The sequence below is a fragment of the Methylotenera sp. genome (genome assembly GCF_013141425.1).
Taxonomy (GTDB): domain Bacteria; phylum Pseudomonadota; class Gammaproteobacteria; order Burkholderiales; family Methylophilaceae; genus Methylotenera.
Window position 1 is genome coordinate 1 of sequence record NZ_JABFRA010000095.1, and the last position, 42,896, is coordinate 42,896.

Sequence of the window (42,896 nt, forward strand, 5' to 3'; positions counted from 1 at the left end):
GGCATGAATAGATACATGGCATAACCTAAAATAGCACCTAAGCGATGAATGTTGGCGAGTGAAAGTAAGGCGAGCGGTTTGAATAAAAGACTAAGCATGCAAAATCATAACATATCAAAAGGCCATTCACTTAGTGCATTCAGTTGACGACGAGCTAGATTTGGACTGCTATAATTAGTGGCCCGCAACACAGAAAAACCCACAAAACAAATGTTGTAAAAGTTGGCTGTGTAATTCGATTTAAGAACAGTCTTATTAAAAAAGCTCGATTAAAATGACTAAATTTTTTATTGCCCCACAGCACCAGCAGCTATTGGTTTTTAATCAGGTAGCCGATTTTGATTCAATATGGAATCATAAAGTGAACTGGTTTGAAGAGCCAAATGTGCGACGTGGCGGCTGGAGTGGGGTAGGGCGAATCGAACTTAAGCAGCCCGATGGCAGCGTACTGGGGGCATTTTTAAAGAAACAAGAAAATCACCAGCATAAATCTTGGCGACATCCGATTCATGGCATACCAACATTTGAACGTGAATTCACCATGATGCAATATTTGCGGGCGCATCAGGTGAATGCACCAGAAGTGATGTTTTTTGGGCGAAATCCTAATGGTGATTTTAAAACAACGCTGCTAACAAAAGAGTTGGTTGGATTCGTTTCATTAGACGAATTGACCGAACAACTGTTTGAACAAGCGCGACCTGTATTGCATCGGCAAAATATATTGTTAAAGGCAGTGGCGACTTATGCGCGACAATTGCACGCGGCTAGTGTGCAACATCGTTCGTTTTATCCAAAACATTTATTTGTGAATATGAGCGATGCTACGACGCCACAAGTGGCGGCCATTGATTTAGAAAAATCACGCATCAATCCATTTTTAATATTACGCATCTTGATGGATTTATCAGCGTTGAACCGACATGCAGCGCATTGGAGTAAAACACGCCGCATGTATTTTTTACTACATTACTTGAATCTGCGGCGTTTAACGCCGTATGCAAAATGGCTATGTCGGCGAATTGTTAAACGTTCGAGTCGAGCAAAGCATAAGTAACAGTTATAATAACGAATTATTAATTACGATTTTCAAGGTGTTCTGCAATGACAAAGCCTAAAGAAGCCCCAATTAAACTTGAGTTTTCGGATAAATATACCCGAGAGCATTCACAGCAATATTTTGAAAAACATCAAGATGGCTTGATGCGTAAACTTTCACATTGGCGTGATGTACAGCTAGCACGCAAGGCCCTGAAAATTGCAGGAAATCCACAGCAAGTACTTGATTTACCCTGTGGGGCAGGCCGTTTTTGGCCGCTGTTGGCAGAGAGCCCAACGCGTAAAATTATAGGAGCAGACAATTCTGCCGATATGGTTTCGATAGCTACAGAACATTGTCCAAAAGAAATTGCCGCTCAATTCACCGCTATCCAGACCTCGGCCTTTGCCATCGATTTGCCTGACGATGCAGTAGATAATATATTCAGCATGCGATTGATGCATCACATCGGACAGTCTGAGCATCGTGTCGCCATGTTAAAAGAATTCCACCGTGTGACACGTGATACCGTAATTTTATCGCTTTGGGTGGATGGTAACTTGAAAGCCTACCAGCGCAAGAAATTAGAAGCTAAACGTAGCAAAAAAGGCGAACAAAACCGCTTTGTGATCCCAGTAGAGCAAATTGAGCGAGACTTTGCTCAAGCGGGTTTTAAAGTGGTCGATTCGCTGGACTTTATCCCATATTACGCCATGTGGCGTGTCTATGTATTGCGTAAAGTTTAATTCAAGCAGTTGCAAATACTTCTAAAAAACGCCGCGCCGATTGAGGTTGAAGCTGTTGTCAGGGTGGTGCCGCAGCAGCGTGAAGTGGTGCGTGGTACTTGGCAAGGGCAATTGGTCTATGCCAAACAGTTTTCTGGAGCTCGCGCTAAAAAGCACTTAGAACGTGATGTAGCGGGTGTTCAGCAACTTCTGAATGCTAGCATCCCTACACCTGCTTTGCTTTTCCAAGGCGATGCCGTTGCACCTAACTCTTACGTGGCAATTTATGCCGCCATCACTCCCGCGCAAAATGCTGAAGAAGCTTATGCACAATTGCCTAAAGACCAGCGGTTGTTGTTGATGCGGCAATTAGTGCAAGCCTTAGCTTTGCATCACAAAGCAGGCTTAATTCAAACGGATTTGTATTTTAAAAACTTCCTACTCGAAACTGATCAAACAACTGGCGCGTCCAGTTTATACACGCTCGATGGAGATGGCATTCGTCTCTTATCGACATTCTTTAAAAACCGCCAGCAACGGCAGAATCTTGCTACTTTGTTTTCAAAAATGGATGTGCTGGATGAGGACGATTGGCTGCAATATTTGTATCAAGATTACTGCGATGCGATGGGAATGTCCTTTTCAGTTGAGGGCATGACAAACCTCTGGTTGGCAACGCAAAAAATTCGTCAGCAAGTGGCAAGTGGCTATGCGGATAAAAAAGTGTTTAGAACTTGTACAGATGTAAAAGTCACGCAGAATTTTAGGTATTTTTCTGCTTTAGCCAGTGCCTTTTCAGAGGATGAAACTACTCTGCTAAATTTGGACATTTTTTTAGCTAATGCTGCGGGCAATATAAAAAATGGTAACACCTGCACCATTGCTACGGCGCTAATTGCTAATCGGCAAGTGGTGGTGAAGCGCTACAATATTAAAAGCTTTCTACATGGTTTCGGCCGTGCTTTTCGCAAGAGTCGCGCGGCCATTTCCTGGGCTAATGCGCATCGCCTGAATATTTTAAATATCGCGACCCCTGCGCCACTCGCGTTGGTAGAAGAGCGTTTTGGTTGGTTGCGTCAACGCGCATATTTCGTGAGTGCATTTTTAGATGCGCCTGACGTGGCACAGTATTTTGCAGAAAAACATTCAATTGAAACAAAACAAGCAGTGGCCTATGAAGTGGCAAGCTTATTTTATCGATTAAGTTTGCTTAAAATTTCACATGGCGATTGTAAGGCGAGTAACCTTAAAATTAAAGTCGGCAAACCTGTGTTGCTTGATCTGGATGCCATGCAAGCCGATCCATGGTTTTTTCAACAAAAACATATTAAAGATTTAAAGCGCTTTATGCGAAATTGGCAGCAGGATGCGGAAACCACCTTGCTGTTTAAGCAAGCTTTTAGAGCCGCTTATCATGAGGCAGATGATCCTTGGGTGATGCCTTTGTTGGTGAGAGCGGGAATTGCGAGTGACTGATTTGTTAGAAAATAACAACGATTCTTGATAAACCCAGTAAAATAGCAAAAAACTTAAGTAACAATACTTACGAAAACAACCTTATGAAAGTACCTACATGATTGTTTTAGGGTTATCTGGTGCGCTGGGGCATGATGCTTCAGCAGCAATATTGGTCGATGGTAAAATTATTGCCGCAGCCGAAGAAGAGCGTTTCATTCGTGATAAACACGCTAAAAATAAATTCCCTTATGAGGCAGCTAAGTTTTGCCTAAAACAAGCAGGCATCACTGCTGAGCAGGTCGATATTGTTGCGTTTCCGTATGCGGAAATTCCACTCAGCAGCAATGCACGCTGGCACTACGCCAAACGTCATTGGTATGCGCCTGATCGTGCGCTGGATGCACTTTTTAACGGCAATCGCCGTTTTAGGCGCAACCGAGACAAGTCACTGAAACTCATGGCCGATTTGGGTTTGAAGAATGCCAAATTTGTGCCAGTGGAGCATCACTTGGCGCATGCTTCAAGTGCCTATCATTTAAGTGGGTTCAAAGAAAAAACCGCGATTGTTGGCATTGATGGCAAAGGCGAATACGCCACTACGTTTTTTGGTTACGGTGAAAACGGAAAAATCCATAAAATTAAAGAGTTTTATGACCCCGATTCACTAGGTGGCATGTACGGCGCCATTACTGAGTATCTTGGTTTTGAGATGCTTGATGGCGAGTTTAAAGTCATGGGCATGGCGCCTTATGGTGATGCCAGCAAATATAATTTATCACGTTTGGTCAGCTTCGAAGATGGTGAATTGAAAGTAAATACCAAGTTGGTTAATGTAGTAGGTTTACGTCGCTACAAAGAAAGTGGCAAGGGCTATTATTTCACCCCAGAATTAATCGATTGGCTAGGCCCAAAACGCCACGGTGACGAGATTGATGACCCGTATATTCACTATGCCGCATCCGTTCAGCAGTTGCTTGAAGACCTCGCGCTGAAGATGATTGATTACTACTTGGGCGATATCATCAAAGAAACTGGCCGTATCGCAATGGCGGGTGGTGTGGCGCTGAATGTGAAGTTGAATCAGCGCATAATAGCCATGCCGCATGTAAAAGAGTTATTCGTGCAGCCTGCTTCAGGTGACAATGGTACCTCGCTTGGCGCTGCGACTTATGCTGCCCATTTGGCGGGCGACACCATTGCGAAAATGGAGCATGCTTATTTAGGCCCAGCGTATAGCACAGAAGAATGTATCGCTGCCTGTGAGGCGCATCCAGAAAAACCGATTTTCAAGCGCGTAGAAAATGCCGCACAAACGGGTGCGGAACTCTTAGCAAGCGGCAATCCGCTCGCCTGGTTGCAAGGCCGCATGGAGTTTGGCCCTCGTTCACTCGGCTGTCGCAGCATTTTAGGTGACCCGAGTTATCCTGGCGTGGCTGATCGCATTAATGCACAAATCAAATATCGCGAACGCTGGCGGCCCTTTTGCCCGAGCCTATTAGACTGGGTTGCACCGGAAATTTTGCAAACCAACCATCCTGCGCCCTACATGACCTTTACTTTTAACGTAGCAGAACAATGGAAGTCACGTATTCCAGAAGTGGTGCATGAAGATGGCACGGCGCGCGCGCAAGTCGTAACGCGGGAAACCAACCCCCGCTATTATGCATTGATCGAGCATTTGGAAACATTGCGTGGCAATCCGGTGGTGTTGAATACGTCACTGAATCGTCGTGGTGAACCTATGATTTGCTCACCAACGGATGCGCTAAACATGTTTTACGGTTGTGATTTAGAGTATTTAATGCTGGAAGATATTTTAGTTACAAAAAAATGAATTGATTGAGATTAAATAGCGCTTAATTTATTACGAAGAGGCCGCTTTTAAAGCGGCTTTCGTTTGACGATAAGCCTCAGTTTAGCGATAATCAAGGCTAGCGTTTTTCTTAACTTATACAGATGTTATTCGCTGAATAACGGCTAGGTAAGTTCCGCAAGACAAGGTCCCGCAAATTGGTTATCAAAAAGTAGAGTGCCTGATTATGAAACAATCCCATTTAGAAGTTACAGAACGTATCATCGAGAAAAGCCGCCCAACGCGCACGGCATATTTACATCGTTTAGATGAAATTGTGAACCGTCAGCGTGGCGCAGATCGTTTAGGCTGTGCTAACGTCGCGCATGCATTTGCAGCCATGCCTGCAAATGATAAATTGCGTGTGGTCGTTGAAAAGGCACCGAATATCGGCATTGTTACGGCTTACAATGAAATGCTTTCGGCACATCAGCCATACGTAAATTACCCTGATATTATTCGTGACGAAGCCCATAAATACGGTGCTACAGTGCAAGTAGCTGGTGGTGTTCCAGCAATGTGTGATGGCATTACGCAAGGCGAACCCGGCATGGAACTGTCGCTATTCAGTCGCGATACCATCGCCATGAGTACGGCGATTGCGCTTTCGCATGATGTGTTTGACGCCGCCTTATTACTTGGTGTGTGCGATAAAATTGTACCAGGTTTGCTAATCGGAGCCTTGCAATTTGGTCACCTGCCATGTGTGTTTGTTCCAGCAGGGCCAATGAGTACGGGTATCGATAACACCACAAAATCCAAAGTACGCGAGCAATATGCGCAAGGTAAAGTGGATCGTAAAGCCTTATTGGCGTCTGAATCAGCGGCTTACCATGGTGCGGGGACCTGTACTTTTTACGGTACCGCCAACAGCAACCAAATGCTGATGGAAGCGATGGGCTTGCACGTTCCAGGCGCGGCATTCATCCATCCACATGATGGCATGCGTGAATTGTTGACGCGCGAAGCCGTTAAACTGGTACTGGCAAATGCAAAAAAAGAGCAATTTACACCAATTGGTAGGCTGGTGGATGAACATGTGATTGTGAATGCGATGGTGGCATTATTGGCTACCGGCGGCTCAACTAATCATCTTATCCATTGGGTTGCTGTGGCGCGTGCAGCGGGCATTATGATTGACTGGACTGACTTTTATCATCTTGCCAAAACTACACCACTATTGGCAAGTGTCTACCCAAATGGCAAGGCGGATGTGAACGAATTTCAAGAGGCAGGTGGTCCAGCCTTTGTTATTCGTGAATTGATTGATGCAGGCTATATGTTCCCTGATGTCTTCACCGTGGCATATGGCGGTCTGCGCGATTACGGCAAGGTGCCAGCCAAAGAAAATGATAAATTAGTCTGGAAAGATCTGCCGAAAGAAAGCAGTGATGAAACCATTGTTCGTACTGCGGCCTTCCCGTTTGACGAGTCGGGTGGATTGCGTTTGTTAAAAGGTAATTTAGGCCGTAGCGTAATTAAAATTTCTGCTGTCCCTGCCGACCGCCACATTATTGAGGCGCCAGCCATAGTGTTTGATGCACAAGAAGAATTGTTAGCTGCATTTGACCGTGGCGAGTTAGAGAAAGACTTCATTGCCGTTGTCCGTTTTCAAGGTCCTAAAGCCAACGGTATGCCAGAGTTACATAAACTCACTCCGCCACTAGCCGTGTTGCAAAATAAAGGCTTTAGAGTAGCCATTGTAACCGATGGTCGTATGAGCGGTGCTTCGGGCAAGATTCCTGCAGCAATTCACTTAACTCCTGAAGCTTCAGCAGGTGGTCCCTTAGCTAAGGTGCGTGACGGTGATATTATTCGATTGAATGCAACGGTTGGCATGGTCAACGTGCTGGTCGATGAGGATGAATGGGCCGAGCGAGATTTAGCCGAACTCTCAGACACCAAGCGTCACCAAAATGCGCATGGTTTTGGCCGTGAGTTGTTTGGCGGAATGCGGAAGAATGTGTTGTCTGCCGAAGAAGGTGCCATCACTTGGCTATAAACTTCGTAAATTAAGCGATAACCGCGTTGTGCTAACTGCCGTAATTGTTTAACTGATTGAGTTTGCGCGCCTTGTTCTCACTTGATTATCAAAGTTTACGTGATTCGTTACTAGAACCGATAATCCCGCGTACGATGGAAGCTATTTTGAATTTAAATTTTGAATTTTAATAAATAATTTTTAATTAACTAGGTAAAAAAACATGAGTACATCAAGCATTAAAACAATCGACTTGGCCAAAGAAGGCCCAGTAATTCCAGTGATTGTGATTAACAACGTAGAAGATGCTGTGCCGATTGCAGAGGCCTTGCTAGAAGGCGGTATTCGCGTACTCGAGGTAACGCTACGTTCTTCCTGTGCGTTGCAGGCGATGGAGCAGATTGCCAAGCACGTGCCAGATGCAATATTAGGTTCAGGGACTGTACGTAATTTAAAGGACGCACAAGCCTCGCTTGATGTTGGCTGTAAATTTGCGGTGAGCCCTGGCTACACCACAGAACTAGGCCAATTTGCACGTAAAATTGGCCTTTCATTATTGCCAGGCGTTTCTACAGGCTCTGAAATTATGACCGCGAACGCGGATGACTACTATTTTTTAAAGCTGTTTCCAGCTGTGGCTGTAGGTGGCATTAATTTGCTAAAAGGTTTTGCCGGTCCATTCGGCGATGTTAAGTTTTGCCCTACAGGGGGTGTAACGGTTGAATCAGCTCCGCAGTTTTTGGCTTTACCTAACGTTGTGGTTTGTGGTGGCACTTGGCTAACTCCAGCCGACGCTGTTGCAAGAAGAGATTGGGCACACATAACTAAATTAGCAAAAGAAGCTAGTGCGATTAAAGCAGCTTAATTGCATTTAGGGCGCTTTATAATTAGGCTTTGTACTAAATTAGTACAAAGCCTTTTTTATTAAATTAATGATTTAGGAACTGGCTTGAAAATAGAATTAGAAAAATATAAAACTATTGTGTTTGATTGCGATGGTGTGGTACTTGATTCTAATATCGTCAAGACAGAAGCCTATTTTCGTACCGCTAAAAATTTAGGTGCAACGGATGAGCAAGCCCAATCTTTAGTAGATTATCACGTAAGACTGGGCGGCATTTCGCGCTATCATAAATTTGAATATTACCTAAGTGAGATTTTGCATCAAGCGGTTACAAAGGAAGCCGTTCAAGCCTTATTAAATGAATTTTCACGTGAGTTAGAAGTCGGTTTGATGGCGTGCGAAGTTGCTGAAGGTTTGGATGTTTTACGTCAGGCGACCCCACAAGCGAATTGGATGATATTGTCGGGTGGTGACCAGCAAGAGATTCGTGAATTATTCGCTAAACGTAAATTAGCCCATTTTTTTGATGGGGGCTTATTTGGAAGCCCCGATAATAAAGACACTGTGCTAGCACGAGAAAAAGCGAAAGGAAATTTGCGGTTTCCCGCTTTGTTTATAGGAGATAGCAAATATGACCATGAAGCAGCAATACGCGCGGGCTTAGATTTTGTATTTTTGAGCGATTGGACTGAAGTAGGAGATTGGGAAAGTTATTGCCAATTAAACAAAATCCAGTTAGTGCGCAGTCTGCATTCACTAGTTAAAAATAGGTAATTTTTAGTTTATTTTTGCAAAGACCATCACTTTTTTCTTAGAACGAAATCCCATAAACTCTTTTACTAGCTTGTAATTATCAAGGCTATTGAAAAGTTGTTGTTCTTTATCAGGTTGGTGATTTTTAAGTTCGATAACTAAGTAACTGTAATTTTGTACCGAACCATCGGCTATTGCGTTCGTAATGTAAGCCCAATCATCATAGCCTCTTCCCGCATAGGGAGCACCTGCATAATAGCGAGTACTAGGGGTTGTGTAAAACACAGGTGAATTTGATTTATTATGTGTTTTAATCCAATTGACGGCGTATTGTTCGTAATTATATTCATTATCTTTTGGCCGCAAATTATTAATCAAAACGACGCTCGATAAAATAATGGCTAGTATTAATAAATATTTTTTCCAGCCAGTATTATCTGAATGGAAAAGTTGAGTAAAGCTGAATGAGGCTAATATCAACAGAATAAAAGATAGACTTGCTATGTAGCGACCAGATAAAATGAAGTTGCTAGTTAAAATGACTGCGGCATTTAAAATTGCAATAGCAATGACCCAGTACAATATTTTAAGTACATCGGGAATAACATCATTAAGGCTATTTTTCCAATTGCTCATAAGGATAATGCTGGCAACCCATCCAGGAGAGAGCATACATTTGGATACCAGTATTGCTCCCATAGTAAGTAGGATGCCCAACATTCCATAGTCATCCAGAAAATCACCAAGAATTTGTTCATTCATGATTTGTGCTTTAGCAACAAATGTTTCAGAAATATTGTTATAGCTGAGTATCAGTAGCGAAAATAAATCATTGAGTCGCCCGAAACTTTTTAATGATAAGCTAGGAATTAAGAGGAGTAAGGATAAAATTATAGTAAATGCAAGTAAGCTCAGCGAATTTGCATATACCCACTCCCTAACTCGGTGCTGTGCATTTTCTTTGGTGAATAGTACAAAAGGCAATAAAACAAGAAATGTAGTTGCTTCTATTCTGAATAACACTGCAATAATTGCTGTGAGTTGCCACAATAGAGCATGACTGAATTTTTCAGTCCGATAAAACAGTATAAAAAACTGAATGCTAAGCAGAAAGAATGCCCAAAAACCTTGATCTCTTAACAACATGGGCAGTACATCACCCACTAAGTAGGGAGTACTAAATAACAGCAAGGAGCCGAAAAGCATAGTGATTTTGTTGCCGCCAGCTAGTCGAATGATGGCCATAAAACTATAGGTACTGACAGTAAAGAAAATAACATTCAGGATTTCTGCAACTTGTTGAATGTTTATATCTAAAAGCTTATGTAGAAAAGCAAGTAAGGCCGAATATAAAGACCAGTTATATAAGGCTAGGCCTTGCTTCCATTCCCCTAAAGCAAATAATCGAGCAACTTCAAAATATAGAATGGAATCGTCATTTATCCAGCCGTTTTGTATATAAATGATTCGCCAAGCGACTAAGCTGGCAAGCAGTGTGAGAAAAGCCTGAGTTTGATTGTCTGTCAGAGAGCGTAATTTTTTAATCATTATTATTAAGCCGTTGTTGTGTTATCTGACAAATGAGATTTGGATCGTGCGTATTCAAAAAAAGCCGTTAGATTATCTGAACAGAGTAGTGGAGCAATCCTGAGAACTTCATCTTCTGGCCAGTCCCACCATTTGGATTCCAGTAATGCTTCGCGTGTTGCCTCGTCAAAGCGCCAGCGGATGTGCTTTGCAGGATTGCCTCCCACGATTTCATAAGGAGCAACATCCTTGGTGACAACTGCGCTATTTGCGACTACAGCACCGTGACCAATGGTGACGCCAGACAAAATAACACTGTTTGCGCAAAGCCAAACATCATTGCCTATATTGACATCACCTTTTGTTGGCGCCCAATTTTGGATATGAGCTACATGTGTAAAAAAAGCCGGGAATGGATAAGTCGTGATCCAGTCAGAACGGTGCATTCCCCCCATGTAGATTTTAACATTAGGAGCAATCGAGCAAAAAGAGCCAATGGATAATGTGGCTTCCGTATGTGGATTTTTGATATTGGGTACGCCGTAGTTATTGTTCCCAATTTTATAGTTTGGATATTCTTTTTTAAAACGTTCTAGTGATCTTGCGGGTTTCCTACGCAATTTTTCAGCTTTTCTTTGCACACGTCTGGCGCTTAGGTAATTAGTTAATCCAAAAAGTTTTATCATATGAATTATTAGCGTGTGTAGGGAAGGCTTATTTTAAATCACTTACGAATGCGTGATAGGCTTTTAAAAGATCCATTCCAAACACGCTATCAGGCTCGAGTAAGTTGCCCTCTGCCCACTCATTCCAAGATTTAATAACTACCAATTGCTGTTGATTATTTTGTGTTGCCTTTCGCCTTATGCTGTGAGCAATCTTTTGTAGATGCTGGTTAAAGCTGTCTAAATTAAAGTCTTTTAGTACTGTCCCGCGCCGTAAATGTCGCGGAGTTGTGTCCCAGCCAGTGAAAACTGCTGGAATATGTTTGGCATCGTTATTATGAACGTATTGATCAACAACCAAATGTGGGTAGCTATAATAAAATGGACCAATTTGGTTAAAGCCTAATTTGCGCGTCAGTTTTTCTTTAAGGTATGAAAATACATTGTCTTTATTGCGTTTTTTGAAAAAACCGTTCGATCGCGTATAGCCGTTAAACAAGCTGGCGTGCGGTGAATTACTGTCAGTATTGTCCGCTATCCAATAAATACCGCTAAATCCAGAAGCCTTTGCTAATTTCTGAAAGGTATCGATAAACACAGGCAAATCTGGAATTTCGTTGGGGTTGAAAATTGAGAATATGGGCTTATTGTCAATTTTAAGGTAATGCGGTGATTTGAAGTGTGGTAATAGTCGGTTGAAGTATACTGTGTAATCTTGCTCACCAAGGTATTGTTGCGCTTGTAAAGTGGTATTGTTACGCTTGTTGTACCAAGTATGATTTGCCCAACATAAGCAATAATCAAAATTTAACTGTTTATCCAGCACCATTTGCATGGGTTTTTCAAGTAGGGTTTTACCCTTGCCAAACCAGTAGTCAAAGACTAAAAATCCATCTATACCAAAGTTTTTAGCTGTTTTTGCTTGCCACTCTAATACTTCCGAATTTAATAAATTGTATTCGCCAATAGGTGGTATTGGTCTGCGAATCGTTTGCCAATTGAAATACTGCTTTGCTTGACGCAATTGCACCCATTCGGTAAAACCTTGTCCCCACCAACGGTTGTTTTCCTCAATTTCATGGAACTGAGGGAGATAATAGGCTAGGCTAAGTATTTTGTTTGCTGTCGACATGTTGTAAATGTAATTGATTATTTATGTGGTTAGGAGTGATTTTTTTAAGGCAGTTTAAATGCCCTAATGGACACTCTCGCTTAAAGCAAGGGCTACATTCAAGACCTAGGTATTCCACTAGAGCTTTGCTGCTCATTGGTGGCGTATGCTGCGGGTTGGATGAGCCGTAAATTGCAACCAAGTTTTTGTCTAACGCCGCGGCTACGTGCATTAGTCCAGAGTCGTTGCTTATTACGCTTTCGCATAGTGACATTAAGTCGATGGCTTCGCTTAGATTGGTTTTGCCACCTAAATCTAAACATTGATTTTTAGCGAGTGCATTGATGCTTGTTGTGACAGGAATATCTTTCTCTGAGCCAAATAACCAGACCTGCCAACCCTTGCTAAGCCCTTCACGAGCGACTTCGGCATAGTATTCAGCTGGCCAACGTTTAGCTTCACCATATTCGGCACCAGGACACAAACCAAGAATTTTATTATTGGGTTTTGCTATGCCTAATTTAGTTAATGCGTTCAGGGCATTTTGTGTATTGGCAATTAAAGTTGGATTCGGAATGTTGATAGGCAACTGCGCGTTTGTTTCTAATCCTAATGCAATAAATCGATCCACCGTGCGGGGGAGCTTGGTTTTATCGAGCAGACGAATATCATTAATTAAGCCGTAGCGACTTTCACCCAAAAAACTAGTGCGTTGTTTGATGTTCGCGGCAAAAGGCAAAATGGCTGATTTAAATGAATTGGTCAGAATAATAGATTGCGTGTAAGTTGCATTTCTAAGACTTCTGCCGAATTTAATACGCTCAAATAATGCAAATTGCCCATGTTTAAATGGCAAGGCTATGCCTTTGTTTACTTCAGGCATACGTTCAATCAGCGGTAATGTCCAAGCGGGCGCAGCAACGTCAATGATGCAGTTTGGCTTGTTCAATTTAAGTGTTTTAAACAGACTTTGCGCCAGCACCATGTCACCAACCCATGAGGGGCCAATGATTAGAATTTTTTCTACAGCCTTTTTCATTGCGGGTTTGATCCGCAATCTGAAATATTCTTGAGATGCTGAAACGAGTTCAGCGTGACAGTGAATTTATCCGCACGCATATAATTAAATTAGCTGTTCATTTTTCTTATGATATTGCTGGTGCTACGGCCCTGCACTAGTGGGATCAATTTTACACTTCCTCCCCACGATTTTACTTCGGTGCCACCTACGACTTGCTCTTCTGTGTAGTCATCGCCTTTAACAATCACATCTGGTCTTATAGCATCAATCAATTGTAATGGAGTGTCCTCATCGAACAATATTACCGCATCTACTGAGGCAAGGGCGGCAAGTACGCGAGCACGGTCACCCTCATGTACTACAGGGCGTGTTGGACCTTTTAGCACGCTCACAGAGCGATCGGTGTTAAGTCCTAAAATAAGCTTGTCACCAGTCTTTTTTGCTGCTTCTAAATAGGTGACGTGACCAGCGTGTAGTAAATCAAAACAGCCATTGGTGAAAACGATTTTTTGATGATTGGCTTTCCACTGGCTGACCAGATCAGCCAATTGAGTGCGGTCACAGATTTTATCCGCTTGCGATTGTCCATCTTCGCTCACCAGCGCTCTTAAAAGTTCTGCTTGGGTAACAGGTACGGTGCCTACTTTTGCAACAACAATGCCTGCCGCAATGTTGGCCAGTTGCAGGGCATCGTGTGGATTTAAGCCATGTATTAGGCCGGCGGCGAGAGTGGCAATCACGGTGTCGCCTGCGCCGGAAACATCAAATACTTTTTTCGCGGTAGCGGGTATGTGCTGAATCTGTTTATCGTCAATGAGCGAGATACCTTCTTCGCCACGAGTAACCGCGAGAAAATTTAATTCCAATTTAGCTTTGAGTTGCGCAGCGGCTTGCAGCAAAGCTTCGGTGTCATGAATATCAACAGCGCACGCTTCCGCGGTTTCTTTTTTGTTTGGCGTCAGCGTGTTGGCACCTTTGTATTTGCTGTAATCGCGGCCTTTGGGGTCGGCAATGATAGGAATGCCAAGTTGCTTACACTTTTCAATAATTGTTTTACAACTATTGTCGCTTAACACGCCTTTGGCATAATCGGACAGAATTACGATTGCGGGTTTTTTAGTGAGTGCTTTCGTTACATTATTTAGTATTTGATTGTTTTCATCTATACTAAATGGAGTTGCACTTTCATCATCAATGCGCACAATTTGTTGATTGCCACTCATGACCCGGGTTTTTGACACGGTAGGCCTGAATTTTGAAACGAAGATATTTTCGGTATTAATGCAAGAATCAGCAATAATTTTTTTAAGAATGCTGCCTGTGTCATCTTCACCAATGCAACCGATAATTTCGGTATACAATCCCAAACCGCTTAGGTTCGCTGCAACGTTAGCAGCTCCACCAGCTCGGTCTTCACAATGTTTTAGCAACACGACGGGTACCGGAGCTTCAGGCGAAATGCGGTTCACATTACCCATTAAATAACGGTCTAGCATAATGTCGCCAATGACTAATATCGTTTTTTGGCTAAGGTTGAATTGGCGAACAGTATCGATTAAATGGGAATTCATGGTTGGTTTAACTTTAGACTTAGTCTGCTTCCAGCAGGCCACATAAACTGTGGCCAATAAAAATATGCGCTTCTTGTATGCGTGGTGTATCGTTACTCGGCATCACTAGGTTGAATTTGCATAATTCCAGTAATTTCCCACCAGTGCCGCCAGTCAGGCCAACTGTGGTGGCTCCAATCTCGTTTGCTTCAATGATGGCATTGACTACGTTTTTGCTATTGCCGGAAGTGGTAATGCCAATCACCAAATCTTCGGGCCGGCATAGGCCTTCAATTTGGCGGGCAAAAATGTAGTCATAGCCATAGTCGTTGCCGACTGAGGTTAAAATAGAGGAGTCGGTGGTCAGTGCAATGGCTGCTAAGCCGCGACGCTCTTTTTTATAACGGCCAACAATTTCGGCAGCAATATGTTGGCTATCTGCTGCGCTACCACCATTGCCCATGATTAAAATTTTACCGCCACGTTGCAAGGTGGCACGCATTTCTTCGGCAACAGCTTTTACCTGTGGAAATAAAATTTGCAATTGCGCAAACATGTCGGTGTGCGCTTGCAGTTCACTGAGTAAATATTCAATTTGATGAGTCATGGTTACTTTCTAGGATGTGCTGTATGTTTGCTTAAACAAATAGTTACTTATTTGCTTGTTAGCAATAAGCATCGTCATGCATCAAGTAATTTTGTACATAATCTTGCACGCCTTCTTCTAAACTGCAAAAGGCTTGTGTGTAGCCTGCGGCACGTAGTTTAGCTACGGTTGCTTCGGTAAAGTACTGGTATTTACCTTGCAGGTCTTCTGGCATATCAATGTAAGTAATATTCGGTGTTTTACCTAAGCTAGTCATCACGTTCGTGGCAAGATCTTTGAATGCCCGCGCCTTACCTGTGCCTATATTATAAATACCATTGGTGCATCGCTTGCTATTTAATGCCGCACTTAAAAAATGAACTACAGCTGATGCTGCATCTTTTACATAAACGAAATCACGCAATTGCATCCCATCCTCAAAGCCCGTTTTATGGCTCTTAAAGAGCTTCACTGCACCAGTTTCTTTAAATTGGTTAAAGCTATGAAAAGCAACGCTTGCCATGCGTTCTTTGTGGTATTCATTTGGCCCATAGACATTAAAGAACTTGAAACCAGCCCAGGCGCTAGGTACTGGTTTATTTTCAGCAACTTGGCGTAACACCCATTCATCGAAAAAGTGTTTTGAGTAACCGTAACCATTCAGTGGACGAAGGTCCTTTATTGAGGCGTCATCGTAACCATGCTCTCCAGCGCCATAAGTGGCGGCAGAGCTGGCATAAAAGAAACTGACATTGTTTTTAGCACACCAAGTCCAAAGGTTTAGCGAGTAATGAATATTGGCTTCAACCAGTTTATTGAAATCGCGCTCGGTGGTGGCGCTAATAGCCCCCATGTGGATGATGGCTTCAATATCTTTACGACCTTCTAACCACGGCATGAGTTGGTCTTTATCTAAATATTGCACGTATTGACGTTTGACCAAATTCTGCCATTGGTTCTCATGCGTGATTCGATCCACTATCACCACGTCATCACGTTGTAGTTTGGTATTGAGATGCCAAGCGATGATAGAGCCTATCATGCCTGCACCGCCAGTAATTACAATCATAAGAATACGCCTGAATTTATTGCCTGAAGGTCTGTCATTTATTTACTTTTGAGCCATTTAACTACTCCGTTGAATAGCCCAAAAAATTTAAAGATAAAGTTTTTCATCGTAACTCATTAAAATCACTGTGGTAAGTATAGCAAACAAGCGCTAGCTTAGTTTAGTGATGTTAAAGCTTGTGCGCGTAATTTAGTCATTTCCGACTCTTTTTTTGCTTGCGCTACATCCCATTCCGTCGTAACCCAGCCTTGTAAATTTTCCAAAGCAATTGCCGTCATGGCATGTATCCAAGCTTCACTTTCATTTAAGGCTGGAATGTAGTGGTATTCACCGCCGCCGCTTCTTTGGAAGATGTGTTTGCCGTCCATGGCAATTTCTTCCAGTGTTTCTAAGCAATCGCTACTGAAACCAGGACAGATAACATCGATACGTTTGGTGTTTGCTTTACCTAAAGCTTCCAATGTGGATGCGAGATAGGGTTTCAGCCATTCTTGCTTACCAAAACGTGATTGAAAGGCAATTAAATATTCGTCTTTACCTAAAGCTAAAGCCTCAGCCAATAATCGGCCAGTTTTATGACACTGGCAATGGTAAGGGTCGCCACTGGTTAAATGTACTTTAGGTACACCATGAAAGCTCATCACTAATTTACTTGGTTTGCCATTAATCTTCCAATGTTCAAGCACACTAGCTGCCAGCGCCGAGATGTAAGCGGGGTGGTCGTTATAATCGCGTATACTGCGAATGGCTGGTTGATTGCGTGTTTTTAGCAATACGCGGAACACCGCGTCCATGGCCGATGCTGTGCTGCTTGCTGCATATTGTGGATACAGTGGAAATACTAGAATACGGTCGCAATGCTGTGCTTTTAGTTTATCTATCGCGGATTGCATGCTCGGGTTGCCATAGCTCATGCCTAATTCAACAGCAAAAGGCGATTTGATTTTTTGGCTTAAGAAACCGCGCAGTAAAGTCGCTTGTTTTTGTGCGTGGACTAAGAGAGGTGAGCCTTCTTTTGTCCAGACTTGTGCGTATTTTTCGGCCGATTTCTTAGGGCGAATCACTAAGATGATGCAATTTAAGATAAACCACCAAATAGCACGCGGAATTTCGACCACGCGTGTATCGCTTAAAAATTGTCGTAAATAAGGCCGCAAAGCCGCTACGGTTGGTGCGTCTGGCGTTCCTAAGTTAGCTAATAAAATGCCGACCTTAAGTTGGTCGCCGTGTTCATATTTTGGTTCAGAATTATAATAAGCCATATTTTTTTATATTGGATTTAAGTAAGCTGTTAGCAAAATTAGCGATAGTATCGCTAATTGTTAGAGAGTGCATTTGATAAAAGTTTCGCGGTGACGTCTACAATTGGTATTACGCGTTCATAAGCCATGCGGGTGGGGCCAATGACACCGAGCGTGCCAACTACTTGCCCATCGGCTTCATAAGGTGCGGTAATCATACTGCACTCGTCTAAAGGTAAGTAGCCACTTTCGCCACCGATGAATATCTGCACGCCTTCCGCACGCTGACTATTGTCCAGTAATTGCATTAATGAGGTACGACGTTCAAAAATCTCAAACAGTTTACGCAGGCTGCTAACGTTGGTGGAAAGCTCATCAACCTGCAGTAAATTGCGCTCACCAGCAATCACAACACCCTCTTTGTTGTTATCCACTGCCTTGCTGCTGGCTTCCAGTGCGGCCGACATTAAGCGATTCATGTCATTTTGCATCTGCTGCAGTTCAATGTGCAGTTTTTGCTGTACTTCTTCAAAAGTCTGCCCCGAAAAATTTGCATTAAAATAATTACCCGCTTGTGTGAGTTCGCTTTGGGAGTATTTCTTTTCCGTCATGAGAATGCGGTTTTGCACGTTGCCATCGCTGGTGACAATAATCACCAAGATTCGCGTGGCAGATAAAGGCAAAAATTCTAAATGCTTAAACGCCACGCGTTTTCGTTTTGGAATCATGACCAAGCCAGCAAATTGCGTGAGTTGTGACAACATATCAGCTGCGCTAGAAATGAGTTCTGCAGGGTTCGGTGAGGATAGGCCACTTTTAATTTGCTGTAGTGCCTGTGTTTCAAGCGGCTGTACGGTCAGCAACGAATCTACAAATAAACGATAGCCTTTTTGCGTTGGAATACGCCCAGCAGACGTGTGCGGGCTGGTAATAAAGCCTAGCTGTTCTAAATCGCTCATGACATTGCGAATAGTCGCTGGGCTGACCTCCAAACCAGAGTGTTGCAACAGCGTGCGTGAACCAATTGGTTGACCATCACTGATGTAATGCTCAACCAAGGTTTTTAATAAGATTTGCGCGCGTTTATCCACGCCTTAAATTATCAAGCAGTTGCTGGATTTAGGCAATGTTATTGCGTAACTGATTTGTTTTCTTTTTTCTTGAAGAATTTACTTAAGTCTTGAACAAGCTGCATAAGCGCGGGCTGCTTTGTTTGCAATACTAATTTGCGTGCCTCATTGCTTAGCGCTTCGTCATTGCCTTTGCTGGCTTTCATTAACACAAAACTTTTGCCATTCACTGGCTGGGTGATTTTAACGTCATTGTCCACATAGGTTACTTTGTCCCAATCGGAGATGTAGGTATGGCTACGTTTTTCACCTGCAAGTAAATTATATCCTGTGGCATAGTCGCTACTTGGGTTAGTAACGCCGAGTAGCGGCATAATGGTAGGTATCACGTCCATGTGACTGGTCATTTCGTCACTAACGAGAGGCTGGAAGCCAGGTGCATAGATTACCAAGGGCGTGCGAACTTGCGGATCCACAAACGTCGAATTATGTCCCCAAAAGCCATGCTCCATAAACTCTTCACCATGGTCTCCGATTAAAATAACGATGGTATTGTCGAGCAATTGATGTGTTTTCAGATAATCAAAAATACGTCCATATTGCATGTCTAAGTGATGCACGGAATTAATGTAGCGATTTTTAATCGGGCTTATTTCGTTGCGTAAGGCAGTTTTACTGAGCGTAGCGTAATTTAAATCGTCTCGGTAAGGTGTTGCAATCACGCTTTCTGGCGGAAAGTAATAGCGTGCGTGAGGCGACTCAAAAAACATAAAGGTAAAAAATGGTTTCTTTGGATCACGCTTATCAATAAAAGAAAGTAAGTTTGTGACGTTATCGCGGTCACTTTCCCAGCCTGATGTTGGTTTCGCGATTTCATGTAAATGATCGCTGGGGACTTTTGAAAAAATGGTTTTATCAAATTCTGGATAAGAGAATTTTGCGCTGGTGTACAGACTCATTTGATAGTCCTGCTGTTGCAGCACTTCGATTAAAGCCGCGCCGCGGCGCTCTTCTAAGAATGGAAACCAGTAGTTGCCGGGTAGGCCCGTGAACATACCGAAAACCCCCATGCGTGTGCCATTTCCCGTGCTGTAATTGCGCGTATAGCGCGCTGCATTTTTGGCAAATTCCCAAGAATGAGGCATAACTTTTTCATCTAAGGTATCCGCACGCCATGATTCAGAAGTTAACCAGATAATATTGTAAGGTTTAGCCGGTTTATTAAATTGCAGTGGATTTAGCGGGTAATTTAATTTACCTTTTACTTTTAATTTGGTTTCACGTTGTGTGGTAAACCCTAGTTTTTTGAAAAATCCCCGCGCGGAAACAGTTTGATAAAAGGGCACGGATTGGGCAACTTCGTTTAGTTGATTGGTGGAATAGCTATCTAGCGCGAAGCCCATGTGGACCGAGAGTGTAGCAATTATCGCCGAGGCAGGAAGCCATTTAAACGATAAATTCGGTGTCAATTTTTTAAGATAATAGCGATGCAGTAGCCATAAAATTAAAGCCTGACTGCTGATAAAGCCGAACACAATGAGTGCAAAGCCAATATCAGAGGCGCTACTGCCCCCTAATGATTCGATACCGCCAGGCGTAATGACTAAATTAAGGATGAAGCCATTAAAAAACATGCCATATAGCGAAAATAATTTCGCATTGGCATACATTAAAAGCGTGGTAATGCCACCCGTTAGCACGGCGGCAATGTAGGTTGGGCGAACAGAGTTGGGGCGAATGCGCTGACTAATGAATCGAACTAAAGCAGTAATGCCGAGTGCAGGTAATAAGTAATATAGCCCGTAGAGCAAGGTGGCAATGAGCATAAAACTGATAGGCAACCAGCCACTTTCAATCGTACTGGCAATAGGCAGCGACTCAGACACTAGCCATAAAACAATCAGATAGGTGATGAAAAAATAAGCTTTAAGAGTGGTTTGCATCAAGTTGGCGTTCATGATTTATTCAATTTTGATAAGATTAACTGGCTAGCGTATGCATAAATAATGCCAAATAAACTATATTAAATTTAACCTATTAATTAATATGGTTAAAAAGATATTTAAATGACGCGGAGCTTATTAACATGCTACTTCAATGCAGCATTATCGCGCAAAAATAGTATTCTCAACACAATTTTTGCGGGTTGTATTTAGCCGTGCCTTTGCTAAGCCAGTGTGACTATGTTTTAATTCTAGGATGCAAACAAAATTTAAAAAAATCGCACTCATTGGTAAATACATGAATCAGTCTGCTTTGCAATTGATGCAAAACGATTTAACTGATTTGGCGCTTCATTTATCAGCTAAAAATATTGAGGTGTGGGTGGAGGAGAACACCGCACGCCACGCTAATTTGCACGCCTATAGCACATCCAGCTTAGAGGGTATCGGCACTCAAGTTGATTTAGTGATTGTGATGGGCGGCGATGGAACGATGTTGAGCGTTGCACGAAGCCTGATTGACGCGGATATACCATTGGTGGGTGTTAATCGCGGGCGATTTGGCTTTTTAACTGACCTGCGTGCTGAAGACATGTTGGTGCAACTTGACCGCATTTTGGTGGGTGATTATATCGAAGAGCCCCGTGTGATGCTTACTGCAGAGGTTTTGCGGCAAGGGCAAGTGTTGCATGCCAACATTGCCTTAAATGATGTGGTCATTAAAAGTGGCTTACGCCTCATTGAGCTAGAAGTGACAATTAATGATAAATTTGTGCATAAGCAACGCGCAGATGGTTTAATCATCAGTACGCCAACGGGCACAACTGCCTATGCGCTTTCCGCGGGTGGTCAAATTTTACACCCCAATTTACATGCCATTTCTTTGGTGCCTATTTGCCCGCATACCTTAAGTAATCGACCGATTGCGGTGCATAGCGATAGTAAAATTGAAGTCACCGTGATGCAGTTTGATGAGGCACAATTAAGCTTTGACGGTCAATTTCAGGTGGCGCTACAAATCGGTGACAAGGTCAAAGTGCAACGCGCTAGTCAAACCATACGTCTGTTACACCCCAGTGATTATTGTTATTTTGATATGTTGCGTAACAAGCTTAACTGGGGTTGATTATATAATGCTACAAAGCCTTTCCATTCGTGATTTTGTCATCGTCAATCAACTCGATTTAGACTTTGAAGTAGGTTTCACCGTACTGACGGGTGAAACAGGCGCTGGTAAATCAATTTTAATCGACGCGCTATCCTTAGCGCTCGGTGCCCGTGGTGAGGGCGGTGTTACGCGCGCAGGCTGCGATAAAGCGGAAATCAGCGCTATTTTTGCTATTGCAAGTAATGTTGAAGCCAAACAATGGCTAGCAGAAGCGGAGATGGAATGCGATGCGAATGAGCTGATTTTACGCCGTGTGATGTTTGCCGATGGTCGTTCGCGTGCTTTTATCAATGGTGCGACGGTGACCGTTGCTCAACTCAAAGAGCTAGGCGAATTGCTGGTAGATATTTACAGCCAAAATGCGCATCACTCCCTGTTAAAACAAGCTACTCAACGCCATGTGCTGGATAACTTTGGCGGCTTATCAAGTCTCGCATTGCAAGTTGCGAGTCAATATAAAGTTTGGTACACACTCAATCAGCAACGTTTGGAAGTTGAAAAAAATGCCAGCGCTTATGCCGATGAACTGGCTGATTTACGTGACAACACGCGGGAATTGGCGCAAATTGCAGTAAGCCCAACTGAATGGGACGAACTGCAGCAAGAGCATTTGCGTTTATCCAATGGTGCTGGCTTGATTACAGGTGGCGAAGAGTGTCGAGAGTTGTTAAGCGAAGGTGAATTATCGGCCATGCGCTTGTTGATTCAAGTGCAGCACAAATTGCAAAATCTCTGTGAATTTGATGCCGCAATTACCGAAGCCACTGAAACGCTGGATTCTGCCATTATTCAATTAGAAGAAACCTCACGCTTTTTAAATCGCTATCTTCAGCGCGCAGAGCTTGACCCAGAAAGGCTTGCGAAGCTCGATTCGAGAATTCAGAGTATTCATAACGCCGCACGTAAAAATCGTGTAAAACCTGAGGATTTAACAGACTTACTGCTAAAGTCGCAGGCGCGCATGGCGGAGCTTGAACTATTTGCAAATGATGGCGAACTGGCGAAACAAGAAGCTCAGGCATTGGCGACTTACATGCAGTTTGCGACACAACTCAGCGAGGGCCGAAAATCTGCCGCAGCCAAATTAGGCACACAAATTAGTGCAGAAATGCAGCGCTTGTCTTTAAGTGGCGGTAAGTTTGAAGTGGCGCTTACTGAGCAAGCACCCACGGCTAACGGACTTGAGCAGATTGAGTTCATGGTGGCAGGGCATGCAGGCGTAGTCGCAAGGCCGCTCAGTAAAGCGGCATCAGGCGGTGAGCTTTCACGTATTAGCCTAGCAATTCGGGTTGTGACTGCACAAAAAGAGAGTATCCCCACCATGATATTCGATGAGGTCGATGTTGGGATTGGTGGTGGAGTAGCGGAAGTGGTTGGTCAGCTTTTGAAACAATTAGGCGCGCCACAAGGCGATGAACACCTCAGTCAACGTCAAGTACTAGTGATTACTCACTTGCCGCAAGTCGCTGCATTGGGCTCACATCATTTACGCGTCAGCAAGTCGCTGGTCAATGAGCAAACGCTTAGTACGATAGCTACACTAAATGCAGACCAACGAGTGCAAGAGGTGGCGCGGATGTTAGGTGGAATTGAGATTACCGACACCACACGTCAACATGCCAAAGAGATGCTGGCAAAGTGATTGTCACCGAAGTAATTGCACCAAGTAATAGTACGCTCAATCACTAAAAACAACTGCCCCGCAAGCCAATATCCATGCGGCTCGCAGGGCGTTTGTTTTTAAAGCTTACGTCTTAAAGCTCCGCACTAATTTTCGGATACCTTTTCGGCCAAACTTTCTTTTAAAGGCTACTTTAAAGTCATATAAATAAAACGGTAGTTTTATTTTAAAAGTGAATTTAACGCCCAAGTGTGCCAAATATAAACCCATCAGGCGCTCGCGTCCTGCCCAATGTAATTTGTTGCAGATGCGGGCTAAGTCTGAATAGCGGTAGTTAAGGGCCGTTGGATAGGTATAAAAACGGGCGCGCGCAGTATCAATCAACGAGAAACTTAATTGTTTGCTCTCTAGTAGTTGCACCAGTACATTTCCGCCAGACAAGTCGCGGAAGAAAACTCCGGTTTTGTGCATGTGATGCAGGAATTGTGCTAACTGCGTATAAACTTCCTCAGCACTTAAGGTGGTGTTTTTGTCGCTAAAATAAAACTCTTTATGGCCTAGCGCAAAATGCACAAACATCTCACCGACCGAGCAATCCGCTTTTACATAATCGCAAATGTAAAAATTTTGTTTGAGAGTGACGTCATTTTCTTGTTCAAAGAAGGCGACGGGCGCTGCCGTAGCAACACCGCGCCTGAGCAGCTCTACCGCACCGTTCCAACTGCGCTTGGCCTTGCTGGGTTTAAAGCGATCCAACAACTGTTTGTGTAAATACATTTTTACAGGTTGTTTTACCGTAACTTGCTTGTCAGCGTCTCTTGGGTCGGGGAGCGTCCAAATGGCGTTACGAGCATGGCGTAAGGCATTGTTTTTTTGCGGGCTAATTAATTGGCTAGGGTGCAATTGTTGCGCCAGTTGCTGGGCTTCATCGGCATCCTTTGCCAAAATCAGTCCAAACCAGCTATCCTGTTTGAACGGAAAATATTGCTGATTTTTGATGTGCGCATGTATCGCCAAATCTTTCGCTAATGTCAGGTTAGGTTTTGTATTGATAGGTTGATTTTTAGGCCAGCGCAAGTAAATCGGCGATTCGCTGATAATGTCAGTGGTGGTAGTAATGGCATGGCCATCGCGATGACTGATTTCAGCCTGCTGAATAGCGGCAAGTTCATAAATGTCGCTTAAAAAGGCAACTTTGCCGTTAATCGTCCATAAAGCGTGAATTTCAAATTGCTCGGTTTGAAAGTGGTGAACTTCCAAGCCATTGGCTGTAGAAATAGCCTTTAAATATTGCGCCCCTTGGATGAGTTTAGCGGTTGTTTTTACCGCGTTAAAACTGGCATGATGCCAAAAATTTTTCAAGGCGCCATCTACACATGCGTAGTGTGTGACGCGTTCTAGACTTGGATATTCAGCATCAGTTAAACCATCATCAATCAGGCCTTCACGGTGGCAAATCAGCGCGCCCCAAAATACTTGGTCTAGCGCACCAGAGGCGGCATTCAGCAATAAATAACGTGCGGCATAATCAGCCTGCTTTTGCTCACCATCGGACAGTAGGCGCTCAATGCGGTATATCGCCCAAAATGCAACTGGGGAAATGAAACTTTTGATGCCAAAGTCTGAGGTGATTTTACCTAGCAAACGCGCTTTTTTAATCAGGTTGAATTTTAATCGGGTGGCCCAACGGTATTTAAATACGCGGTGGTCAAAGCGCTCTGGTTCTGAAACGCGCTCTGAGAATAAATTATTACTGTGAACATCGGGCAATTGGTTTTTTGCTTTGAGCAGACTCAATAGGCCGATATTATAGATAGGCTCAAAATCTGTTACATTGGGGCCAGCAAGCTCAATGTAACGTTGCTTGACAGTCGCATAGGCAATAGCCCAAGCTCGCAAGAAGCAATTCAATGAATAACCCGCCCAGCGTTTACGATTAACAGTAGCGCCAATTTCAATGCGCCTGATATGTGCACCAAAACGTTCTAACACTTGCGCTAAGAACGTTTGCCAATTTTCTTGTTCAGCCGCATTCTCCATGTTTTTGGCGCTGTTAAAAGGCTGAATTAAATGTAGCGTAACGTTTAATTTTTCATCAATTAAGCGCTGTAAAAAACGTGCATTAAAACTCTCTAAATCGCCGTAGGTAAAATCTAAGCGCACCTGCTTGATGCCTAATTGCTGCAGTTGTGCAATGACATAATTATCCATAAGTGCATCGGCGGCAGAAGCAACACACACGCCAACATAATCATGCGGAATGTGGTGGTTTGCAGGCGGTAAGTGCCCTTGCTTGATGTAAAGTTTGCCAGTGAAAATATAAGCCAAACCCTTGCAGATAATTGGCCAAGTAAGCAAGCTAGGCTGTTTTGTGCGATGCGGCATTATAGATTTTATGGTAAACGGTAACGCTGTTCGTTATACAACAAATCTGGCAGCAGCACATTTGCGAGCGCGCGTTTCTCTAATTCTTTAGCGTTGGCGGGTGGTGCTACCTCGTTCAAATGTTTGGTGTTAGCATCATACAACGCGTGCGCAGCAGCCTTGCCAGAGCGCAATACCACAACTTGCTTACCTGATGCGCTTTCCTCCATCCAACCATAGTTGTCGTTGTATTGCATCATGGCGCGGCCATGAGTATCTGGCGCTAGGTTCGATAAATCACGCCCTGTCATGGGGGTTTGCCCCTGTATGCCCATCAGCGATAGTAGGGTTACTGGCAAGTCAATTTGGCTGGCAACACCAGTAAAGCGTTGCGGCTGAATGTCGGCACCTAAAATAAGCCCTGGAATGTGAAAGCGCTCAATCGGAACCAATGTGTCGCCACGTACTCGAATATCGTGGTCGGCTACAATTAAAAATACCGTATCTTTCCAGTAAGGGCTTTGCTGCGCCTTTTTAAAGAATTCGCCAATCGCATAATCGGCGTACTTTACTGCGTTGTTGTCCGTTGCCTTGGGCTGTTCGTATAGCTCAATTCTGCCATCAGGAAACTCAAATGGTGCATGATTAGAGGATGAGAACGCCAAGGTGAAAAATGGCTTGCCCGCTTGATGGTGGGTGAGTAATTGTTCATGCGTTTTGTTGAGTAAATCTTCGTCCGAAGCACCCCAGCTGCCGACAAACACTGGATTTTTATAATCTTTCTGATCGACTATATTTTGAAAGCCGTTGCCGGTAAAAAAGCCACGCATATTGTCAAAATGCGATTCGCCGCCGTAGATAAATTCAGTGGTGTAGCCTTGTTTTTCCAGTAGCGCAGCTAAAGTGAAAAAGTTCTTTTGTGACTTTGATAGTTTGACTGTGCTATCCGCCGGTGTCGGCTGAAAGCCCGTTGTGACCGCTTCAATGCCACGTACCGAGCGCGTGCCAGTTGCATAAAGTTGCTCAAACCAAATGCCTTGTTCTTTCAGCTTTTCAATATTGGGTGTAACAGGCGTACCGCCTAGCGATTGTACAAAGGTCGCCCCCAGACTTTCTTGCAGAATAATCACTAGATTTAGCGGCTTTTCACGTACGCGGCTTGATTTTAGAGTGGAGAGGGTCGGAATGTCGGACTCTGTAGCCCCCGTTATTTTTAAAATTTCTTCACGGGGCATTTTGCCGTAAATCTCACTTGATTTAGTTTCTTTGAGTAGATTGTAAGTGGCGTAAAGAACTGAATAGCCGGAGTTTAGTACAAGACTGTTGACCATGCTATCGGCGGTAATGGCGAACAAGGCAGGGTTTGCCGGCCGATGGCCGATGGTAGAACGTATGCCAAAAGCGATTAAAATAAAAATCAGCGGCCAAGTAATGAGTGTTTTTTTGACTGACCAAGCTGATTTAGCCTCAAGCCAAGGCTTCATCAAGCGGTGCATGGCAACATGCGTTAATACTATAAAAATCAGCGCCGCAAAAATATGGATGCGAAAACCAACCCACAGCATGCTGGCAACTTCATGCGGATATTTAAGATATTCCACAAAAATACGATTTGGGCGAACATCGTATTCTGCAATAAATCCGGGTGTAGCAACTTCTAAAAAAACCAGTAATACGATGGCCACTGTCACCCAAGCATAAGTAAACCATTGCCAGCCGCGCCAGCACTTGGCTAGGCTAAAAATGGGGGCTAGTAAAACGGGAATCAGGCCTAATAAACAGAGCTGAATAATATCAACACGTACACCTTGCAAAAACAGCGCGGTCAGTTGGCCTGTTGCCAGTACGCGGTCATATTTCCACAAAACTAAGCCAAAACGCGAGGCCGATAACACCACTAAAGCAATGATAAACATCACCACCAATGGCGCGTAAGCGTCAAATTTTCCTGCGAATTTCCAGAGTTTAGCGAGTGGATTTTTGCTGGCAGAATGATTAATTGCTGATTGCGTGTGTAAGTTAGCCATGCGAAGATTTTAAACGGTAAACGCGTATTATAGCGTTTTTAGTTTCAACTTATTGATACGAAATATGACAGAGTATAGTCAGTTACTAGATGCGTAGCTTAGTCTTTATGTAGGCAAGGGGATTTGTCGCAGATGCCATAAATGGTTAGTGAATGATCCTGCATTTTAAATCCCAGTTTTGCTGCGGCTGCTTCTTGCCTTTTTTCAATCTCAGCATCGTAGAACTCTTCAACACGACCACATTTTACACATACGATATGGTCATGATGACCACCTGTGTTTAGTTCAAACACCGCTTTGCCACCTTCAAAATGGTGGCGTATCAACAAGCCAGCTTGTTCAAATTGTGTAAGTACACGATAAACCGTTGCCAAGCCGACATCTTCTCCCGTGTTCAGCATCACTTTATAGATGTCTTCCGCTGAAAGATGGCGCTCTTTGCTATTTTCAAACAAGCTCAATACCTTTAGTCTGGGTAGTGTCGCTTTAAGGCCGGCATTTTTTAAGTCATTTTGATCTTGCATGGTCGTTTACTCATAATTAACAATGACAGTGTTTTGGGTTCGCTATCAACGTGTTATATTAACGCTAATTCTAACTAAAGTCATAATATGCGTATTTTTTCTACACTTCGTTACTCTTTCATTTTGCTGGCAATGCTGTGTGCTTCATGCGGCACGGCAATTCCCACCATTAAACCTTATAAAATGGATGTGCAACAAGGTAATGTTGTTACATCAAAAATGCTGTTGCAATTACGGCCCGGCATGACCAAGTCGCAAGTGCGCTTTATTATGGGTACGCCGCTTATACAAGATAGTTTTCATGGTAATCGTTGGGATTATGTATACCAGTTGCGTGAAAAAGGCAAAATTACCGAGCAACGCCGTGTGATTTTAGATTTTGAAAAAGACCTATTAAAAACTGTGCGCGGTGATGTGATTCCTAAAGCGGGCGAGCAAGACGAAGTAAAGCCGAATACTGGAACACGTGTGATTGAGCCAGCAGGCGAGGCTCAAAAAAAAAGTCTGATTGAACGCCTCAAGTTCTGGAAAAACGACGACCCAGAATCAACAGCCAAGGCGGCAACTTCTGCGGCCTCAGCAACAGCCGCTGTAGCTGAAAAGTCGGGTGAGATCGCTGTAGCTGCACCAGCTGCTTTGGTTGAAACAACTTCCTCTTCTATCGCTGAAAAACCTGCCGTAATAACTGAGCAGGCTCCAACCGAAGTACAGGTTTCTGCAATTGCAGCAGATACCCCTAAATCTGTTTTAGTTCAAGATATACAATTACCCTTGGCTACCCCCGCATCCTCACTAGAGCAGCCTGCAACGCAAATTGAGGCAGCCGCAAAAGCGCCTGTGCAAAAAGCAGAAATTGTTGATGGGGCTGCGCTTACAAATGACGCCGTTGTTAAAGCGGTGAATGATTGGGCGCAAGCATGGCGGACTAAAAATGTGAATCAATATCTTGGCTTTTATGCAGATAAATTTAAACCAGATGCGGCATTAAGTAAAAAAGCTTGGGTGGCGCAGCGTAAGCAACGCCTCTCTGACAAGCAAGGTGAAATCGGTTTGGTGCTAGAAAATACGCAGGCGCAAGTGCAAGGGCAGCAAGCAACGGTGCAGTTTTTACAAAAATATCAATCAAAACAACTTAGCGACCAAGTTACTAAGCAGTTAACCCTTGAGTTTGACGCAAAATTGAATCGTTGGTTGATTGTTAAAGAAACCGTTTTGCAGAATGTGCAAACACTAGGTGCAGAAAAGGTATCCGTACACACTCAATCTACCCTCAGTCAAACTAAAGGTGAAATTAAAGAAAATATAGCGAGCGTCAACGCAAGCAGCGAAACGATTGAAATTGTGGGCGAGAAAGTCGGCTTTTAAGTCGATATTTAAATATCAGTTTTTTGAAGCGATGTAATTTAGAAAGCAATGAATGACTAAAGTAGTGATAGCAGGGGTAACGGGACGCATGGGGCATGCATTGCTTGAAGGCGTTTTTGCGGATAGTGAATTAGAATTGCATGGCGCATTAGACCGTGCAGGAAACCCGCAAGTAGGGCGCGATGCTGGTGAGCAATTTGGCAAAATAACTTCTGTGAAAGTTGTCGATAATATTGATGAAGCCTTGAAAAATGCCGATGTGCTGGTAGATTTCACTCGACCTGAAGCCACCATCCAGTATCTCGAAGCTTGCCAAAAACATCAGGTAAAAATGGTAATTGGCACTACTGGTTTTTCGTCAGAGCAGAAATTGGCTATTGAAACAGCCGCTAAAAACATTGCGATTGTTTTTGCGCCCAATATGAGCGTGGGCGTGACTTTATTGATTAACTTGGTGGAGCAGGCAGCTAAAGTGTTAATGGACGGCTATGACATTGAGGTGGTTGAAATGCATCATCGCCATAAGGTGGATGCACCATCCGGTACCGCCCTACGTTTGGGCGAGGCGGCGGCCAAAGGCTTGGGCCAAGATTTAAAAGACTGCGCCATCTATGCACGCGAAGGCGTTACTGGCGAGCGCGAAGCTGGCAAAATTGGCTTTGCCACACTGCGTGGCGGTGATGTTGTAGGCGACCATACCGTTGTGCTTGCTGGTATTGGTGAGCGCGTCGAGTTAACGCATAAAGCAAGTAGCCGTGCCACGTTTGCACTCGGCGCTCTACGTGCTGCTAAGTTTTTAAAAGATAAAAACTTTGGTTTGTTTGATATGCGCGACGTATTAAGTTTGCGTTAATTCAAACTCCTTCTATACGTGCTCACCAAACCTCGTTTCTATGTATCTTTACTGACTATTTTAAGTCTAGTCTTTATCTGGTCAGCCATTGCCCCGCTTGACCGTCTTACTTGGTGGTTGGAAGTGTTGCCTGTGCTAATTGCCCTGCCGATTCTATTCAAAACTTATCCAAAGTTTCAATTCACACAATTAGCTTATTTGCTCATGCTGGTGCATGCCATTATTTTGTTAATCGGTGGACATTACACCTACGCCGAGGTGCCATTATTGAATTGGTTGCGTGACACGTTTGACTTATCACGCAATTATTACGATCGCATCGGCCACCTTGCGCAGGGCTTTATTCCCGCTATCATCGCACGCGAGATTTTGCTTAAAAAATTGCCTTTAGTTGCCGGCAGCTGGTTGTTTTTTATTGTTTGCTGTATTTGTTTAAGTATCAGCGTGCTATATGAATTTATAGAGTGGTGGGTCGCCATTTACCAAGGCGGGGCGGCGGATGCTTTTCTAGGCACGCAGGGTGATATTTGGGACACGCAATGGGATATGTTCTGTGCGTTAATCGGCTCAATAGCAGCCCAGTTGTTGCTGGCTAAAACGCACGATAAACAGATGATTGTGATGCAACTGTAGAAATAACCGAATGCTAAAAAAATCGTCCCCTATTATTCGCCCATGAACTAATCACGTGGTTTTTAACGCTTCTTAATCTTATGTTGTAAAAACACCCATACCACAGGCAAGGTGGGCACAATAATCAGTGCTAAAGCTACCCATGAAAAATGTGCTTTCACCCATGGATGGTTGCCAATTAAGTAGCCGATTGACGTTAACCCGCATACCCAGATTAGACCGCCAATGACGTTATAAAAAGCAAACTTTGCATAGCTCATCTGCCCTACGCCGGCAACAAAAGGGGTAAAGGTGCGAATGAAGGGTAGAAAACGGCCGACTACAATGGTAATTGGGCCGTGCTTTTCGAAGAACTCATGCGTTTTGTTGAAGGCGTCTTTATTAAACCATCTGGAATTTTTCCAGCTAAATACTTTTACCCCGACCCATTTTCCGATCGAGTAATTAACGGCATCTCCGCTAATTGCGGCGATTGATAATAAAACCATCAATACAGGTAAACTCATGCCGCCGATGGCTGCAATGGCCCCAGCAACAAACAGTAATGAGTCGCCGGGAAGGAATGGCATTGCAACTAAGCCCGTTTCAACAAAGATAATTAAAAAAAGTAATGCATATATCCATAATCCGTAGGATTGAGTGATTACTTCTAAATGCTTGTCCAAATGTAAAAACACGTCAATGAAAACTGAGAAATCCATAATAATAAAGTTTTGTTCCAAGACCAAAGATAGCGGAATTATAGTGTATAAGTGGTGCATAGGCGGGCAGGCTTCCGTAATCCGCCGCAAGTAACACTAGACTAGTAGCAATAAATGCTCACGCTCCCATGAGCTAATCACGCGGTTGTAAGTGCCGTATTCCAACTTTTTCACGGCGCAGAACGCATCCACGAAGTTCTCGCCAAAGAGTGCGTGCATGGGTTTGCAAGCACGAAGTCGATCGATGGCATCTTCAAGATGGTGGGGCAGTTCGTCGGCCATATTCCATGCGCTACTACTGAGCGCATCGGTCGGCTGCAGTGCTTCAATCATGCCTTGGTAACCACAGGCCAAAGTTGCCGCAATTGCCAGATAGGGGTTTACGTCAACGCCAGGCACGCGGTTTTCAACACGTCTTGAGCTGGCATCAGAGTTTGGCACGCGTATGCCACAAGTGCGGTTGTCGTAGCCCCAGCGCACATTGGTGGGAGCCGACATAAATGGCGCTAGTCTGCGGTATGAGTTTACGTAAGGCGCGAACATCGGCATGACTTGCGGAATATATTTTTGTAAACCAGCAATATAGTGGAAAAATTCAGGGCTAGCGCTGCCATCGGCTTTGCTAAATATATTATTGCCGTCAGCATCGATAATGCTTTGGTGAATATGCATCGCGCTGCCTGGTTCAGCTTCCATCGGTTTTGCCATGAAGGTAGCGAAAATGCCGTGTCTTAAAGCAGTCTCGCGCACCGTGCGTTTGAACAAAAATACGCGGTCGGCAAGTTCCAATGGATCGCCATGGGTAAAGTTAATCTCCATTTGGCCTGCCCCAGCCTCGTGAATCAGTGTTTCTACACCCAAACGGTGAACGTCACAAAACTTAGAAAGCTCCATAAAAAAGGGGTCAAAATCATTTACCGCATCAATTGAATAGCTTTGTCTGCCCGCTTCTGGCTTGCCAGTGCGGCCAATGGGTGGTTGTAGAGGCTCATGCGGGTTTTGCTGACGCGCGACTAAGTAAAATTCCATTTCTGGCGCGACCGCGGGTCGCCAACCTCGTTCGGTATATAGCTTAATAATATTGCGTAATACTGAGCGTGGCGAGAGTGCTACAGGTGAGCCATCCCACTCCAAGCAGTCGTGAATAATCACGGCGACCGGTTCGGCGGCCCAAGGCACTACTCTAAAGGTGGAAATGTCGGGTTTGCAGATCATGTCGGGGTCAGTGTCGCCTACATAGGGCGCATTATCTGGTTGCTGGCCGTTAACGGTGTTGAGCAACACGCTTTTTGGCAAGCGCATCTCACCTGCACTTAAAAACAAATCTTTAGGTAATATTTTGCCGCGTGCAATGCCTGTCATGTCGGGAATCACACACTCAACTTCGTGTATATGATGCTCGGCAATGAGTTGCGAAATTGATTTTGTCATGGCTCACCTTCAGTGGCTGTTTCGATAGTTACACTTTAGAATTGAAGCGTTCTATTTACAATCTAAAGTTGAAAAGTAAGTAGTTTTTCGCTATAATTCGTTAATTCTGAAACGGGAAGAGTATACAAAGCTCCTCCCGTTTTGCACATCCGCCATCCGTTCATGATGGACAAAGTTTAAATTTATAAATGCTGCAATAACTTGCTTGAAAAACGGGTTATTGCAAAACCAAGGAGTTGCCGTGTCACAAAACCTGCCCGCCATACTAGTACTTGCAGATGGAACTGTGTTTCGTGGTACTTCAATTGGGTCTTCTGGCCAAACCGTTGGTGAAGTGGTGTTTAACACTTCCATGACTGGTTACCAAGAAATTCTGACAGACCCATCTTACACCAAACAAATCGTTACGCTAACGTATCCGCATATCGGTAATTATGGCATTAATCCAGAAGATGTCGAATCGGGGCAAGTCTATGCCAGTGGTTTGATCATTCGTGACTTGCCGCTCACGCATAGCAATTTTAGAAATTCTCAATCGCTCTCTGAATATTTAACTGGCAATAATGTGGTGGCAATCGCAGATATTGATACACGTAAACTCACTCGAATTTTGCGTGAAAAAGGCGCGCAAGCGGGTGCGATCATCGCAGGTGAGGCGGATGAAGCCAAGGCTATTTCATTGGCGCAGTCGGCAATTGCTGACTTCCCCGGTTTGTCTGGCTTGGATTTAGCAAAAGTAGTGAGTTGTAAGAAAGCTTACGAATTTGCCGAAGGCGAATGGGCCTTAGGTAAGGGCTTTACGGCGGCGCCTGTCAAGCAGTTTCACGTGGTGGCTTACGATTACGGTGTGAAGCGCAATATTCTTCGCATGTTGGTTTCACGTGGCTGCAAGGTTACCGTATTGCCAGCCCAAACAACGGCCGCTGAAGCATTGGCTTATAAGCCCGATGGCGTGTTTCTTTCAAATGGCCCTGGCGATCCTGCGCCATGTGATTACGCAATTTCTGCAATTAAAACGCTTGTAGAAACTGGCGTGCCAACCTTTGGTATTTGTTTAGGCCATCAATTACTCGCACTTGCGAGTGGGGCAAAAACGCTAAAAATGAAATTTGGTCACCATGGTGCGAATCATCCCGTGCAAGATGTTGTAACCAAGCGCGTTTACATTACCAGCCAAAATCACGGTTTTGCGGCAGATGCGGCAACTTTGCCAGCCAATATTAAAACTACGCACGTTTCATTGTTTGATGGTAGCTTGCAAGGCATTGCACGTACCGACAAGCCTGCATTTGGCTTTCAAGGTCACCCTGAAGCAAGCCCGGGCCCTACTGAAATGAGTTATTTGTTCGACCACTTTATTGAATTAATGGAAAGAAGTCGCTAGACGTAGACTTTGACCTTGAGTTAAAGGCTGATTTCAGTTTTAACTCACGACTAACGACTATCAACTGCAGACTAAAATTATGGCAAAACGTACAGACATTAAATCCATCCTAATTATCGGGGCAGGCCCCATTGTGATCGGTCAGGCGTGCGAGTTTGATTATTCAGGCGCACAAGCTTGTAAAGCCTTGCGTGAAGAGGGTTACCGTGTAATTTTGGTGAACTCAAACCCCGCGACCATTATGACCGACCCAGAAATGGCCGATGCAACTTACATTGAACCCGTTACTTGGCAGGTGGTTGAAAAAATTATAGCAAAAGAGCGTCCTGATGCCTTACTGCCTACTATGGGCGGCCAAACAGCATTGAATTGTGCGCTAGATTTAGATAAACATGGCGTATTGGCAAAGTATAAAGTTGAGCTAATTGGTGCTTCAAAAGAGGCTATTGATAAAGCGGAAGACCGCCAAAAGTTTAAAGAAGCGATGACTAAAATCGGTTTAGGTTCAGCGCGTTCAGCTGTGGCACATAGCATGGAAGAAGCCTTGCAAGTGCAGGCGAGCATTGGATACCCAACGATTATTCGTCCATCCTTCACCATGGGAGGTAGCGGTGGCGGAATTGCCTACAACCGAGAAGAATTCATTTCGATTTGCGAGCGCGGTTTAGATGCTTCACCCACCAATGAACTGCTGATTGAAGAATCGCTATTGGGCTGGAAAGAGTATGAAATGGAAGTGGTGCGCGACTCTGCCGACAACTGCATCATCATCTGTTCGATTGAAAACTTAGACCCAATGGGCGTACATACGGGCGACTCAATCACTGTGGCGCCAGCACAAACGTTGACAGACAAAGAGTACCAAATCATGCGTAATGCCAGCTTGGCTGTGTTGCGTGAAATTGGCGTTGATACTGGCGGTTCAAACGTACAATTTGCCATTAATCCTGATGATGGCCGCATGATTGTGATTGAGATGAATCCACGTGTTTCACGTTCATCTGCATTGGCTTCAAAAGCGACAGGCTTCCCCATTGCAAAAGTGGCTGCAAAATTGGCAGTTGGTTTTACTTTAGATGAATTGCGCAATGAAATTACGGGCGGTGCTACACCGGCTTCATTCGAGCCTTCTATTGATTATGTAGTCACAAAAATCCCAAGATTTGCCTTTGAAAAATTTCCACAAGCAGATTCACGCTTAACAACACAAATGAAGTCAGTCGGCGAAGTGATGGCGATTGGTCGTACTTTCCAAGAATCCTTCCAAAAAGCCTTGCGTGGCTTAGAGGTTGGCGTAGATGGCTTGGATGAAAAAACCACCGATTTAGATACCATCACTAAAGAAATGGGTGTGCCTGGTCCTGAGCGTATTTGGTACGTGGGCGATGCGTTCCGAGCAGGGCTGAGTGTGGACGAGGTGTTTAATATATCCAAAATCGACCCTTGGTTTTTAGTGCAAATTAAAGACCTGGTTGACCGCGAACAAGCGCTTAAAGGTAAGCAGATTGCGGATTTAGATAAACAGGCGATGTTAAAACTAAAACGTAGCGGTTTTTCTGATCGTCGCTTAGCCGCCTTACTCAATACAGACCAACACGCTGTGCGTGCTTACAGACAAGCTTTACAAGTACGCCCTGTTTACAAGCGCGTAGATACTTGTGCAGCTGAATTTGCAACTGACACGGCTTACTTGTATTCAACCTATGAAGAAGAGTGCGAAGCCGCACCTACCAATAAAAAGAAAATCATGATTTTGGGCGGTGGTCCAAATCGTATTGGTCAAGGTATCGAGTTCGATTATTGCTGTGTGCATGCCGCCTTTGCGATGCGTGAAGATGGTTACGAAACCATTATGGTGAACTGTAACCCTGAAACGGTTTCTACGGATTACGACACCTCGGACCGCTTGTATTTTGAGCCAGTCACGCTGGAAGATGTGCTTGAAATCGTAGCGCTAGAAAAACCTGTTGGCGTGATTGTGCAATACGGCGGACAAACACCATTAAAATTAGCGCGTGACTTAGAAAAAGCTGGGGTGCCGATTATTGGCACAACGCCAGATGCGATTGATAAAGCAGAAGACCGCGAACGCTTCCAAAAAATGTTGCAAGAACTTGGCTTAAAACAACCACCAAACCGCACCGCCAGAACGCCCGATGAAGCAATTCGTTTAGCCTTGGAAATCGGCTATCCACTTGTGGTGCGTCCTTCTTATGTGTTGGGCGGTCGCGCAATGGAGATTGTGCAAGAGCAATCGCAACTCGAGCGTTATATGCGTGAAGCGGTAAAAGTGTCGAATGAATCTCCAGTGCTGTTGGATCGTTTCTTGAACGATGCCTTAGAAGTGGATGTTGACGCCCTTTGCGATAATACTGGCGACGTGATTATTGGCGGCATCATGGAACACGTTGAACAAGCCGGCGTGCATTCAGGTGACTCCGCCTGTTCGTTGCCACCGTATAGTTTATCAGCAAAATTGCAAGATGAATTACGAGAACAAACCAAACAAATGGCGCGCGCTTTGGGCGTAGTCGGCTTAATGAACGTGCAGTTCGCGATACAAGGCGAGACGGTTTTTGTGCTTGAAGTTAACCCCCGTGCATCACGTACCGTGCCCTTCGTTTCTAAGGCCTGTGGATTGCAACTGGCTAAAGTAGCCGCACGCTGCATGATTGGCACGTCATTGATGTCACAAGGTGTTACACGTGAGATTATCCCGCCATTCTACTCAGTGAAAGAGGCGGTATTCCCGTTCATTAAGTTTCCTGGCGTTGATACAATTTTAGGCCCTGAAATGAAATCTACCGGTGAGGTCATGGGTGTAGCTGCAACCTTTGCTGAAGCGTTTCTTAAGTCACAACTTGGTGCTTCTACCAAGTTACCTGAAGGCGGCAGAGCCTTTATCAGCGTGCGTAAAGAAGATTACAATAAAGTGGTTGAAATCGCGCATGCCTTGCATGACTTAGGCTTTGAATTGGTGGCGACTAAAGGTACGGCAACGGCACTGACCGCAAATGGCTTAAAAGTAACTTCAGTCAATAAAGTAGCTGAAGGTCGTCCACACATTGTCGATATGATTAAAAACGGTGATATTAGCTTTATTGTAAATGTGACGGAAGATAAGCGTGCCGTGGCCGATTCTTACGAAATTCGACGTAGCGCTTTGCAAAATAAAGTGACTTACTACACGACAATAGCTGGCGCTAAAGCGGCATGTATTGGTATGGCGCATATGCAAGAGTTGACGGTAGAGTCGCTTCAAGACTTGCATAAAAAGCTCGCTTAAAATACACTTTAATTCGATTATTAAATTTTTAACTTTAAGCCACACTCCTATTGGGTGTGGTTTGTTTTTTTATATAAGGTTCTAACATGGCAGTTATTCAAGTCCCAGTCACGGTAAAAGGTGCTGAACTACTTAAAGCAGAGTTGCTTCGCTTGCGCAGTGTTGATCGTCCAGAGGTGATTCAAGCGATTGCTGAGGCGCGTGCGCAAGGTGATTTATCTGAAAATGCAGAATACGAAGCGGCAAAAGATCGTCAGAGTTTTATTGAGGGCCGCATTAACGAGGTGGAAGCAAAGCTTTCTAATGCTACCATTATTGATCCCACTACCTTACATGCTGATGGCCGCTGTGTATTTGGTGCCACGGTAAGAATTGAAGATTTAGATAGCGGTACAATTATCACTTATCAAATCGTAGGTGATGATGAAGCGGATATTAAAAACGGCAAGATTTCAATTAGCTCACCAATATCACGCGGTTTGATTGGTAAGTCAGAAGGTGACATTGCTGAAGTGGCAGCGCCAGGCGGCATTAAAGAGTATGAAATATTAGAGGTGCAATATATTTAATGGCAAATCGTTGGTTAGATAAATTCAGTTTAATTCTCATCACTTTCTGGGTGGGCGCCTTGTGGACAACAGGTGCTGTGGCCTATGTGCTGTTTCAGACCCTACCCGATAGTCAATTGGCTGGACAGTTGGCTGGGAAGTTTTTCACCTACGTTTCTTACTTGGGATTGTTTTCAGGGTTTTATCTGCTGATACATCGTTTGCTAGGTTATGGCACGCAGGCGCTCAAGCAATCTTACTTTTGGGCGGTATTTTTTATGTTGCTGCTGGTGCTGGCTGGGCATTTTGGTATTCAGCCCATTCTGGCACAATTAAAAGCGGATGCCTTACCATCAGATGTGATGCAGAGCGTATTTGCAAACAGGTTTAAAACTTGGCATGGTGTAGCAAGCATTGCCTACGTGCTACAGAGTTTGTTGGGGTTTGTGGTTGTGTTGAAAAAATAATAGTAGTCGTGATTTTTAAATAGCGACAACATTGCCTAACTAAACTTTCTGACTAAATTCGGCTAGATATTTCTAGATATTTATTGGGTAAATAATTTCTTTGGCTGTTATTTAGTTGGGATTACGATTTTGGGTTTAGTAGCGGATGCTCGGTAAATTACCAATTGTTTGCCGATATGATGAACAGCAATTGCGTTAGTTTGTTCACAAATGTCTGATAATAGTTGAGAGCGTAATTCTCTATCGTCACCCATCACTTTAATTTTAATCAACTCATGTGCGTCTAGGCTGACGTTGATTTCTTTCAGTACGCTCTCGGATAAGCCTTTATTGCTTATCATGACAACTGGATTTAAATTGTGTGCAAGACCACGTAAGTAGCTGATTTGTTTTGAGTTCACGGTGGATGTCTTCTTGAGTTATCTTATTGATTTATATAGGCGAGCAGTTTAACAGATGAAACTAAAACCTTCCAGCAAAGCTTGGATGCATGAACATATCAATGACGAGTTTGTGAAGCGCGCCCAAAAAGAAGGTTATCGTGCGCGGGCTGCGTATAAACTAACCGAAATAGATGACAAAGATAAACTAATTAAGCCTGGAATGACAATTGTGGACTTAGGCTCAACGCCTGGCAGTTGGTCTCAAGTGGCCGCACAACGCTTAAAAGGCCAAGGCCGCATCATTGCCTTGGATATTTTGGAAATGCAGCCAATAGGTGGTGTGGAGTTCATACAAGGCGATTTTCGTGAAGAAGCGGTGTTATCTTTATTGGAAAAAAGTTTAAATGGTAAGCAGGTGGACCTTGTAATTGCAGACATGGCACCCAATATCTCAGGTATCGCTGCAGTCGATCAAGCAGGTGCCGCGCATTTAACTGAGCTGGCTTTAGAGTTTAGTAAAGATTGGTTGAAACCAAGCGGCAATTTTCTGGTCAAGGTATTCATTGGCGAAGGTTTTGAAGAAATTTTACAGAGTATGCGTAAAATGTTTGATAAAGTCGTGACGCGCAAACCTAAAGCTTCCCGGGGCAGAAGCAGTGAGGTGTATTTGTTAGGGTTAGGTCGTAAATCGGCATAAAGTATTTGAGCAACGTTAAAGGTCGCAATCAAATGATTAGGCATGTTATTTGACGGTTAATTCAGAAGATTATTTTTGTAAAAAGCGTAAGATGTCAGTGGTAGAATAAGTAAATAGTGAATTGAGACTTGAATTAACATCGAGAACATTCACTTTTGATTAAGGAAAGATATTTTGAACAATATATTTAAGAATATAGCGATTTGGTTAGCCATTGCGATGGTGTTGTTAGCCATTTTTAATGTGACAGGCGTTAAGAATTCTGCAGAAAACCAAGTGGTTTATTCGCAATTTATACAGCAAGTAAAAGACGGCCAAATCGCCAAAGTGCAGATTGATGGACGTATTTTGCACGGAATTACACACGACGGTAAAAAGTTCAACACTTATGCACCATCTGACCCATGGTTAGTTTCAGACTTGCTCAAGAATAATGTGGCCGTTGAAGCGAAACCAGATGAAGAGCAATCCTTTTTAATGAGTCTTTTTGTCTCATGGTTTCCAATGATATTGTTAATTGGCGTTTGGATATTCTTTATGCGCCAAATGCAGGGCGGTGGTAAAGGCGGTGGTCCATTTTCCTTTGGTAAAAGCAAAGCACGTCAGTTAGACGAAAGTAACAATCAAACCACCTTTGCCGACGTTGCTGGTTGTGATGAAGCTAAAGAAGAAGTAACGGAAATCGTTGAGTTTTTACGTGACCCCACTAAGTTTCAAAAATTAGGCGGCCGAATTCCACGTGGCGTATTGATGGTTGGCCCGCCAGGTACTGGTAAAACCTTGCTTGCACGTGCCATCGCAGGCGAAGCTAAAGTGCCGTTCTTCACCATTTCAGGTTCGGATTTTGTCGAAATGTTTGTGGGTGTAGGGGCTTCACGCGTGCGTGACATGTTTGAGAACGCCAAGAAAAATTCACCTTGCATTATCTTTATAGATGAAATTGATGCGGTAGGTCGTAGCCGCGGATCAGGCACGGGTGGCGGTAATGACGAGCGTGAACAAACCTTGAACCAATTGCTGGTTGAAATGGATGGTTTTGAAGGAAATTCTGGCGTGATTGTGATTGCCGCAACTAACCGCGCAGACGTGTTGGATAAAGCCTTACTTCGCCCAGGTCGTTTTGATCGTCAAGTCATGGTGTCTTTACCTGACATTCGAGGTCGTGAGCAAATTCTAATGGTGCACATGCGTAAAGTGCCTATTGATGTCGATGTGCAGGCCGACATATTGGCACGCGGTACACCGGGTTTTTCAGGTGCGGATTTAGCTAATTTGGTTAACGAAGCGGCTTTGTTTGCGGCGCGCCGCAATAAACGCACTGTGGATATGCAAGATTTTGAAGACGCAAAAGATAAAATATTTATGGGGCCTGAGCGTAAATCCATGGTAATGCGTGAAGAAGAACGCCGTAACACGGCGTATCATGAATCCGGTCATGCTGTGGTGGCTAAGTTGTTGCCTAAGGCTGACCCTGTGCATAAAGTTACAATAATGCCGCGTGGCTGGGCACTCGGTTTAACGTGGCAGTTGCCAGAGTTTGACCGTATCAGCAATTACAAAGACAAAATGTTGGAAGAAATCTCGATATTGTTTGGTGGACGTATTGCCGAGGAGATTTTTATGAATCAAATGTCCACAGGTGCTTCTAACGATTTTGAGCGTGCAACCAAGCTTGCTCGCGCTATGGTGACTAAGTACGGGATGAGCGATGCACTAGGCACAATGGTGTACGCGGGAGATGAGCAAGATTCATTCTTTGGTAGCATGAGTTCAAAAACTGTATCCGAAGCAACGCAGCAAAAAGTGGATGCAGAAATTCGTCGAATTCTAGATGAGCAGTACGGCATAGCACGTAAGCTATTAGAAGATAATCGCGATAAAGTGGAAGCGATGACTTCCGCATTGATGGAGTATGAAACTATCGACGCAGACCAAATTAACGATATTATGGCGGGCATTGCCGTGCGCCCGCCGAAGCCAACGCAAAGTAAAGCTAACCCGCCAAAAGATACAGGCTCAACAGGTTTGGGTGCAAATCCAGCACCACAACCAACGGCTAAATCTTAATTATTTCTAGGGTTTAATATGATTTAAAGAGGGCTGGTTTTCTAGCCCTTTTTTTATGAGCTGAATTTTAAGTATAATGCCTGATGTCTTCAAATTTTGAATTTTCATGCGGTAAGTATCAACTCAAGCTCAATCGCCCTCATGTTATGGGTATCGTAAACGTTACGCCAGATTCGTTTTCTGACGGCGGAAAATTTTCATCGACAGATATGGCCGTGGAACATGCACTTAAATTGATAGCGGAAGGTGCTGATATCCTAGATGTTGGTGGCGAATCGACGCGACCAGGCGCGCACCCCGTTAGTTTGGATGAAGAGTTAAGTCGGGTAATTCCAGTTATTGAAACATTGAGTAAACTTACAACAGTTCCTATTTCTATCGATACTTATAAACCAGAAGTAATGCGCCAAGCGATTGTTGCCGGCGCTGATATTGTTAACGATGTGCGTGCATTGCAAGAGCCGGGTGCTTTTGATGTGGTGGCGAAAAGTCAGGCGGGCGTATGTTTAATGCACATGCAAGGCACCCCGCAAACCATGCAACTAGAACCACATTATGAAGATGTTGTGGCTGAAGTTAAACAATTCTTAATCGATAGAATGAACATAGCCATTCGTCATGGCATTGTCAAAAATCGTATCTTGATTGACCCTGGCTTTGGTTTTGGTAAAACACGTGCGCATAATATTTCGCTCATTCAGCATTTAGATGCGCTAAATGTAATCGACCAGCCATTGCTGGTCGGCTTGTCACGCAAGTCCGTATTAGGTGCAATTACAGGTGGCGATGAAGGTCAGCGACTATATGCAAGTATAGCTGCATCCGTTATCTCCGCCATGAAAGGCGCAAAAATACTACGTGTACATGACGTTAAAGCCACGGTAGATGCGTTAAAAGTTGTGGCTGCGATACAATAGCTAGCGAATAAATTCAGTAATTAAA

35 protein-coding genes are annotated in these 42,896 nt (G+C 44.0%); 19 read left to right on the top strand and 16 right to left on the bottom strand.

Annotated elements, in window-relative coordinates; genetic code table 11:
- Positions 1-274: 274 nt before the first annotated feature.
- The 7 genes from HOO90_RS08290 (at position 275) to HOO90_RS08320 (ending at position 8,673) form a co-directional block, all read left to right on the top strand.
- Positions 275-1,057, top strand: coding sequence for a lipopolysaccharide kinase InaA family protein (locus tag HOO90_RS08290; RefSeq protein ID WP_292841972.1), 783 nt, complete (start codon positions 275-277; stop codon positions 1,055-1,057).
- Between the two features lie 47 nt (positions 1,058-1,104).
- Positions 1,105-1,785, top strand: coding sequence for a class I SAM-dependent methyltransferase (locus tag HOO90_RS08295; RefSeq protein ID WP_292841973.1), 681 nt, complete (start codon positions 1,105-1,107; stop codon positions 1,783-1,785).
- Between the two features lie 9 nt (positions 1,786-1,794).
- On the top strand, positions 1,795-3,240 hold the full coding sequence (locus HOO90_RS08300) for a lipopolysaccharide kinase InaA family protein (protein ID WP_292841974.1): 1,446 nt from the start codon (positions 1,795-1,797) through the stop codon (positions 3,238-3,240).
- A gap of 97 nt (positions 3,241-3,337) precedes the next feature.
- Positions 3,338-5,056 carry a carbamoyltransferase C-terminal domain-containing protein gene (locus tag HOO90_RS08305; protein WP_292841975.1) on the top strand — a complete coding sequence of 573 codons (1,719 nt, stop codon included), beginning with the start codon at positions 3,338-3,340 and terminating at the stop codon, positions 5,054-5,056.
- Positions 5,057-5,261: 205 nt separating this feature from the next.
- Positions 5,262-7,076 carry a phosphogluconate dehydratase gene (edd, locus tag HOO90_RS08310; RefSeq protein ID WP_292841976.1) on the top strand — a complete coding sequence of 605 codons (1,815 nt, stop codon included), beginning with the start codon at positions 5,262-5,264 and terminating at the stop codon, positions 7,074-7,076.
- 217 nt (positions 7,077-7,293) lie between these two features.
- Positions 7,294-7,920 (top strand): bifunctional 4-hydroxy-2-oxoglutarate aldolase/2-dehydro-3-deoxy-phosphogluconate aldolase, encoded by a 627-nt coding sequence (gene eda, locus HOO90_RS08315; protein ID WP_292842028.1) that lies wholly within the window; start codon positions 7,294-7,296, stop codon positions 7,918-7,920.
- A gap of 84 nt (positions 7,921-8,004) precedes the next feature.
- Complete coding sequence (locus HOO90_RS08320) at positions 8,005-8,673, top strand: HAD family hydrolase (RefSeq protein ID WP_292841977.1); 669 nt, start codon at positions 8,005-8,007, stop codon at positions 8,671-8,673.
- A gap of 3 nt (positions 8,674-8,676) precedes the next feature.
- Here the strand turns inward: HOO90_RS08320 and HOO90_RS08325 are convergent, their stop codons facing one another.
- The 10 genes from HOO90_RS08325 to HOO90_RS08370 form a co-directional block, all read right to left on the bottom strand.
- Positions 8,677-10,200: a hypothetical protein gene (locus HOO90_RS08325; protein ID WP_292841978.1), complete on the bottom strand. Its 1,524-nt coding sequence runs from the start codon at positions 10,198-10,200 to the stop codon at positions 8,677-8,679.
- Between the two features lie 5 nt (positions 10,201-10,205).
- Positions 10,206-10,799 carry a CatB-related O-acetyltransferase gene (locus tag HOO90_RS08330; RefSeq protein WP_292841979.1) on the bottom strand — a complete coding sequence of 198 codons (594 nt, stop codon included), beginning with the start codon at positions 10,797-10,799 and terminating at the stop codon, positions 10,206-10,208.
- A 94-nt stretch (positions 10,800-10,893) separates the two neighbouring features.
- Entirely contained in the window at positions 10,894-11,976 is a 1,083-nt protein-coding gene (locus HOO90_RS08335; RefSeq protein WP_292841980.1) for a glycoside hydrolase family 99-like domain-containing protein, read from the bottom strand.
- Positions 11,951-12,994: a lipopolysaccharide heptosyltransferase II gene (gene waaF, locus HOO90_RS08340; protein WP_292841981.1), complete on the bottom strand. Its 1,044-nt coding sequence runs from the start codon at positions 12,992-12,994 to the stop codon at positions 11,951-11,953. Before waaF ends, HOO90_RS08335 begins: the two co-directional genes overlap by 26 nt.
- 89 nt (positions 12,995-13,083) lie before the next feature.
- A complete protein-coding gene (rfaE1, locus tag HOO90_RS08345; protein WP_292841982.1) occupies positions 13,084-14,547 on the bottom strand; it encodes a D-glycero-beta-D-manno-heptose-7-phosphate kinase in 1,464 nt (487 codons plus the stop codon).
- A 19-nt stretch (positions 14,548-14,566) separates the two neighbouring features.
- A complete protein-coding gene (locus tag HOO90_RS08350) occupies positions 14,567-15,133 on the bottom strand; it encodes an SIS domain-containing protein (protein ID WP_292841983.1) in 567 nt (188 codons plus the stop codon).
- 58 nt (positions 15,134-15,191) lie between these two features.
- On the bottom strand, positions 15,192-16,181 hold the full coding sequence (gene rfaD, locus HOO90_RS08355) for an ADP-glyceromanno-heptose 6-epimerase (RefSeq protein ID WP_292841984.1): 990 nt from the start codon (positions 16,179-16,181) through the stop codon (positions 15,192-15,194).
- A 155-nt stretch (positions 16,182-16,336) separates the two neighbouring features.
- Entirely contained in the window at positions 16,337-17,443 is a 1,107-nt protein-coding gene (hemH, locus tag HOO90_RS08360; RefSeq protein WP_292841985.1) for a ferrochelatase, read from the bottom strand.
- 53 nt (positions 17,444-17,496) lie between these two features.
- Positions 17,497-18,513 (bottom strand): heat-inducible transcriptional repressor HrcA, encoded by a 1,017-nt coding sequence (gene hrcA / locus HOO90_RS08365; protein ID WP_292841987.1) that lies wholly within the window; start codon positions 18,511-18,513, stop codon positions 17,497-17,499.
- A 38-nt stretch (positions 18,514-18,551) separates the two neighbouring features.
- Positions 18,552-20,450, bottom strand: a complete 1,899-nt coding sequence (locus HOO90_RS08370) for a sulfatase-like hydrolase/transferase (protein ID WP_292841989.1) — start codon at positions 20,448-20,450, stop codon at positions 18,552-18,554.
- 241 nt (positions 20,451-20,691) lie between these two features.
- On the opposite strand from HOO90_RS08370, the gene HOO90_RS08375 reads away from it, so the two are divergent.
- Together HOO90_RS08375 and recN are read left to right on the top strand one after the other, a co-directional pair.
- Entirely contained in the window at positions 20,692-21,561 is an 870-nt protein-coding gene (locus HOO90_RS08375) for an NAD(+) kinase (protein WP_292841991.1), read from the top strand.
- Positions 21,562-21,568: 7 nt separating this feature from the next.
- Positions 21,569-23,245, top strand: coding sequence for a DNA repair protein RecN (gene recN, locus HOO90_RS08380; RefSeq protein ID WP_292841993.1), 1,677 nt, complete (start codon positions 21,569-21,571; stop codon positions 23,243-23,245).
- Positions 23,246-23,350: 105 nt separating this feature from the next.
- On the opposite strand, the gene HOO90_RS08385 is transcribed toward recN, so the two are convergent.
- The 3 genes from HOO90_RS08385 to fur all read right to left on the bottom strand — a co-directional run bounded on the left by HOO90_RS08385 (position 23,351) and on the right by fur (position 28,139).
- On the bottom strand, positions 23,351-25,609 hold the full coding sequence (locus HOO90_RS08385) for a lipopolysaccharide kinase InaA family protein (RefSeq protein WP_292841995.1): 2,259 nt from the start codon (positions 25,607-25,609) through the stop codon (positions 23,351-23,353).
- 8 nt (positions 25,610-25,617) lie between these two features.
- Positions 25,618-27,615 carry an LTA synthase family protein gene (locus HOO90_RS08390; protein WP_292841997.1) on the bottom strand — a complete coding sequence of 666 codons (1,998 nt, stop codon included), beginning with the start codon at positions 27,613-27,615 and terminating at the stop codon, positions 25,618-25,620.
- A gap of 98 nt (positions 27,616-27,713) precedes the next feature.
- A complete protein-coding gene (gene fur, locus HOO90_RS08395; RefSeq protein ID WP_292841999.1) occupies positions 27,714-28,139 on the bottom strand; it encodes a ferric iron uptake transcriptional regulator in 426 nt (141 codons plus the stop codon).
- Positions 28,140-28,226: 87 nt separating this feature from the next.
- On the opposite strand from fur, the gene bamE reads away from it, so the two are divergent.
- From bamE to HOO90_RS08410, 3 genes are read left to right on the top strand one after another with little or no spacing between them, the layout of a single operon-like run.
- Positions 28,227-29,504: an outer membrane protein assembly factor BamE gene (gene bamE / locus HOO90_RS08400; protein ID WP_292842001.1), complete on the top strand. Its 1,278-nt coding sequence runs from the start codon at positions 28,227-28,229 to the stop codon at positions 29,502-29,504.
- A 52-nt stretch (positions 29,505-29,556) separates the two neighbouring features.
- The gene (gene dapB, locus HOO90_RS08405) at positions 29,557-30,357 is read left to right on the top strand and encodes a 4-hydroxy-tetrahydrodipicolinate reductase (RefSeq protein ID WP_292842003.1); all 801 of its coding nucleotides are present in this window, start codon (positions 29,557-29,559) and stop codon (positions 30,355-30,357) included.
- Positions 30,358-30,375: 18 nt separating this feature from the next.
- On the top strand, positions 30,376-30,990 hold the full coding sequence (locus tag HOO90_RS08410; protein ID WP_292842005.1) for a DUF2238 domain-containing protein: 615 nt from the start codon (positions 30,376-30,378) through the stop codon (positions 30,988-30,990).
- A gap of 62 nt (positions 30,991-31,052) precedes the next feature.
- On the opposite strand, the gene HOO90_RS08415 is transcribed toward HOO90_RS08410, so the two are convergent.
- Entirely contained in the window at positions 31,053-31,691 is a 639-nt protein-coding gene (locus HOO90_RS08415) for a DedA family protein (protein WP_292842007.1), read from the bottom strand.
- A 96-nt stretch (positions 31,692-31,787) separates the two neighbouring features.
- Positions 31,788-33,122 (bottom strand): glutamine synthetase family protein, encoded by a 1,335-nt coding sequence (locus tag HOO90_RS08420; protein ID WP_292842009.1) that lies wholly within the window; start codon positions 33,120-33,122, stop codon positions 31,788-31,790.
- A 241-nt stretch (positions 33,123-33,363) separates the two neighbouring features.
- Here HOO90_RS08420 and carA point away from each other — a divergent pair, with 241 nt between their 5' ends.
- The 4 genes from carA (at position 33,364) to HOO90_RS08440 (ending at position 38,807) form a co-directional block, all read left to right on the top strand.
- The gene (gene carA, locus HOO90_RS08425) at positions 33,364-34,506 is read left to right on the top strand and encodes a glutamine-hydrolyzing carbamoyl-phosphate synthase small subunit (protein WP_292842011.1); all 1,143 of its coding nucleotides are present in this window, start codon (positions 33,364-33,366) and stop codon (positions 34,504-34,506) included.
- A gap of 79 nt (positions 34,507-34,585) precedes the next feature.
- On the top strand, positions 34,586-37,792 hold the full coding sequence (gene carB, locus HOO90_RS08430) for a carbamoyl-phosphate synthase large subunit (RefSeq protein WP_292842013.1): 3,207 nt from the start codon (positions 34,586-34,588) through the stop codon (positions 37,790-37,792).
- A gap of 86 nt (positions 37,793-37,878) precedes the next feature.
- The gene (gene greA, locus HOO90_RS08435; protein ID WP_292842015.1) at positions 37,879-38,361 is read left to right on the top strand and encodes a transcription elongation factor GreA; all 483 of its coding nucleotides are present in this window, start codon (positions 37,879-37,881) and stop codon (positions 38,359-38,361) included.
- Positions 38,361-38,807, top strand: coding sequence for a DUF4149 domain-containing protein (locus HOO90_RS08440; protein ID WP_292842017.1), 447 nt, complete (start codon positions 38,361-38,363; stop codon positions 38,805-38,807). The genes greA and HOO90_RS08440 overlap by 1 nt, the downstream gene beginning before the upstream one ends.
- A 107-nt stretch (positions 38,808-38,914) precedes the next feature.
- On the opposite strand, the gene HOO90_RS08445 is transcribed toward HOO90_RS08440, so the two are convergent.
- Positions 38,915-39,208, bottom strand: coding sequence for a YhbY family RNA-binding protein (locus HOO90_RS08445; RefSeq protein ID WP_292842019.1), 294 nt, complete (start codon positions 39,206-39,208; stop codon positions 38,915-38,917).
- A 55-nt stretch (positions 39,209-39,263) separates the two neighbouring features.
- Between HOO90_RS08445 and rlmE the strand changes: the two genes are divergently transcribed.
- From rlmE to folP, 3 genes are all read left to right on the top strand, one after another.
- Positions 39,264-39,887, top strand: a complete 624-nt coding sequence (rlmE, locus tag HOO90_RS08450) for a 23S rRNA (uridine(2552)-2'-O)-methyltransferase RlmE (protein WP_292842021.1) — start codon at positions 39,264-39,266, stop codon at positions 39,885-39,887.
- 174 nt (positions 39,888-40,061) lie between these two features.
- Positions 40,062-41,954, top strand: a complete 1,893-nt coding sequence (ftsH, locus tag HOO90_RS08455; RefSeq protein WP_292842024.1) for an ATP-dependent zinc metalloprotease FtsH — start codon at positions 40,062-40,064, stop codon at positions 41,952-41,954.
- A gap of 83 nt (positions 41,955-42,037) precedes the next feature.
- Positions 42,038-42,871, top strand: coding sequence for a dihydropteroate synthase (gene folP / locus HOO90_RS08460; RefSeq protein ID WP_292842026.1), 834 nt, complete (start codon positions 42,038-42,040; stop codon positions 42,869-42,871).
- The last annotated feature ends 25 nt before the right edge of the window (positions 42,872-42,896 follow it).

Coding starts and splice junctions, on each gene's coding strand:
- HOO90_RS08290 (WP_292841972.1), top strand. CDS start 275: ATGACTAAATTTTTTATTGCCCCACAGCACCAGCAGCTATTGGTTTTT.
- HOO90_RS08295 (WP_292841973.1), top strand. CDS start 1,105: ATGACAAAGCCTAAAGAAGCCCCAATTAAACTTGAGTTTTCGGATAAA.
- HOO90_RS08305 (WP_292841975.1), top strand. CDS start 3,338: ATGATTGTTTTAGGGTTATCTGGTGCGCTGGGGCATGATGCTTCAGCA.
- edd (WP_292841976.1), top strand. CDS start 5,262: ATGAAACAATCCCATTTAGAAGTTACAGAACGTATCATCGAGAAAAGC.
- HOO90_RS08325 (WP_292841978.1), bottom strand. CDS start 10,200: ATGATTAAAAAATTACGCTCTCTGACAGACAATCAAACTCAGGCTTTT.
- HOO90_RS08335 (WP_292841980.1), bottom strand. CDS start 11,976: ATGTCGACAGCAAACAAAATACTTAGCCTAGCCTATTATCTCCCTCAG.
- waaF (WP_292841981.1), bottom strand. CDS start 12,994: ATGAAAAAGGCTGTAGAAAAAATTCTAATCATTGGCCCCTCATGGGTT.
- rfaE1 (WP_292841982.1), bottom strand. CDS start 14,547: ATGAATTCCCATTTAATCGATACTGTTCGCCAATTCAACCTTAGCCAA.
- HOO90_RS08350 (WP_292841983.1), bottom strand. CDS start 15,133: ATGACTCATCAAATTGAATATTTACTCAGTGAACTGCAAGCGCACACC.
- rfaD (WP_292841984.1), bottom strand. CDS start 16,181: ATGATTGTAATTACTGGCGGTGCAGGCATGATAGGCTCTATCATCGCT.
- hemH (WP_292841985.1), bottom strand. CDS start 17,443: ATGGCTTATTATAATTCTGAACCAAAATATGAACACGGCGACCAACTT.
- HOO90_RS08370 (WP_292841989.1), bottom strand. CDS start 20,450: ATGAACGCCAACTTGATGCAAACCACTCTTAAAGCTTATTTTTTCATC.
- HOO90_RS08375 (WP_292841991.1), top strand. CDS start 20,692: ATGCAAACAAAATTTAAAAAAATCGCACTCATTGGTAAATACATGAAT.
- recN (WP_292841993.1), top strand. CDS start 21,569: ATGCTACAAAGCCTTTCCATTCGTGATTTTGTCATCGTCAATCAACTC.
- HOO90_RS08385 (WP_292841995.1), bottom strand. CDS start 25,609: ATGCCGCATCGCACAAAACAGCCTAGCTTGCTTACTTGGCCAATTATC.
- HOO90_RS08390 (WP_292841997.1), bottom strand. CDS start 27,615: ATGGCTAACTTACACACGCAATCAGCAATTAATCATTCTGCCAGCAAA.
- fur (WP_292841999.1), bottom strand. CDS start 28,139: ATGCAAGATCAAAATGACTTAAAAAATGCCGGCCTTAAAGCGACACTA.
- bamE (WP_292842001.1), top strand. CDS start 28,227: ATGCGTATTTTTTCTACACTTCGTTACTCTTTCATTTTGCTGGCAATG.
- dapB (WP_292842003.1), top strand. CDS start 29,557: ATGACTAAAGTAGTGATAGCAGGGGTAACGGGACGCATGGGGCATGCA.
- HOO90_RS08415 (WP_292842007.1), bottom strand. CDS start 31,691: ATGGATTTCTCAGTTTTCATTGACGTGTTTTTACATTTGGACAAGCAT.
- HOO90_RS08420 (WP_292842009.1), bottom strand. CDS start 33,122: ATGACAAAATCAATTTCGCAACTCATTGCCGAGCATCATATACACGAA.
- carB (WP_292842013.1), top strand. CDS start 34,586: ATGGCAAAACGTACAGACATTAAATCCATCCTAATTATCGGGGCAGGC.
- greA (WP_292842015.1), top strand. CDS start 37,879: ATGGCAGTTATTCAAGTCCCAGTCACGGTAAAAGGTGCTGAACTACTT.
- HOO90_RS08440 (WP_292842017.1), top strand. CDS start 38,361: ATGGCAAATCGTTGGTTAGATAAATTCAGTTTAATTCTCATCACTTTC.
- rlmE (WP_292842021.1), top strand. CDS start 39,264: ATGAAACTAAAACCTTCCAGCAAAGCTTGGATGCATGAACATATCAAT.
- folP (WP_292842026.1), top strand. CDS start 42,038: ATGTCTTCAAATTTTGAATTTTCATGCGGTAAGTATCAACTCAAGCTC.